This window comes from Celerinatantimonas yamalensis (assembly GCF_046054155.1).
GTDB classification, from domain to species: Bacteria; Pseudomonadota; Gammaproteobacteria; order Enterobacterales; family Celerinatantimonadaceae; genus Celerinatantimonas; species Celerinatantimonas yamalensis.
In genome coordinates, this window is sequence record NZ_JBEQCT010000005.1 from 1 (window position 1) to 57,671 (window position 57,671).

The 57,671-nt window shown below is 46.2% G+C and carries 48 protein-coding genes, 2 tRNA genes, 2 rRNA genes, 2 pseudogenes and 1 CRISPR repeat array (1 of these 55 running past the window's edge); of the genes and pseudogenes, 27 read left to right on the forward strand and 27 right to left on the reverse strand.

The genetic code is table 11. The annotated features are described in order from the left end of the window. A 5S ribosomal RNA gene (gene rrf, locus ABUE30_RS11180) occupies positions 1-113 on the forward strand; the annotation flags it as partial. Positions 114-230: 117 nt separating this feature from the next. After that, a 5S ribosomal RNA gene (gene rrf, locus ABUE30_RS11185) occupies positions 231-346 on the forward strand. 249 nt (positions 347-595) lie between these two features. Here the strand turns inward: rrf (ABUE30_RS11185) and murQ are convergent. Together murQ and ABUE30_RS11195 are read right to left on the reverse strand one after the other, a co-directional pair. After that, positions 596-1,537 (reverse strand): N-acetylmuramic acid 6-phosphate etherase, encoded by a 942-nt coding sequence (gene murQ, locus ABUE30_RS11190; protein WP_408623863.1) that lies wholly within the window; start codon positions 1,535-1,537, stop codon positions 596-598. Then, positions 1,537-2,691, reverse strand: coding sequence for an anhydro-N-acetylmuramic acid kinase (locus ABUE30_RS11195; RefSeq protein ID WP_408623864.1), 1,155 nt, complete (start codon positions 2,689-2,691; stop codon positions 1,537-1,539). Before ABUE30_RS11195 ends, murQ begins: the two co-directional genes overlap by 1 nt. 294 nt (positions 2,692-2,985) lie before the next feature. Here ABUE30_RS11195 and dld point away from each other — a divergent pair, with 294 nt between their 5' ends. Beyond that, on the forward strand, positions 2,986-4,689 hold the full coding sequence (dld, locus tag ABUE30_RS11200; protein ID WP_408623865.1) for a D-lactate dehydrogenase: 1,704 nt from the start codon (positions 2,986-2,988) through the stop codon (positions 4,687-4,689). Here dld and ABUE30_RS11205 read toward each other — a convergent pair. The 4 genes and pseudogenes from ABUE30_RS11205 to ABUE30_RS11220 form a co-directional block, all read right to left on the reverse strand. Beyond that, positions 4,643-4,912: a hypothetical protein gene (locus tag ABUE30_RS11205; RefSeq protein WP_408623866.1), complete on the reverse strand. Its 270-nt coding sequence runs from the start codon at positions 4,910-4,912 to the stop codon at positions 4,643-4,645. The two genes, dld and ABUE30_RS11205, sit on opposite strands and share 47 nt — an antisense overlap. 23 nt (positions 4,913-4,935) lie before the next feature. Beyond that, positions 4,936-5,086 (reverse strand): annotated as a pseudogene (locus ABUE30_RS11210) (GTP-binding protein); the annotation flags it as partial. Positions 5,087-5,408: 322 nt separating this feature from the next. After that, positions 5,409-6,167 carry a tRNA isopentenyl-2-thiomethyl-A-37 hydroxylase MiaE gene (miaE, locus tag ABUE30_RS11215; RefSeq protein ID WP_408624123.1) on the reverse strand — a complete coding sequence of 253 codons (759 nt, stop codon included), beginning with the start codon at positions 6,165-6,167 and terminating at the stop codon, positions 5,409-5,411. Between the two features lie 79 nt (positions 6,168-6,246). After that, positions 6,247-7,074, reverse strand: a complete 828-nt coding sequence (locus tag ABUE30_RS11220; protein ID WP_408623867.1) for a hypothetical protein — start codon at positions 7,072-7,074, stop codon at positions 6,247-6,249. 496 nt (positions 7,075-7,570) lie between these two features. Here ABUE30_RS11220 and efeU point away from each other — a divergent pair, with 496 nt between their 5' ends. From efeU to ABUE30_RS11255, 7 genes and pseudogenes are all read left to right on the forward strand, one after another. Further along, the gene (gene efeU / locus ABUE30_RS11225) at positions 7,571-8,401 is read left to right on the forward strand and encodes an iron uptake transporter permease EfeU (RefSeq protein ID WP_408623868.1); all 831 of its coding nucleotides are present in this window, start codon (positions 7,571-7,573) and stop codon (positions 8,399-8,401) included. 41 nt (positions 8,402-8,442) lie between these two features. Next, positions 8,443-9,231 (forward strand): annotated as a pseudogene (gene efeO / locus ABUE30_RS11230) (iron uptake system protein EfeO); the annotation flags it as partial. Positions 9,232-9,244: 13 nt separating this feature from the next. After that, positions 9,245-10,135, forward strand: coding sequence for a cupredoxin domain-containing protein (locus ABUE30_RS11235; RefSeq protein WP_408623870.1), 891 nt, complete (start codon positions 9,245-9,247; stop codon positions 10,133-10,135). Further along, on the forward strand, positions 10,135-11,454 hold the full coding sequence (gene efeB, locus ABUE30_RS11240; RefSeq protein ID WP_408623872.1) for an iron uptake transporter deferrochelatase/peroxidase subunit: 1,320 nt from the start codon (positions 10,135-10,137) through the stop codon (positions 11,452-11,454). Before ABUE30_RS11235 ends, efeB begins: the two co-directional genes overlap by 1 nt. A gap of 167 nt (positions 11,455-11,621) precedes the next feature. Then, positions 11,622-12,113 carry a GNAT family N-acetyltransferase gene (locus tag ABUE30_RS11245; RefSeq protein ID WP_408623874.1) on the forward strand — a complete coding sequence of 164 codons (492 nt, stop codon included), beginning with the start codon at positions 11,622-11,624 and terminating at the stop codon, positions 12,111-12,113. 221 nt (positions 12,114-12,334) lie between these two features. Then, positions 12,335-12,928 (forward strand): NAD(P)H-dependent oxidoreductase, encoded by a 594-nt coding sequence (locus tag ABUE30_RS11250; protein WP_408623876.1) that lies wholly within the window; start codon positions 12,335-12,337, stop codon positions 12,926-12,928. Position 12,929: 1 nt separating this feature from the next. Continuing rightward, a complete protein-coding gene (locus ABUE30_RS11255; protein WP_408623878.1) occupies positions 12,930-14,882 on the forward strand; it encodes a monovalent cation:proton antiporter-2 (CPA2) family protein in 1,953 nt (650 codons plus the stop codon). Here the strand turns inward: ABUE30_RS11255 and ABUE30_RS11260 are convergent. Continuing rightward, entirely contained in the window at positions 14,852-15,856 is a 1,005-nt protein-coding gene (locus ABUE30_RS11260) for a gluconeogenesis factor YvcK family protein (RefSeq protein WP_408623879.1), read from the reverse strand. The two genes, ABUE30_RS11255 and ABUE30_RS11260, sit on opposite strands and share 31 nt — an antisense overlap. Positions 15,857-16,148: 292 nt before the next feature. Beyond that, entirely contained in the window at positions 16,149-16,601 is a 453-nt protein-coding gene (locus ABUE30_RS11265) for a tellurite resistance TerB family protein (RefSeq protein ID WP_408623880.1), read from the reverse strand. 383 nt (positions 16,602-16,984) lie between these two features. On the opposite strand from ABUE30_RS11265, the gene ABUE30_RS11270 reads away from it, so the two are divergent. Next, positions 16,985-17,173 (forward strand): HHA domain-containing protein, encoded by a 189-nt coding sequence (locus ABUE30_RS11270; protein ID WP_408623881.1) that lies wholly within the window; start codon positions 16,985-16,987, stop codon positions 17,171-17,173. A 419-nt stretch (positions 17,174-17,592) separates the two neighbouring features. On the opposite strand, the gene ABUE30_RS11275 is transcribed toward ABUE30_RS11270, so the two are convergent. Further along, positions 17,593-17,668: transfer RNA gene (locus ABUE30_RS11275), tRNA-Thr, on the reverse strand. 139 nt (positions 17,669-17,807) lie between these two features. On the opposite strand from ABUE30_RS11275, the gene ABUE30_RS11280 reads away from it, so the two are divergent. The 4 genes from ABUE30_RS11280 to rimI all read left to right on the forward strand — a co-directional run bounded on the left by ABUE30_RS11280 (position 17,808) and on the right by rimI (position 19,245). Continuing rightward, on the forward strand, positions 17,808-18,203 hold the full coding sequence (locus tag ABUE30_RS11280) for a YbaN family protein (protein WP_408623882.1): 396 nt from the start codon (positions 17,808-17,810) through the stop codon (positions 18,201-18,203). Between the two features lie 78 nt (positions 18,204-18,281). Next, positions 18,282-18,358, forward strand: a tRNA-Trp gene (locus ABUE30_RS11285). 73 nt (positions 18,359-18,431) lie between these two features. Beyond that, the gene (locus ABUE30_RS11290) at positions 18,432-18,800 is read left to right on the forward strand and encodes a DNA polymerase III subunit psi (protein WP_408623883.1); all 369 of its coding nucleotides are present in this window, start codon (positions 18,432-18,434) and stop codon (positions 18,798-18,800) included. Beyond that, positions 18,784-19,245, forward strand: coding sequence for a ribosomal protein S18-alanine N-acetyltransferase (rimI, locus tag ABUE30_RS11295; RefSeq protein ID WP_408623884.1), 462 nt, complete (start codon positions 18,784-18,786; stop codon positions 19,243-19,245). The genes ABUE30_RS11290 and rimI overlap by 17 nt, the downstream gene beginning before the upstream one ends. A 526-nt stretch (positions 19,246-19,771) precedes the next feature. On the opposite strand, the gene ABUE30_RS11300 is transcribed toward rimI, so the two are convergent. Beyond that, on the reverse strand, positions 19,772-20,335 hold the full coding sequence (locus ABUE30_RS11300; protein ID WP_408623885.1) for a thioredoxin family protein: 564 nt from the start codon (positions 20,333-20,335) through the stop codon (positions 19,772-19,774). A gap of 307 nt (positions 20,336-20,642) precedes the next feature. Between ABUE30_RS11300 and ABUE30_RS11305 the strand changes: the two genes are divergently transcribed. The 4 genes from ABUE30_RS11305 (at position 20,643) to ABUE30_RS11320 (ending at position 24,811) form a co-directional block, all read left to right on the forward strand. Next, positions 20,643-21,791 carry an ABC transporter substrate-binding protein gene (locus tag ABUE30_RS11305; RefSeq protein ID WP_408623886.1) on the forward strand — a complete coding sequence of 383 codons (1,149 nt, stop codon included), beginning with the start codon at positions 20,643-20,645 and terminating at the stop codon, positions 21,789-21,791. Between the two features lie 9 nt (positions 21,792-21,800). After that, positions 21,801-22,871: a FecCD family ABC transporter permease gene (locus ABUE30_RS11310; RefSeq protein ID WP_408623887.1), complete on the forward strand. Its 1,071-nt coding sequence runs from the start codon at positions 21,801-21,803 to the stop codon at positions 22,869-22,871. Next, positions 22,871-23,647 (forward strand): ABC transporter ATP-binding protein, encoded by a 777-nt coding sequence (locus tag ABUE30_RS11315; RefSeq protein ID WP_408623888.1) that lies wholly within the window; start codon positions 22,871-22,873, stop codon positions 23,645-23,647. Before ABUE30_RS11310 ends, ABUE30_RS11315 begins: the two co-directional genes overlap by 1 nt. Before the next feature lie 111 nt (positions 23,648-23,758). After that, positions 23,759-24,811: a M42 family metallopeptidase gene (locus ABUE30_RS11320; RefSeq protein WP_408623889.1), complete on the forward strand. Its 1,053-nt coding sequence runs from the start codon at positions 23,759-23,761 to the stop codon at positions 24,809-24,811. Positions 24,812-25,062: 251 nt separating this feature from the next. Here the strand turns inward: ABUE30_RS11320 and mdtD are convergent, their stop codons facing one another. Together mdtD and ABUE30_RS11330 are read right to left on the reverse strand one after the other, a co-directional pair. Beyond that, on the reverse strand, positions 25,063-26,442 hold the full coding sequence (mdtD, locus tag ABUE30_RS11325) for a multidrug transporter subunit MdtD (protein WP_408623890.1): 1,380 nt from the start codon (positions 26,440-26,442) through the stop codon (positions 25,063-25,065). Positions 26,443-26,686: 244 nt separating this feature from the next. Further along, entirely contained in the window at positions 26,687-26,986 is a 300-nt protein-coding gene (locus tag ABUE30_RS11330) for a hypothetical protein (protein WP_408623891.1), read from the reverse strand. Positions 26,987-27,500: 514 nt separating this feature from the next. On the opposite strand from ABUE30_RS11330, the gene ABUE30_RS11335 reads away from it, so the two are divergent. Then, positions 27,501-28,826 carry a methyl-accepting chemotaxis protein gene (locus ABUE30_RS11335; protein ID WP_408623892.1) on the forward strand — a complete coding sequence of 442 codons (1,326 nt, stop codon included), beginning with the start codon at positions 27,501-27,503 and terminating at the stop codon, positions 28,824-28,826. A gap of 115 nt (positions 28,827-28,941) precedes the next feature. Here the strand turns inward: ABUE30_RS11335 and gnd are convergent, their stop codons facing one another. The 4 genes from gnd to ABUE30_RS11355 form a co-directional block, all read right to left on the reverse strand. Further along, the gene (gene gnd / locus ABUE30_RS11340) at positions 28,942-30,393 is read right to left on the reverse strand and encodes a decarboxylating NADP(+)-dependent phosphogluconate dehydrogenase (RefSeq protein ID WP_408623893.1); all 1,452 of its coding nucleotides are present in this window, start codon (positions 30,391-30,393) and stop codon (positions 28,942-28,944) included. A gap of 13 nt (positions 30,394-30,406) precedes the next feature. Continuing rightward, a complete protein-coding gene (pgl, locus tag ABUE30_RS11345; RefSeq protein WP_408623894.1) occupies positions 30,407-31,114 on the reverse strand; it encodes a 6-phosphogluconolactonase in 708 nt (235 codons plus the stop codon). Positions 31,115-31,116: 2 nt separating this feature from the next. Next, positions 31,117-32,619 carry a glucose-6-phosphate dehydrogenase gene (gene zwf / locus ABUE30_RS11350; protein ID WP_408623895.1) on the reverse strand — a complete coding sequence of 501 codons (1,503 nt, stop codon included), beginning with the start codon at positions 32,617-32,619 and terminating at the stop codon, positions 31,117-31,119. Positions 32,620-32,935: 316 nt separating this feature from the next. Beyond that, on the reverse strand, positions 32,936-34,897 hold the full coding sequence (locus tag ABUE30_RS11355) for a glycoside hydrolase family 3 protein (protein ID WP_408623896.1): 1,962 nt from the start codon (positions 34,895-34,897) through the stop codon (positions 32,936-32,938). A gap of 306 nt (positions 34,898-35,203) precedes the next feature. On the opposite strand from ABUE30_RS11355, the gene ABUE30_RS11360 reads away from it, so the two are divergent. Then, entirely contained in the window at positions 35,204-35,980 is a 777-nt protein-coding gene (locus tag ABUE30_RS11360) for a TSUP family transporter (RefSeq protein WP_408623897.1), read from the forward strand. Here the strand turns inward: ABUE30_RS11360 and hutF are convergent. Then, complete coding sequence (gene hutF / locus ABUE30_RS11365) at positions 35,977-37,350, reverse strand: formimidoylglutamate deiminase (RefSeq protein ID WP_408623898.1); 1,374 nt, start codon at positions 37,348-37,350, stop codon at positions 35,977-35,979. The genes ABUE30_RS11360 and hutF overlap by 4 nt on opposite strands. A gap of 233 nt (positions 37,351-37,583) precedes the next feature. Here hutF and hutU point away from each other — a divergent pair, with 233 nt between their 5' ends. Genes hutU through hutG form a run of 3 tightly spaced genes read left to right on the forward strand, consistent with a single transcriptional unit; the run spans position 37,584 to position 41,232 of the window. Next, positions 37,584-39,257 carry a urocanate hydratase gene (hutU, locus tag ABUE30_RS11370; protein WP_408623899.1) on the forward strand — a complete coding sequence of 558 codons (1,674 nt, stop codon included), beginning with the start codon at positions 37,584-37,586 and terminating at the stop codon, positions 39,255-39,257. Positions 39,258-39,272: 15 nt separating this feature from the next. Then, positions 39,273-40,457: an imidazolonepropionase gene (hutI, locus tag ABUE30_RS11375; protein WP_408623900.1), complete on the forward strand. Its 1,185-nt coding sequence runs from the start codon at positions 39,273-39,275 to the stop codon at positions 40,455-40,457. Further along, positions 40,438-41,232 carry an N-formylglutamate deformylase gene (hutG, locus tag ABUE30_RS11380; protein ID WP_408623901.1) on the forward strand — a complete coding sequence of 265 codons (795 nt, stop codon included), beginning with the start codon at positions 40,438-40,440 and terminating at the stop codon, positions 41,230-41,232. The genes hutI and hutG overlap by 20 nt, the downstream gene beginning before the upstream one ends. Positions 41,233-41,534: 302 nt before the next feature. Here hutG and ABUE30_RS11385 read toward each other — a convergent pair whose 3' ends face one another. The 7 genes from ABUE30_RS11385 to ABUE30_RS11415 form a co-directional block, all read right to left on the reverse strand. Continuing rightward, entirely contained in the window at positions 41,535-42,821 is a 1,287-nt protein-coding gene (locus ABUE30_RS11385; protein ID WP_408623902.1) for a histidine-type phosphatase, read from the reverse strand. Between the two features lie 17 nt (positions 42,822-42,838). Continuing rightward, complete coding sequence (locus ABUE30_RS11390) at positions 42,839-43,531, reverse strand: oligogalacturonate-specific porin KdgM family protein (RefSeq protein ID WP_408623903.1); 693 nt, start codon at positions 43,529-43,531, stop codon at positions 42,839-42,841. A 201-nt stretch (positions 43,532-43,732) separates the two neighbouring features. Next, entirely contained in the window at positions 43,733-44,764 is a 1,032-nt protein-coding gene (locus ABUE30_RS11395) for a LacI family DNA-binding transcriptional regulator (protein WP_408623904.1), read from the reverse strand. Next, positions 44,761-46,227 carry an inositol monophosphatase family protein gene (locus ABUE30_RS11400; RefSeq protein WP_408623905.1) on the reverse strand — a complete coding sequence of 489 codons (1,467 nt, stop codon included), beginning with the start codon at positions 46,225-46,227 and terminating at the stop codon, positions 44,761-44,763. The genes ABUE30_RS11395 and ABUE30_RS11400 overlap by 4 nt, the downstream gene beginning before the upstream one ends. Before the next feature lie 52 nt (positions 46,228-46,279). Next, the gene (locus ABUE30_RS11405) at positions 46,280-47,389 is read right to left on the reverse strand and encodes an ABC transporter substrate-binding protein (RefSeq protein WP_408623906.1); all 1,110 of its coding nucleotides are present in this window, start codon (positions 47,387-47,389) and stop codon (positions 46,280-46,282) included. Between the two features lie 67 nt (positions 47,390-47,456). Next, a complete protein-coding gene (locus tag ABUE30_RS11410) occupies positions 47,457-48,560 on the reverse strand; it encodes an ABC transporter ATP-binding protein (RefSeq protein WP_408623907.1) in 1,104 nt (367 codons plus the stop codon). Position 48,561: 1 nt separating this feature from the next. Beyond that, a complete protein-coding gene (locus ABUE30_RS11415; protein WP_408623908.1) occupies positions 48,562-50,388 on the reverse strand; it encodes an ABC transporter permease in 1,827 nt (608 codons plus the stop codon). Between the two features lie 369 nt (positions 50,389-50,757). Here ABUE30_RS11415 and ABUE30_RS11420 point away from each other — a divergent pair, with 369 nt between their 5' ends. The 3 genes from ABUE30_RS11420 (at position 50,758) to ABUE30_RS11430 (ending at position 52,689) form a co-directional block, all read left to right on the forward strand. Then, positions 50,758-50,937: a hypothetical protein gene (locus ABUE30_RS11420; protein ID WP_408623909.1), complete on the forward strand. Its 180-nt coding sequence runs from the start codon at positions 50,758-50,760 to the stop codon at positions 50,935-50,937. Further along, positions 50,934-51,131 (forward strand): hypothetical protein, encoded by a 198-nt coding sequence (locus ABUE30_RS11425; protein WP_408623910.1) that lies wholly within the window; start codon positions 50,934-50,936, stop codon positions 51,129-51,131. The genes ABUE30_RS11420 and ABUE30_RS11425 overlap by 4 nt, the downstream gene beginning before the upstream one ends. Before the next feature lie 364 nt (positions 51,132-51,495). After that, positions 51,496-52,689, forward strand: a complete 1,194-nt coding sequence (locus ABUE30_RS11430) for a hypothetical protein (RefSeq protein WP_408623911.1) — start codon at positions 51,496-51,498, stop codon at positions 52,687-52,689. A 981-nt stretch (positions 52,690-53,670) separates the two neighbouring features. Continuing rightward, positions 53,671-55,497: direct repeats of the CRISPR family, unit length 28 nt; unit sequence TTTCTAAGCCGCGTGCTCGGCGGCAAAC. A 130-nt stretch (positions 55,498-55,627) separates the two neighbouring features. On the opposite strand, the gene cas6f is transcribed toward ABUE30_RS11430, so the two are convergent. The 3 genes in view from cas6f to csy2 are tightly spaced (at most 32 nt apart) and all read right to left on the reverse strand, a layout consistent with a single transcriptional unit that may run on beyond the window. Then, positions 55,628-56,227 (reverse strand): type I-F CRISPR-associated endoribonuclease Cas6/Csy4, encoded by a 600-nt coding sequence (gene cas6f, locus ABUE30_RS11435; RefSeq protein ID WP_408623912.1) that lies wholly within the window; start codon positions 56,225-56,227, stop codon positions 55,628-55,630. Between the two features lie 10 nt (positions 56,228-56,237). Beyond that, entirely contained in the window at positions 56,238-57,266 is a 1,029-nt protein-coding gene (gene csy3 / locus ABUE30_RS11440; RefSeq protein ID WP_408623913.1) for a type I-F CRISPR-associated protein Csy3, read from the reverse strand. Between the two features lie 32 nt (positions 57,267-57,298). After that, positions 57,299-57,671 carry the end of a type I-F CRISPR-associated protein Csy2 gene (gene csy2, locus ABUE30_RS11445; RefSeq protein WP_408623914.1) on the reverse strand. 608 nt of this gene lie beyond the right edge of the window, so 373 of the gene's 981 nt are visible here — the last part of the coding sequence; the start codon falls outside the window, past its right edge; the stop codon is at positions 57,299-57,301.

Below are 57,671 nucleotides of genomic sequence, written 5' to 3' on the forward strand. Positions count from 1 at the left end.
GGTCGCCATAGCGTTGTGGAACCACCTGATTCCATGCCGAACTCAGCCGTGAAACGCAGCAGCGCCGATGATAGTGTGGGGTTTCCCCATGTGAAAGTAGGTCACGGCCAGGCTTCTTATTCAGAACCCAGCTTCTTTGCTGGGTTTTAATCTCTTAGAAAAGAGATTATTGATTTAACCAGTTATGTTTTTAGTTATTTTGAGCTTTTAAATCAATAAACAAGTTTTTACCTGGTAGACATAGCGTTGTGGAACCACCTGACTCCATGCCGAACTCAGCCGTGAAACGCAGCAGCGCCGATGATAGTGTGGGGTTTCCCCATGTGAAAGTAGGTCACTGCCAGGTTCTTATTTAAAACCCTGCTCTTTGAGCAGGGTTTTTTTATGCCTACGATTTAACAATGTGTGTGTTCAATCTAAAGTTCAGCAAAGCGATGATGTTCGCACTTTGCAGTGCTACTATATTGCTCCAAAATCGATTTTTAAGTACATCCCCGTTGTTATCGCAATGATATATCTAAGTTGACATATTTAGCACTTTTGCGCTGCGAAATTGATTTCGCAGCACGATGACTGCCCACCTATGGCCTGTTTGTTATTCGGAGATTTGCGTCTGTACTTGGCTCAGTTGAATAGCGCGGCGCAAATGGCCTTTGCTTTGCTCTAAATAAGCACTGGCTGCATCACGATCAATATGGCTGATTGCCATCAAAATAGCAGGTTTGAGTGCTCCATTGGTAGCTTGTAGCAGCTTAATGGCTTGGTCTTGTGAACATTGGCTGCTTTGCATCAAGATGCGAGTTGCTCGCGCTTTAAGCTTGTCATTGCTGGCTTTAAGATCAACCATCAAGTTTTCATAGCATTTTCCCAATCGAATCATGCTAGCAGTCGTGAGCATATTTAAGATCATTTTTTGCGCAGTTCCCGATTTTAGACGCGTCGAACCAGTCAGTACTTCAGCGCCAACTACAGCTGTAATGGCTATATCGGCAATATCACTCATCGGCGAGTGAGCATTACAACACACTGCGATAGCCACGGCGCCTATTTGTTTGGCATACTCAAGTGCGCCGATGGTATAAGGCGTGCGGCCACTGGCGGCGATGCCAACTACAACATCGCGGTCGTTAAGTTGCAAATTGGATAAGTCTTGCAGGGCCAATTGCGGTGAATCTTCAGCCCCTTCTTGGGCCTGAAACATAGCGTCTGGACCACCGGCAATGAGGCCAATCACTTGATCAGCCGATATGCCAAAGGTCGGAGGGCACTCGCTGGCATCCAGAACACCTAAACGGCCGCTGCTTCCCGCACCCACATAGATAAGTCGCCCGTTATTTAACAAACTATCGGTAATACAATCAACCGCTTGTGCGATAGCTGGCAATACATTTGCAACCGCTGTCGCAACGCTCTGATCGTGTTGGTTCATTAATGTGATAATCGATAAGCTGTCGGCCTCATCGACATGGATGCTGTCTGGGCTGCGATTTTCCGAGCTAAGACCGGCCAGTTCATTGAGCAAAGCATGTTGGTGCATCAAGATTGCCTTGTAAAGTGTGAATTGGATAAATGGGTATCTGCCCTAAAGATACCCCCTAAAATAGCCTGCTGGGAAGCCCCAGTGACAGATGCTGCATTCCCTGCTTGCTGGTGCAAGCACTGCCGCGCAAGCCAAGCAAATGCCATCGCCTCCATGGCATCACCACTTACCCCTAGCGCATCGGTAGGTAATACCTGCCAGAGAGGTAGTGTGGATTGAAGGGATTGCATCAATGCGCGGTTATGAGCGCCACCGCCACACACTAATAGTCGGCCTGGTGAGTAGCGCTGCACCTCTTGCGTAATGCTGAGAACCGTTAGTGCCAGCAACGTTGCTTGAATATCTTCGGCGCGCTCGTTACCTAGTAAAAATTGCGCTAGCCATTGTAGATGAAATAGCTCTCGGCCAGTGCTCTTGGGATGGGGGTGGGCAAAAAAAGGCTCTTGGCATAAGCGCTCTAATAGTTCTGGAATAACGCGCCCTTTCTCGGCCCATTGACCATCTTGATCAAATGGTTGATTGCAGCATTGTTTGATCCATGCATCCATCAGCATATTGCCAGGGCCTGTGTCATAGCCGATGAGCGGTTGATGCGGATCTAAAATCGAAATATTGGCGATGCCACCAATATTGAGCACAATAACTGTTTGTTTGGGATCAACAAATAAGGCTTGATGAAAGGCTGGGACTAGGGGTGCCCCTTGTCCACCATAGGCCATATCCTTACTGCGAAAATCAGCCACGGTGGTAATCCCGGTTTTTGCTGCAATTAGGCTTGGATTATTCAGCTGCAGGCTAAATGGATAAGGAGCGATAGGGTGATGATGAACCGTTTGACCATGGCAACCGAGTGCTTGTATATATTGCGGCTGCAATGCGAGTTTTTGGCAAAGCGTATTCACCGATTGCGAGTAGCACTCGCTGAGCCATGTTGTAGCCTGACCAATAGCACTTATAGGGAGTGGTTGATCTAAGGCAATGGCATAGAGCTTATCGCGCAATGGGGCTGGAAATGGATCATGATGACTGCCGAGCAAGACCGGTTTAGCGTCTGCAAAATCAACCGCGACGACATCAATGCCATCTAAACTTGTTCCAGACATCAACCCTAGATAGATTTCAGAGCAAATATCTGGTGTGGATGTAATCATGATGGGCTTCAAAGCGTATTGAATAATTTTTTAATTGTGTCACGAGATCGCTATTAAATACTAGCCCGGTATGAGCGATTGGCCGATTATTCAGATCACTCGTGCGGGAGTTGCTTGAGGGGTATTTTGAGCGTAGCTTGAATTGCGCAGCGGTTAGTTTTTTATCCGATAGAACGAGATATGCTAACAAGCTATCTGGTGCTATTTATCGCGATGATGCCCCGTAACTGGGTCAATCACACAATCGTGTGACCCGTTTGGGTATGGCTTTTAACATGAACATTAAGGAGAATTATGAGTAGTGTATTAGCTGGTGATAACCAGCCGCTAATCAGGCAGTTCAAACAGATTGTTGGAGATTCGTATGTGCTGACGACGAGTTCTGCAACGCGCCGTTATCGTAAGGGCTTCCGTTTTGGGGATGGCCGTGTGTTGGCCGTGGTTAAACCGGGGTCTCTTGCGCAGCAATGGCAAATTTTGCAAGCGTGTGTCCAGGCTGATCTGATTGTGATTACTCAAGCGGCTAACACCGGTTTAACGGGCGGTTCCACGCCTGATGGGGATGACTATGAACGGCCGATTGTGATCGTTAATGTTATGCGCATCAACCAAGTGCATCTTATTTCAGATGGACGCCAAGTTGTCTGTTTACCTGGATCGACGTTAGATGTGCTGGAAAAAAAATTACGTCCACTTGGCCGTGAGCCGCATTCCGTGATTGGTTCGTCTTGCCTTGGGGCCTCTGTGTTAGGCGGTATTTGTAATAACTCTGGTGGAGCACTAGTTCATCGAGGGCCTGCTTATACAGAACTGGCCTTATTCGCACAGCTGCAAACGGATGGGCAGTTGGTGTTGGTTAATCATCTTGGGATTGAATTAGGCGATGATCCATTATCTGTTCTGAACCGCTTAGAAAAAGGGCAATTTGGCCAGATTGACCCAATGAATGATGCCAAAGCCAGTGATGATGAGTATCAAGCTTATATTCGCGATGTTGATGCCGATAGTGCAGCACGTTTTAATGGCGACCCGAGGCGCTTATATGAAGCCTCTGGTTGTGCGGGTAAGCTGATGCTATTTGCCGTGCGCCTAGATACTTTTGCCGCTCAGGGTTCCTCACAAGTCTTTTATATTGGTAGCAATGATGCCGATGAGCTAGAACAACTGCGCCGTGATATGCTGAGCAATTTTAAATCACTGCCTGTCTCAGGTGAGTATTTGCACCGCGATGCCTACGATATTGCTGCGCAATACGGCAAGGATACTTTTATGCTGATCAACTGGCTGGGGACAGATCGGCTGCCATGGTTTTTTTCATTGAAAAGTCGCTTTGATGGTTGGTGCGCCCAACTGCCCGGTGTGTCTGAGCAGCTCAGCGATCGGATATTGCAGGGATTAAGTCGGCTTTTCCCCAAGCACTTACCTAAACGGATGCAAGATTATCGGCAGCGTTTTGAGCATCATTTGTTATTAAAAATGTCCGGTGATGGAATTGATGAAGCACGTAACTACCTCAGAGAGTTCTTTGCCCATCGGCCCGGGGATTATTTTGAGTGCACCCCTGATGAGGGCAAAAAAGCCTTTTTACATCGTTTTGCCGCGGCGGGTGCAGCAGTGCGTTATCGCGCGGTACATCCTGACACGGTGGAAGATATTGTGGCGCTTGATATTGCGCTTAAACGTAATGAGCGCCAATGGCAAGAACATCTGCCTGAGTCAATTGACCAAGATATTTTAATTAAGCTCTATTATGGGCATTTTTTCTGTCATGTCTTTCATCAAGACTATGTGATTCGTAAAGGCGCGAACTGCTTAGAGCTTGAGCATCAAATGTGGTCATTGCTTGATCAGCGCCAAGCGCAATATCCTGCTGAGCATAACGTGGGACACTTATACCCAGCATCTACGGCGCAAGCGCAATTTTATCAAGAACTTGACCCCTGTAATCGCTTTAATCCAGGGATTGGGCAAACGTCAAAATGCCATCACTGGCATTAACATGGCCCTTGTCCTGAGCAAATTTGGACAAGGGAGATCCCCTCAAGATTAGAGTGCAGTTAATTAGATGGGAAATATCGGCATCGGCAAAAGGATCAGGCCAGGTTTGCCAAATACTCACGCTAATGATCATTTCATCATCGGTGCGTAGGCACTGATCGAGTTGTTGGATAAATAGGGATTGTTCGAGATCTTGGCCGATAAACACTTGTTCTTGGCGCATATCACCCAATTGATGATATTTTAATCAATATTCACTTCACTCATATGATTGCTAATCACTGCTACTTTTAAGTCTTGTATGATTATTTAGGATATGGTCAAGAAGGATGGTTTTTCCTGCGCCGAGAAAACCAAAAAGAACCGTCACCGGTAAGCGTGTTTCTGATAATGGCATGTTCGGGCTTATTTATATTGATATGTTATAACATATCAATATCTACAATAAAATGATCAACCCACTTGATATTGAATCGAGTTTACCATTGGCTTTGCCGCACCTAAACGTCCCTTGAACGGGATCGACTGAGACGATCAGCGTCCTGCATGCATGGCTCTATTCTGATTTCGAGCAAGATATAAAAGTGTTTGCTGGGTAGTTAGTAGCAGATCACTGATATTAAAGACCTTACTGCTGTTTCAATGTGTAGAATGAATCGCTGGCGGCTCACTCCACTTGAATGATCTTCGCACCATCCTCCATCGGATAGAGAGGCTAATTATTCAGCAGGGATGCCCGAGTGAAATTTAAAGTCGGGATCATAGGAGTGTATTAGCTCTGCTTCTCTTACACCGAAAAACTGGATACGTGGCGTAATGTCATCGGTTGAAATAAGCCGAGCAAGCGCTAAGTAGTCTTGGTAGTGACGTGCTTCTGAGCGCAATAGTGATTGATAAAACGACCCTAAGCGCGTATCCACTAGAGGTGCTAAAGCGGCAAAACGCTCACATGAACGTGCTTCAATGTAAGCGCCGCAGATAAGTTTGTCGATTAATGCTTGTGGTTCATGGGTAGTCACATGGTGCAGCAGACCCTTGGCATAACGGCTGGAGGTTATACTGTGGTAGGCAATATCAAGTGCTGCCATCATTTCCAGCACTTGATAAAAGTGGTGCAGCTCTTCTTTAATCAACGGCACCATCTTATCGATAATCAGTTGCCCAAAAGGTGAGTGACTCTTGGGCAGCAACGCTTTGCTTAACTGGTTCTTTGCAACTAGATCGTGCCAGTAACCAACGTGCTGATAAATAAAATCTTCAAAGGGTTTTAGCCAGCAAAGCAGCTCATCACCACTGGCTTTGTCAACGGCGTAGCGGCGAATCAAATACATCCCTGATTGAGCCGCCTTAAGTTCACAGACAAGATGATCAATCAGCAAGATTGGCATATTTTTAGGCCTTAATGCTTCGTCCAGCCAAGCCATTGGGGTCGGTGTGTGTAAAAAAGAGTGGATGGGCGCTAGTAGGGCACAGGTCATGGTTTTTGAAACATTGTCCAAAATAGCGCGATCATAACATCGCGCATCGCAGTGCGACGAGTGATTGGCTTCAGTATCACTATAGCTTGCCTCTCGTTGGACAGACCACGTGCTGCGCTTGCAGATGGAACATCACCACATCAGGATGGCTAAAAAAGCCAACTTCCCAAGGGTTTTTAATGATAAACCTTGCTTGAACCTCACTGAAAATGGGGGATGATTTGGGAATTTCGTAAACTTCACCCTGAATAATGCTGTAATTCCACTCGATGGCATTTTCAAAGGTAAATGTCGCGCGGCTATCAATGGCAAAGTAACAACGATTGTCTCGACTTAATAGTTGTTCTTTGAAGGTTCCTTTGAAAGTGATGAAAAAAATATCATCATTTATCGTTGATAAAAATGCCATCACAGTGGAATGAGGTTGGTTTTGGGCGTAGGTAAATAAGATGCCGATTTTATTATCGTTTTCTTCAATGTCTATGCTGGGTACTTGAGCCATCGGCGAATAGGGAAGCGGCGAACGGGTTCTGTGATCGGTAGGGTAGTGATAGCCTGATTCTTGAAATTTTTTGGCAATATTGGCACCATAAAAAAGTTGGTATTCCATTGCATCGACTAAGACTTGGTGTGGATGAGTGAGACGAACACGGCCTTTAAAGGATGCTCGATAGACTTTTAAATCGGCATCATATTCAGCAACACCGGTACGGTTATCCAGATGAACAGTTACTAACTGATCATCTACAAATTGGTGTCCATTGGGTAAAAAAAGGGAGATTTGCATATCGTTAAGTATGTGCACACCGCAAATAGAAATTTTCATTGTTTCTTTCGATGCATTATACGCACTGACTACTGCTAATCCCTTGTCGCCGAGGTAGTCGCGCAGCATTCTTTCAGACATGACTGTTTTCCTTCACTAATCAGATAGGGTTAAATCTACAATGTTTTTAAGAACGAGGTCTATAAAAATAAAGCATCAGCGGTTTTTATAGTTGCTTGGCGAGATCTCTCTCTATCCCCGAATGGCTGTTTATTTGACGTGTCGCCATAAAATGCGGAATTTTGGTGGGAGTGAAGCATCCAAACACGCGTCGGCTTAAGCGGTTTATTCATCTTCCTTATTTTGACTTAGTTGCACTCGCCTGTCGTTTTCAGCAATGCGTCTAGATTGGTTTATACCAGTAGCTGCATCACTAAGTGCTTATCTATCGTAGGCGCTTTATTTAGCCTTGGTGTTGCTCTGTCTGCCTTGCCGATTTTTGTATACAGAGTGAACGCTTTGTTTTTATTGTCAATTCCATAAATATCCTCCATGAGATTAAAAATTCCGCATAGGGATTGACATTTTATGAAATAGAAATACTATTGATAATAATTATCATTTATGTTTTAGGCCTATGTTCTTTGTACCTTTTCTTATTATGCTCCGCGAAGGGCTCGAAGCGACACTTATTGTCGTTATTATCACTAGCTATCTTAAGCAAAGTGGGCAGGGGTTATGGCTCAAGTATGTTTGGCTTGGGGTTATTAGTGCGCTAGTGCTGTGTTTGCTATTAGGCATCGGCATTGAAAAGACTACTGGTGAATTTCCTCAGCAACAACAAGAGTTGTTTGAGGCGATCGTGGCAGTTGTTGCTGTAGTGATGTTGACGTACATGGTGTTTTGGATGCAAAAAGCCAGCGTATCGATTAGCCGCGATATTCGTGCAGCTGTGGATAATGCGTTAACGCGATCACATGCTCCAGCACGGGCATTAATGTTGATGGTTTTTCTCGCTGTTGCCCGAGAAGGCCTTGAATCGGTATTTTTTTTGATGGCTGCATTTACACAAGATGTGGGGGTGATGGCCCCCATCGGCGCGGTCAGTGGTGTGGTGTGTGCTGTACTCATTGGTTTTGCGTTGCACTTCGCAGGATCTCGGCTTCCTTTAAAAGCTTTTTTTCGCTGGACGTCTTTGCTGATTTTATTGGTGGCCGCTGGGCTTTCTGCTGGCGCGATTAGAGCATTTCATGAAGCTGGTGTATGGAACTACTTACAAGCCACTGCTTTTAATAGCAGTGATATTTTATCTACTCATAGCCTATTCGGTACGCTTTTAGAGAGCTTATTCGGTTATCAATCGATGCCAAGTCAATCGGAAGTGTTGGTCTACCTACTCTACCTGTTACCTGCTTTGACTTGGTTTCTCTGGCGGGCAAAACAAACTTCTTCATCGTACGCACAGTAAAATAAGGGATATTTATGAACAAGATCGTAGCGACTTTACCATTACTGTTACTCGGGACAAGCTGTGTGGCCACGGCGCAAGATTACTCAACGCAGCTGAGTGCCCCGATGGCAGAATATAAAATTTACGTAATCAGTGAAGTAAACGCATTAGTCAAAGATACCAAAGCGTTTACGGATGCAATAAAAGCGGGAAATATACAACAAGCTAAAGCCCTGTATGCTCCAGCGCGAATTCACTATGAACGGATTGAACCGGTGGCTGAGTTGTTCTCAGACTTAGATGCTAGCATTGATGCGCGTGAGGATGATTTTCAGAAAAAGACGCAAGATCCTAACTTTAGTGGCTTTCACCGACTCGAACATACCTTATGGGTTAAAGGCAATGCCCAAGAAACCGCCCATTATGCCAACAAGTTGTATAAAGATGTTTTAGATCTGCGCCAACGGTTAACTGGCTTAGCCTTTCCACCTAGCACCGTTGTGGATGGTGCAGCGGGTTTAATTGAAGAGGTCGCTTCTTCGAAAATTAGTGGTGAAGAAGATCGGTATAGTCATAGTGATCTGTGGGACTTTCAAGCGAATGTGGATGGCTCGAAAAAAATTGTTGATCTACTGAGGCCCATTTTGCAAAAAGCACGCCCACAGTTATTGGCAAAAGTTGATCAAAATTTCCAACAGGTAGATAGCATCTTAGCCAAATACCGGACCCAAACTGGTTTTGAATCTTATGAAAAGTTAACGGCTGGTGATCGCAAAGCGCTGCAAGGCCCTGTGACAGTATTAGCTGAAGATTTATCCGAGTTACGCGGTATTTTAGGGCTTAACTAATTGAGAGGAAACGATGAATTATCGTTTAATGCTGGCTGGTGCGTTATTCAGTTCGATGATCCCTCTGAGTTATGCTCAGTCGATCCCTGAGATAAAAATATCGGTGAATGATACGCAGTGTGACCCGATGGCGTTGTCTGTTACTGCTGGAAAAGTGCGATTTATTATCAAAAATAACAGCATGCGGGCACTCGAATGGGAAATTCTTAAAGGCGTACGCGTTGTGGCCGAACGTGAAAATATTGCGCCGGGCTTTTATCAAAAAATGACGGTTGATTTAGAGCCGGGTCACTATGCCACCACCTGTGGTTTGCTAACCAACCCCCGTGGTTCGCTGGTGGTCAATGCCGCTGCTGGCAGTCAAGGATATCAAGTGAAGCGCCAAGATATTATTGCCATCGAAGCCGAGTATAAATATCTGTTAGTCACGCAAACGCAAGCTCTTGAGGCGCAAGTGCAAGCGTGGCAAGGCAGTAAAGTTCCCGCTGATTTGGTGAGGCAGTATGCTGGTATGTTGGTGTTTGCTCGTGGTTTTGCCAGCGACGCAGCCGACGATAAGCTGGTCGTGGCGAAAGTATCTCGCCGCGCGTTACTGGCGCAAGTCAGTCTGTGGAAGAGGCGTGCTCGGGAAAATACGTTGAGTCTATTTAAAATTACGCAATTGCTGCAACAGCAGCTGTTAGCTAGCGAGCCAACTTCAGTTGCATGGCATGGATTAACCGCTGATCTCACTCAGTTTGAGAAAGTCCTTACACCCGTGATGCATAAATTGGATTCAAAGCGCCTATCAGCTTTACACCTGCACATTGAGCAGTGGCGAGACATTGATAGCCTCGCCGTGCGCCAACAGCTACATGCAGATCTCGGCAAAATAGCCACACAATTAAAATTGGAGAAGTCGTAATGGGATGCCCGTTTCATTTTGGCCAAGCCAACCAAGAGTCCGATGAACAGCCAAATTCAGCGCGCCGGCATCTATTAAAAGGGTTGTTGGGGACAGCGGGAGGAGTGCTCGCCTACAGCAGTTTGTCAGCTTCAGCCAATGCAGCATCGAGGCTATCTGATAAAGTCATGTCTGAGTGCTCCGATTTTTCCGCAGAGTCGGCGAGCCAGCCGTTTTATGGTGCTCATCAAAGTGGCATCACCACAGCGCAGCAAGCTAATGTGGCATTGGTGGCCTTTGACGTGCTAGCAACCGATAAGCCAGCACTTCAAACCATGCTACAAACATTGACACAGCGTTGTGAGTTTTTAATGCAAGGTGGGGTAGTTAAGGCGCGCGATGCGCAATATCCACCACTGGATTCAGGTATGGTTGGCCCTATGATTCATCCGGATAACTTAACGATTACCGTATCCGTGGGGGCTTCCTTATTTGATCAACGCTTTGGTTTGTCACACTTAAAGCCGCATCAGCTACAAACCATGACTCGCTTTGCCAATGATGGACTGCAAAGCCAGTGGTGTCATGGTGATTTGATGTTGCAAATTTGTGCCAATAGCCCAGATACAACCTTGCATGCATTGCGTGATATTATCAAACATACGCCGGGTTCATTAGCGGTACGTTGGCGCCGTGATGGCTTTATTTCACCTCATGCTGCGGCGTCACAAGGCAAACGAACCCCCATTAATTTGCTCGGATTTCGCGATGGTACGGTCAATCCTAATGCCAGTCAGCATGATGTGCTTAAGCAAATGCTCTGGCTTAGCTCAGATACAGCTGAACCAGCATGGACGGTGGGTGGTAGTTATCAAGTGATCCGGTTGATTCGTTTTTATGTCGAACACTGGGATCGCACCCCACTGCAAGAGCAGCAAGCCATATTTGGTCGTGATCGCGATACTGGCGCGCCACTTGGGATGAAGCATGAACATGATTCGCCTGATTATGCCTCGGATCCACATGGCAAACATATTCCGCTAGATGCGCATATGCGCTTAGCGAATCCGCGAACCCAAGGTTACCCTGAATTTCTATTATTAAGACGTGGCTATAGTTATTCGTATACCACCAGTCCATCAGGACAATTAGATGTTGGGCTACTGTTTATTGGTTATCAGGCTAATTTACAAAGAGGCTTTATTGATACTCAAAACCGACTCAATGGCGAGCCGCTTGAAGAATACATCAAGCCTTTTGGCGGGGGATATTTCTTTACTTTGCCGGGTGTTATGGGAAAGGGCAATTATTTAGGTCAGAGCTTAATTGAATCGGCTTAATCCCTGTTAGGGCAATGCGATTTAAAGATGAAAGGTTTTTATTTAAAGGGAGCTTATATTGCTTCCTTTTTATTACGAGATGAAGCATCTGATGATATTTCTTGCATTTTTTTTTGAAATAATGGCATTATTATTTCTTCTTTTGCAGGTTACAGAAGTGATTATTTATGTCAGTTGTTACAATTCGGAATGTAGAGTCCACCGATGCACCTGCGCTTAAAGCTATTTATGAATGCCCGAGCGTTTATGCCAATACACTCAATCTACCTTATCCGACTGATACTTTTTGGGAAAAACGCTTACAAGCTGCACCGGATAATTTGTATAGCTATGTTGCGTCAAAAGATGACGTGGCTGTTGGACATTCGGTGGTGATGATTGAACACAATGTCCGGCGCCGCCATGTCGGGGCAATATGTATTGCCGTTCATGAGCGATATCATTATCAAGGGATCGGTCATACATTATTGACTGCGGTGATAGATGTGGCTGATCATTGGCTCAACTTAAAACGCTTGGAACTGTCCGTTTATCAAGATAACCAATCGGCGATTCATTTATACCAAAAGTTTGGATTTGTGATTGAAGGCGAGTCACCTGCATTTGCTTTTCGCGATGGTGAATACATCAGTGCTTATTCGATGGGACGAGTGATTTGATCAACTCGCTTTGCATCGATTTGGCTGTTTTTTAGCGAATAGTGATAGGTATCAATGCATAAAGACTAGCTGAAATACTGTCGAGACCATTCTATAGTGTGCCGATATGGTCTATTCTGAATTTCTCAGTTATATAAGTAGATTTTATAATAGTGTTGCATCTATAGTCAGTGAACATGATATGTTATTGGTTCACTGTTTTATAGCTGTATGAGAAGGTTATGCCGCGTATTTTAGTCATTTTTGCTCACCCAGCTTTACATAAAAGTCAGGCAAACCAACGGTTATTAGCCGCGATTGAGGGGTTACCTGGAATTACCATTCGTGATCTTTATCAGCGTTATCCCAATGGCTTTATTGACGCCTTGGCCGAGCAGGCACTATTGAAAGAATATGACATTTTAGTTTTTCAGCATCCATTTTATTGGTATTCGGCCCCAGCTTTATTAAAAGAATGGATGGATTTAGTGCTTACCCGCGGTTACGTCTATGCCGAGACGCCTGATGAGCGTTTATCTATAAGTCGTTTTTTATCGGTGATTACATCTGGGGGATCGATGGCCTCCTATCAGCCTCATGGTTATAACCGTTTTAGTATTCGGCAATTTTTGCTGCCTTTTGAGCAAACAGCCACATTATGTGGGATGGAGTATTTGCCACCGTTTGTTGTGGATAGCGTAAATAAGCAGGGTGATGATGCGCGCTTGGCCGATTTTGCCAAGCGTTATCGGCAATTACTAGAGCAACTTCGTGATGGGCAGTTAACTCTCCCAGAGCACTGTTATTATCTGTCTCATCCAGACTGGGAGGATTGAGATGGGAAACTCGTTATGGTTTGATGCGTTTGTCTATTTAACGGCGGCCATTGTATCAGTGCCCATTGCCACCCGTCTTGGTTTGGGATCGGTATTAGGCTATTTAATCGCAGGTTGCCTTATCGGACCATATGCATTGAGACTAGTCGGCGGATCGCCTGATGTGATGCATTTTGCCGAGTTTGGCGTGGTGATCATGCTGTTTTTGATCGGATTGGAACTTAAACCCTCTCGGCTATGGCGACTCAAAAGTTCGATTTTCTTTACCGGTGGCTTGCAAGTGGTTTTAACCGTTGCTTTGATCTGGGGAATTGCCCATGTTTTTGCAATGAGTGACCGACAGGCGCTGGCGCTGGGATTGATTCTCTCGGTGTCATCGACCGCGTTAGTGCTGCAAAGCTTGCAAGAAAAAGGGCTGATGAAAACTCCTGCAGGCAAACATTCGTTTTCGGTATTATTATTTCAAGATATCGCCGTGATTCCGATGCTGGCGATTCTTCCATTTTTAGCAATGAAAAGCGGTGCCTCTGCTTTAGCCTCATCAACTCCCGCTTGGGTAACTGCTTCACAGATGGCTCTGGTTATTATTGGCATCATCTTTGGGGGGCATTATCTACTGCGGCCGGTCTTTCGCATGGTGGCACAATCGAATATGCGCGAGTTATTCGTTGCAGCTTCGTTGGCGTTAGTCGTGGGGATTGCTCAAGCGATGGATATGGTCGGTTTATCACCGGCTTTGGGAACGTTTTTAGCTGGGGTAGTCCTTGCTGATAGTGAATATCGCCACGAGTTAGAAGCGGATGTCGAGCCCTTTAAAGGTTTGCTGTTAGGGCTGTTTTTTATCTCAGTGGGCGCTAACATCAACTTTGTATTGCTCTGGGATAAACTTGGGTTAATTGTATCGCTGGTCGTCGCGTTGGTCGCCGTGAAATTTGCTGTGCTGTGGGTTGTGGGTAAATTATCAAGGCTGCGCGGTGAGGATTTAGGCGTATTTTCCACGGCACTTTCGCAAAGTGGTGAATTTGGGTTCGTCTTAGTGTCTTTTGCAGGCAGCTCTTTGGTCCTGAACACAGCGATGGTCGATTTAGTGACATTAGTGATTGCGTTGTCGATGGCGACCACACCGTTATTGTTAATGCTTTGTCAGTGGTGGTTGTTCCCTCGGCTGCGCGAGCGCGCGGCCATCAATTCACCAAGCCCAGCGATCGATGATAATGAAAATCCAGTTATTATTGCCGGATTTGGCCGATTCGGCCAAATTGTGGGGCGAGTGCTGCATAACAACCATATTGGCATGACGATATTGGAGCACGATGCGAACCATATTAAAACGTTAGGACGGTTTGGTTTTAAAGTGTTCTATGGCAATGCTACTCGAGCTGATCTGCTTAGTTCTGCTGGGGCAGAACAAGCTAAATTATTAGTTGTTGCCGTGGATAGCGCTGAGCAGACTTTGGAAATTGTCCAGATGGCTCGCAAAAATTTTCCACAACTGATTATTCTCGCCCGCGCCGTTGATCGCGAACATGCTTTGGAACTGATGCGCGCAGGGGTTGATTATGTGCATCGTGAAACCCTTGGATCAGGGGTCGCAATGGCGGTGGATGCTCTTACTGAATTAGGGTGGCGGGCGAATCAAGCTTATCGAATTGGCGAGTTTTTTAAATCGTATGACAGTAAGTTATTACGTGAACAGCTACTGAAAGATGATCAAAATACTGAATTTTTGCGCCATAGTTTACGCTCGCGTAAAATGCTCGATCAACTGTTAGATGATGATAGCCGCTTGCCAACATCAGCTTATGAGAGAGCGTGGGAAAGTAATGTTCAAAAAAGTGAACAAGGAGCCGATTCAAGCCGTTTGAAACAAGCTCATCGATGGAATAAACAATCTAAGCAAGTCAGCCCAAAAGTACCCGATCATCAAGTTGGTGACGATTCATCGAGTAAGTAGGGAACCAACGTGCGGGTTAGTTTATCGGCGTTATGGCGAATGATCCCTGATTCCTGCTCCAGTAGATCGGCTTCAATAAGCTGATATTGTTTGAGCAATTTACGGTGATTATTTATTTTGACAGGGGCGGCTCGCTGCTGTTGATAGTTTTTCAGCGCGGCTTCGCTGGGCACGGTATTATTATGGATAATGATATCGATTGGACGGCCAATATAGTGTTCTAAAATTGAGAGAAATGATTCAAGCGTATAGCCATCCGTTTCGCCGAATTTAGTCATAATATTACTGATATAAATAAGTTTTGCGGAACTTTTTTGCAGTGCTTCGCGAACGCCGGGAACCAACAAATTAGGGATAATACTGGTATATAGATCGCCAGGACCTAAAATAACGGCTTTGACTTGGCGAATTCGTTCAATCACGCGGGGAAAAACGGTGACGTGATCGGCATGATGGGGAACTAAAAATACATTGGCGATCTTTTGCCGCTGATTACCGCGCGGCACATCAATGGCACTTTCACCAAAGATCTGTTCACCATTAGTTAACTGGGCAACGAGTGTGGATTTATCGGTCGTGACTGGGAGAATTTCGCCGCGCACATCCAATAACTGCGCTAATGCTTCAATACCGGTTGAAAATGAACCGGAGTATTGACTCAGCATGGTCAGTAGCATGTTGCCAGCGCTGTGTCCGCGTAGGCGTTGATTACCTGAGAAGCGCTTTAACAAAAGTTGGCGAGCCATATCACGATGAGGTGAAAGTGCCAAAATACATTTGAGAATATCGCCCGGGGGCAAAATTCCTAATTCATCGCGTAAACGTCCGGTACTTCCGCCACTATCGGTCATTGATACAATGGCGCTCACATACAACTGCTGAATATCTCGCAAAGCGCTCAGTAGTACGAATTGACCGCTTCCACCACCGATTGTTGCGATGGCTCGATGACTCTTATCGCCGGATACTTGCAACAATTGCTCCTTATCGGCTTTGCTTATGGTGTTAAATCCTATTGTAATGGACTTATACCTTACTTCAATAGGGGATATTGGCTATTCATCATGTAATATGAATAAAATGGCTGGTCAGTTTTCAGCATATTACCCTATGTCTTATTGTAGATGGTGTCTTCATGTTGTAAATGAGCTATCATAGTATCAGTGCTTGGCCTTTAACGACTTTCCTGCATCGAGCCACGTTATATGAGAGGTTGCCCTTACCGTCATTGTGGCTGTTGTTTTGCAGCACGGCGCATGATGAATCTCATCCAAGGGGTTGCGCAGCTAATTTGGTTTGAATAAAATCTTTGTGATCTAGGTAGATGAGGTCAGCGACTTTGCGAATAAGTGCCTCTTCTTGTGGATCAAGTCTGCCATCAGCATAAGCGACATGCCATAGCGCATTGATAATTTTGCAGCGCTGCTGGTAGTCAAGCGCTTTGACTTTGCGCGTAAACTCATAGACAGAAACCGCATCGTCAGACGCTTTTTGTGCTTCGATATACAGATTTCTCGATTCGTTTTCGTTGAGGGCGAGTAGATGGCAAAGTCGTTGATAGATAACTTTTTGTTCATCACCACTTTCATTGGCATCAGCCGCACTAACTTGAATAAGTAAGGCTGCCGTTGCTAATTTGAGTTGTTCTGTTTCGTCAAGCTGAGGTCGAGCTTCAGCCTTAAAGGCGGTTTTTAAAAAATTATGGAGTGTATCAAACATTCTAGTTACCTCAATTGCGTATCAGCAAATTGTGGCAGAGTTGTTTGATAAACCCAAGCGTTTTGTTACCAAAGCAATGCCAATGGCAAGCTAACAATATAAAAAAATTGTTAAAGTTAGGCTATTTTGATAGTGGCAATAGTAAGTTGGGTCGTTTAGTCAATTATTATTAACTAAGAGGGCTAGTTTTTTCTGATAAATATTCTAAAATGAAGGCTTGTCAGTCAATGTAAGATTTTGTCAATAGTTGGCAAAATGAAATGAATATTTATTGATTTGGCATTAGCATAATTAAGTTATTTCCTTATGTAAGTCAGGTGGAACAGCTTACCTTTGACTTATCAATCATAATTCTATTTTTATACAATTAGTTTGAGACATCTATGATAGAAACACCACGTACTAAATTGGATTGGTTAATGCGATTTCGTCGCGCAAAAACTCAAGATACATTAGATTTTATGTTAGACCGAGCTTTAGACCAATTATCTTCGACAACCGAGAAAGCAGAAGCAATATTGGCTCATGCGGCACGTCAGGATGAGTTAGATTCACGTCACTGGTCATATTAATATAAATAGAACAATCAATTTATTATTCCATATGTTGTGAACGCATTTTCTATTTTTTCATATCCGCGATATATCAACACCCAGACGAGTTAGCCGACATAAAATCAGTGAGGCTAACTCAGTGTATTTTTATTGATATGATCAGTTAGTCATTTATTTAATGTATAGCTTAGTGTCTGAATTAAGTGGTTATTAGTGTAATCGTGCTAACGTGATGGATGTTCTAACAAAGGATATGGCACGCCGTGTTACTTTTTTAAGTTGCACATGATACTTGTACGATCGACGGCAGATATGATGAAAAATTACCAATGGTGTGCTTAAAAAGTACGAATTAATGCATTGTCTAAACATGAAAATAATTTGGGTGGGATAGATAGAGTACCGCGTAGATATCCGTTAGGATGATGCGAAAAGAATGGTGCCGACTGCCGGAATCGAACTGGCGACCTACTGATTACAAGTCAGTTGCTCTACCTACTGAGCTAAGTCGGCGTTACCCTAACGGGGCGTAATTAAACGGCTATTTAGCTTGGATGTCAAACACCAAATTCAAAAATCTGTTAATTTAGTTAAATTTGGATGAATAGTAAGCAGATCGACGTTGTAGACATTGTTATTGGGAGGAAATCGAATGGTCCGAATACTATTGATCATCGTGGGATGGTTGGCTGTGATCCTAGGGGCTTTAGGCGTTATCCTTCCCTTACTTCCCACCACGCCGTTTCTATTACTGGCGTGTTTGTGCTTTTCAAAAGCATCGCCCCGCTTTGAGCAGTGGCTGCTTAATCACAGGTATTTTGGTGTGATGATCCAAAATTGGCGTCAGTATCGGGTGATCCCGGTGCGTGCTAAATGTGTCGCTACAATGATGCTGGTGATCTCGGCTGTAGGTATTGGATTTACTGCAATGCCCTGGTTAGGGCGAATTTTAGTATGGTGTATGTTAGCCACGATCTTGCTGTTTATTACGACGCGCCGCTCAAAAGTTCCTCGGCTTCAAACCACTACAGAGCGCTCAATTGGCTAAATCTCAAGCAATCAGTTACAGCTTGATAAAATTAGTCTTTACCTTTCAAGTCGTTTGGGTATACTACCCAGCGTCTTTAGGGGTGTAGTTCCAATTGGTAGAACGGCGGTCTCCAAAACCGACGGTTGGGGGTTCGAGTCCCTCCACCCCTGCCAAATTTAAAGGCCTGCTCATTGAGCAGGCCTTTTCGATCCGGTATCTTAGAACTTTTAATCAAAGAGTGATTTGATGGATACACGAGCAATTGCGCTACTCCAACAGATGGGGGTGACAATCTGGGAGTCACGCCAACCTATCTGTACTAAAACAACGCATCTTGATCTTGCCGTTGTTTGCGATCATCCCGAGCAATTACAAACATCGAAACTGTGGCAAGGCCTGAATAAAGGGCTCGAACCCTTTAGTTTGGTGATTCAAGTACTCAGCGCCGAGCAGTTGGCAAGTGTGGAGTCGCGTTGGGTATTATGGTTTGCTAAGCAATTGCCAGAGCAAGATCTATCTGGGTTGCTAGGACCATATGATTGGCGCAGTTTGGCGCAGCAAGGCACACTCAAACGACAAGTATGGGAGTCGCTGGTAGATGCCTTATCACATTGAATTGTTGCAAGAGCACGATCTAAGCGCCATTTTAGCGATTGAACGTCAGGTGCAACTTCACCCATGGAATGAGTCACTATTAACGCAGGCTTTTCATCCTCGGGCACTGAATTTAGCGATTAAAGATACTTCAGAACAGTTAGCCGGGTATCTCTTTAGTGAAATAGTGGTGGACCAAGCTGAACTGCTTAATATTAGTATTGCTCAGCCTGCGCAGCGTCAAGGATTAGGTAAGCAACTGTTGCAAGCTTGGTTTAAACATCTATATGAGCAAGCAATTACCCACGTATTATTAGAAGTTCGGGTCAGTAACCACAGCGCGATTACACTTTATCAACAGCAAGGGTTTGTCGTTGATGGTCTTCGTCGCAATTATTACCCTTGTGCCTCTGGTCGAGAAGATGCGCAACTGATGAGCCTAAAGTTAGCGAACATCGAAGTGTGATGCTTATCGCTCCGCAATATGATTTTTCGAAAATCTTGCCAGTGTGAATAAAAACTCATGTCAAAATGGCTTAAGTGTTAGGTCGTTTTATACGGAAGGCACAAAATGATAGAACCCTCATTTTGCTTTATCTGTTTGAACCCATTTTGCAAACAAAACCGATAACTTCTTGTATTCACTTAAAACAGCGTCACCAAAATATTCATTTTAGCCACGCTGTCCAACGAGTGACATAACCAGCGCTCCAATATCACTTTTAAGGCGCATCCCAAACAAGCCTATTCATTGTGCATGTGCTATTAACTTGCAGTAGACACCGTCACACGCTCAGAATTGAATGCAATCAGATCTCAAATTCTTCTTCAACGCTTTTTTCTACCGCTTTAAATTACAACCTCAAATATTATGAATTTGTTCTTTAAAGCCAGATGGATATAGAACCTAAATAGACGATATATCTTTCTTACGGCAACGCTGCAATCTTACGACCATGATCAAGACTTACGATTTTCAAGTTATCATATTGTCATGGATGTTTGTTTGCCATCGCGTGTCGATGAGCAATCTCGGTGACGCGTTGCAGTGATAGCTTCATGGTGGTTAATGATAATGGCATATGATTGCCTTTTTGAATGCTATCTTTCGCCACCCATACTTGCTGCATCGGTAAGACTAAATGCGTCGAAACAGCTTGGTTACGTTGGTATTGTACGATTAAAGCTGGCAGCATATGAATTTGATAGTGGCGAGCAAAATTTCTTTGTTGACGATTTAAATCAACTGTATAACGAACCTTCAAGTAAGGCTTGGTAAATGTAATGAAGTCGTCATTGTTGAGAATGTTTTTTTCGAAATTTTTACAGATCTGACAGGATCCGGCGCGAAAGTAAAACAGAATAGGACGGTTTTGCTGTTTCGATAATGATAATGCCTGTTGATAGCCTTGTGTTTCAAAATACCAGCCATCTTTAGCACTCACACCATAATTTCTGATATGAAATATATAAATATAGCCACACGCTGCTACAGCGAACAGTAATCCTACCATCGCCCATATCCATTGATTCACTTTTGCTCGAGATAATTTCATCAACGACATCTCTTATCACAGACGGCAAACTTTAGATTGTAGAATAACATAGCTAATCGTTGCGCGATCGTCGTAACAAAATAGTTTTATCATCGGGCTTTAAGGTGCGTAATACGACGATTTATTGTGCTGAATTTGTGACGATTGGTGATGAAAGAGAAAATAAAAATGCTACGGGAGTAATAATCAGGAATTATTTTTTGCGAAAAGTGTTGAATGATAATGGTTTTTATTTGTATTATTGCCTCCTCTTTGAATGGTCGGTTCTATCAGATGACTATCTCGTTATCAAGCAGGAGTTGTTTTCATGCGTAATCTCACTAAGCTACTCATATTACTCAGTGGCTGTATTCTCTCATGGACGAGTTTTGCCAGCACTTATCCGCTGAGTGTAACTGATATGGCAGGGCGTCATGTTACGATCAAATCCCAGCCGCAGCGGATCGTACTACAGGATGGTCGTGATGCCTTGATGTTGGCTGTGCTTGATAGGAAAAATCCATTTAAGCGTGTTGTTGCATGGAATAATATTTTAAAAAAGAGTGATGCAGGGTTATGGGGGCTATTGAAGCAACAATGGCCGAGTGCGGCTAAGATTCTGGATATGAACTTTGGCGATAGTGGCCAGCTCAATTTAGAAGAAGTTTTAACGCATCGCCCCGATCTATTAGTTGCAGAGCTTCGAGCTAAGAGCGCCATGGAGCAATCTGGTGTGATAAAAACGTTAGCTAAACTTAATATCCCTGTTTTATTTGTTGATACCGCGGAGCAGCCAATTAAAAATGCGCCAGCGAGTGTTCGTTTGCTCGGTACGGTCTTGAATCAAGAAAAAAATGCCAACGAATATGCGCATTTTTATGAGCAACGTTTGAATCACGTGGAAGCGGGTGTAAAAGAAGCTGTGGCTAAAAATGGTGGCAAACGTCCCACTGTATTTATTGAGGCACATGCGGGGGTGAAAGGCCCGAATGACTGCTGTTTTACTCACAAAGATTTTGGCTGGGCCGATCTGGTTAAAGCCGCTGGTGGGAATAACTTAGGTGGGCAGGTTTTAAAAAGCTCTTCTGGCGTTGTTTCCATGGAAAAAGTATTAGCTTTGAAACCAGACATTTATGTTATGACTGGGTCGCAGTGGCAAGGTCGCAGCAAGTCAATTGCACTGCCCTTGGGTTATGGCGTAAGTAAAAAACAGGTACAAACTGCATTTGAACATCTATTAGCTCGCCCTGGGTTTAGCGAAATGAAAGCTTATCAAGATCATCGTATCTATGGGGCATATCATCAGTTTTATAATCACGCATATAATATTGTTGCAATTGAAGGATTAGCCAAGGATTTCTATCCTCAACAATTTAAAAACCTTCACCCAACGCAAACGTATCAGACTATTCTACATCGCTTTACGGACATTAAGAGTGACAAGAATTTAACGCTGTTTGCTCACGCCAAGGAATAGTTTTCCTGAATGACTGATATTTCTCAAGCGCTGGATGTTATGCCCAGTGAACGTGTTTATAAACGTGATGTTCGTCGAAAGTTACTGTTACTTGTCAGCTTTAGTGTATTGACTTTGATCGCTGTGGTGACGGATTTACTATGTGGATCGGGCACATTGGCGTTGAATTCATCGATACAAGGGTTACTTCATCCCGCTCAAGCGTCGCCGCTAGTTCGGGTGGTGATCTGGGATCTGCGCATGCCGGTGACGGTGACTGCGGTATTAGCGGGCATTGGCCTAGCACTTTCTGGCTCGTTAATGCAAACCGTGTTGGATAATCCATTGGCTGAACCATTTACCTTAGGGATTTCCTCTGCGGCAGGCTTTGGCGCCGCGTTGGTTATTGTGTTTCAAACCTCATTGGTGAGTTTTTTACCGGTTGATTATTTATTAACCGCAAATGCGTTTATTTTTGCCTTGGTTACTGTGCTTTTTATCGGCATCTTTGCTGCCCGTAAGGGACTGTCAGTTGAGATGATCGTCATGCTGGGGATTGCCGTACATTTTATTTTCTCGGCACTGCTTGGTTTGGCGCAATATGTTGCCAATGTAGATCAGTTGCAGTCGCTGGTGTTTTGGATGATGGGCTCGCTGCAAAAAAGTAACTGGACACAGGTGGGGATTAACGCCGCTATTATCGGTATTATCACGCCAATTTTGCTGTTTTTGTCGTGGCAAATTTCAGCGCTACGCGGTTTTGGTGAGCAAGCACAGGTGCTGGGAATTTCAGTGGCTAAGTTGCGGATGTTGTTGCTGGTTTTCGCGGCATTGATGGCTAGTGCGATTACCGCAACGATCGGTGTGGTGGGTTTCATTGGCTTAGTTGCACCTCATGTTGCGCGCATGCTCGTTGGCGAAGATCAGCGATTTACCCAGTTGATGACGATGGTGACAGGGGCTCTGATTATGACGGTGGCTTCAATTATAAGTAAGATGTTGATCCCTGGGATTATTTTGCCGATTGGTATCGTGACTTCCTTGTTAGGTGTGCCATTTTTTATTTGGTTGGTTTTTGGTCGAAGTATGGGGAGACGTTAATGCTGAAAGTCGACAAACTTGCGGTTAAAATCGGCTCTGTTGAGATCTTAAAACCGGTCAGTTTCACGGTGATGGCGGGTCAATCATTAGCTTTGCTTGGGCGTAATGGTGCTGGCAAATCAACCTTGGTGAAAGGGTTGGCAGGGTTACTTAAAGCGCGTGGCTGTGTGACTATCGACGGGCACTGTTTAAATAAAATGCCCCAGAAGGCCCGCAGTCAGCAAATTGGTTATATTGCCCAAGAATTTTCATCTAATTCGGTTCGGTTAACCGTTTTTGAACTGCTACTACTGGCACAAAACACGCAAAATATGCAGTTCCGGGCGAGCCCCGAGAGTTTAGTTGCAGCGCAGCAAATGTTGGAGATGTTGTCGCTGACCCATTTAAGTCATCGAATGCCCAATGAAATGTCTGGCGGTCAACAACAGATGGTCGCTTTAGCCTTAGCCTTGATTCGTAAACCTCGCTTGCTGCTGCTTGATGAGCCAACCTCTGCCTTGGATTTAGCCAACCAACTGCATTTGTTGCAGACCGTCCGTCGCTATACCCAAGAACAAAATATTACGACCTTGATGGTGTTGCATGATCTCAATTTAGCGCATCGTTTTGCAGATTACACCATGATTTTAGCGGCCGGAGAGGTTGAAGCTTTTGGTCAAACTCGTCAGGTGTTAAGCGCTGAGCAAATCGCCCGCAGTTATGGCGTGCATTGTGAAGTATTTGTCGGTTCGGATGGTTCGCGCAGTATTCATCCGTTGGCCGCACTATCGGCATAGTGGACTTTCCCTTATGGGTAGAGCAGGATCATGGTTTAACCGTTTGTTGCGCCAAGGGTCTGTTTAAGCCGCGACTATTTTGTCAATATTAGCACCAAGGAGTGATATGTGATGCGCGATAAGATTGACCGCACCTATGTGACGCGTTTAGCCCAAGAGATTTTAACGATTGACTCACCCAGTGGCTACTGCCATCAAGTGATGGCTCGAATTGAGCAAGAGTGCCAAGTTTATAAAGGCGTTTTTAGCCGCGATCATAAAGGCAATGGACGCTTTACTATCCAAGGGCAAGATAAAAGCCGAACCATCGGTGTTGGCGTTCATGTGGATACCTTAGGGGCCATGGTGCGAAGTATTGATGCAGAAGGTCGCATTCACTTTGCTGCGATTGGTGGGTTGATTTGGCCCACTGCTGATGGTGAATACTGCACGATTCGAACGCGTGATGGGCGTCATTACAGCGGTACTTTTTTAAGTCTATCTCCAGCAGCCCATGTATTTAAAGATGCTAAAAGCCGTACTCGTGAGCCTGAACAGATGTATGTCCGTCTTGATGAAGTGGTGCAAAACCGCGACGATGTAACCCGTTTAGGGATCCAAGTGGGCGACTATATCTGTTTGGATCCAAAAACCGTGTTAACTGATAGCGGTTTTATTAAATCGCGTTTTATCGATGATAAAATTAATGTCGCTAGTGTTTTTGGCCTGCTGAAATTATTCGCAGAGCAACAAATTGTGCCGCAATATAACGTCACTTTTTTGTTTTCAACCTATGAAGAGGTGGGACATGGGGCAGCGTGTTTGCCTGCAGAGATCAGTGAATTTATTGCCGTGGATATGGGCTGTATTGGTGAAGACCTTACCTGTAATGAGCGTCAGGTGAGTATTTGTGCCAAAGATTCCTCAGGCCCGTATGACTATCAAATGGTCTCGCATCTCATTGAGCTTGCGACCCGTTATCACCTCGACTTTGCTGTGGATGTTTACCCATTTTATAGCTCAGATGCCAGTGCAGCGCTGCGCGGTGGACGCGATATCCGCGCCGCCTTAATTGGCCCTGGCGTACATGCCTCTCATGGTATGGAGCGCACCCATTATTTGGGGCTTGAACATACCATCACACTGCTCGGTGCTTATTTACAAAGTGGTGCACCGCACCCCTAACGAGAGTCGATTTTCTCAACGGTGATCGTGGTCCCTTTGACGGTCTGTACGCTATCATAAGCAGTTGTCATTCCTTTTATCCAAAAAGGAATGGCGACGTTTTTTGAGCCCTGCACGTTAATTTTACAGCCTTACTTTTGAATGGCTTGTGACCAGCAGCCGAGTGCTGATGAGCAAATCGGCTCATCAGCTGCGCTTAAGGTCAGTAGCTCGTCGACATTATCGCTATTAATGCGTGAATTTTTGGGCGCTTAGCGTCGCTGGTGTAAAGGGGCATCATTGGGTAGCAGTAGATATAAGAAACTTGGAATCAGTACGATTGCTGCAAGGACAATAAAACTCCAATTAAAACTCCATAAAATGCTGTTACCAGCAGGTGTAATTTGATAGAAGAGTGCTAATAATGTAGCGCCACTGGCAATTCCTAAACTAAATCCGAGTTGCTGGATTACTGATAATAACGTATTGCCAGGGCTGGCTTGTTCATCGTTGAGATCACGTAATGCAATGGTGCCAATGCCGCTAAAAGTAATGGAATTTAAAGCCCCTAAAACGGATAACTGTATTAATATGCCCAGCAGTGAATGGTTGGTGAGCGTAAAAGAACTAAAGCAGATGGCTTGCATGATGCTGACGCTACGCAAAGTATTGCGATAACCAAAACGTTGAATCAATTGCACCACATATTTTTTAGCAATCATCGCGGACAATGCAATCGGGATCATCGCCAGTCCTGAGTGAAATGGTGTCAAGCTTTGCCCCAATTGTAAGTACAATGGGATTAACAAAGGCATTGCACCACTGCCCATACGGTAGAACAAATTGGCCCAAAAACCAATATGGAAAGTTCGCACACTGAATAACTGCGGAGGAAATAGCGGAGATTTTTGATAGCTAGCCAGCGCACCATAGCTGACGATTAGTAAAATACCTCCAATCAGATAGTAGCTTGCTTGGTAGTTCCCGGCCTGATAGTGAGAGAGTTTATCAAGGCCTATTGTTAATGCGGCCATTGCTCCGGCTAACAGGGTAAATCCGAGGTAATCAAATCGTTGACCTCTCGAGTAGCGTAGATCAGGCATGACCTTATAGGAGACGGCTAAGCCTATTAATGCAACCGGTAAGTTGATCAAAAAAACCCAGTGCCAGCTGGCGATCTCGACTAATAACCCCCCAAGTGCAGGGCCGATAACCGGGCCGAGTAATCCCGGCATGACGACAAAACTCATGGCTGCTAAAAATTGCCGGCGTGGAATGCTGCGTAAAATGGCTAGTCGCCCCACAGGCAGCATTAATGATCCACCGATGCCCTGCAGAATACGGGAGATGACCAACTGCTCAAGGGATGAGGATTCAGCACAGCAAAGTGACCCCAAGGCGAACATAAATATGGCCAGCATAAAAATGCGACGCGTGCCAAAGCGATCGGCCAACCACCCTGATGCAGGGATCAATATAGCGACCGTCAATAGATAAGCTTCCACAACCGATTGCATTTGTAGCGGGCTGTGGTTAAGTGCTTTAGCCATGGTGGGTAGCGCAGTACTAACGATAGTGCCATCGAGTGTTTGCATGAAAAAAGCGATAGCGACTAACCAGAGCAGTGATTTACTAGTGACTGGCTCAGCCATAATGACTCCTTTAGGATGAAATAAGCTCTGTCACCAACAGTTAAGTGTGTTTTTTGAGCAATTCAGGTACGGTGATCTGTGATGAAGGTGAGATCAACCAGAGTAATAGGCTAGAGTGTACCAAAAGAGGCGTTTTGTGGGAGAAAATTGTTTTTGCAATGATGTTATTGCATCAATAGGGCACTGAAAAGCTCAGCCAAGGAATAGATGTCCAACAGAGAGTGCTTGACTCCAAGCATAGCGATTATCGGCGAGGGGGTTTGTTACAGCAAGGAGGGCTTGCTCCAGCAGCGTCGGCTAAATTACTGTCAGTAAACTGATAATAACGCGCTTTGCAGCGATTCCAGCGACTTTGGGCTAACGTAAGCTGTATCTCGTGCACTATTCCTTCAAAATTGAGCTTGCGAGCATCATAATGCAAGGTCAGCAAAAGTGCTTGATCTTGATAATCAGCAAGACCTTCATAGTGAGCCAGTTTCGCTGTTTGGCTGGGGGTGAGAGGCTGTTGTAGGCGAATAGTACGTTTAACCCAAAAATTGGCCATACCTAAAATGCTCCTTTATCTGTTTTTCGTGCGCACAAAGGCGTAGTTATACGCCAGTATGATTGCCATTACTCTTCGCTATTACAGCTGAATCAGTATGTTGCTATAGGCGAAGCTCTTATATGATTGCGGTTTGCTTTCAAACAAATGGCTAATCAAATACCGCCTTAATCTATGTTGCTGTTTAGAACGCTCTTTTCAAAAAGTTTCCATGAATTTTTATGAGCAATTATATTCAATTAACTAAACTAACAGGCATTTTAAAGCTTCCACTCACGAGAATGTAAAGTGCATATTGCAATGCACCTTGCAAAAAATGCGGATACCAATTCCCAACTATTAATAGGGTTATTTTTTGTACGTATTGTTAACTAATTAAATAATAAAATATTTTTTTATTATTAAGATCAATAACAAAAGTTGGCTGATAACTTGCTTTATAATAGCTATTTTGATGCTGTGGCTATTTTTCAGCGTACGGTTGCAACTATGGATGATCACAAAGATGATAACAATGAATGTATTCAGGTCAAGAACGTCACACAAGCGGCAAAATCAGTTGCTGGGACAGCAGCTCGAACGCTTGCAAGCTGAAAGTGGTGCAATTAGCCAAGCCATGGCCGTGATCTATTTTTCTATCGATGGAACCATAGAATTTGCCAATGATAACTTTTTACGTCTGATGGGATATAAAGCAGAGGAGCTGATTGGCAAATCTCACCAACAGTTATGTGAAGCAAAGTATGTTGCCTCACCTGATTATCAGCAATTATGGCAACGACTTAGCCGCGGTGAAAGCTTTTCGGGACGTGTGGCGCGGGTCAAGGCACAAGGTGACATTGTTTGGTTAGAAGCCGTTTATTCGGCGATCAAAAATGAGCAAGGTCAGGTGATCGGTATTGTCAAATTAGCTTCGGATATTACAGAGCAGGTCACTGAATTTTATCGCCAAAAAGCAATTGTAAAGGCTTTTGATCGAGTGATGGCAACGATTGAATTCACGCTCAATGGAAAAGTGACCAATGTGAATGATAACTTTTTGAGAGTGATGGGCTATAGCCGTCAAGAAATGCTTAATATGGAACATAAACAACTCTGTGAGACAACCTTTACACAGAGCAAGCAATATCGACAGCTGTGGGATAAACTCGCAGAGGGTGAGTTTTTTGCTGACAGAATTAAACGAGTGGCTAGAGATGGCTCTATCCGTTGGCTACAGGCGAGTTATAACCCGATTATTGATGAGGATGGACGGGTCTCTGGCGTGATTAAATTTGCCACCGATATCACTGAAGAAGTCGCTCGTCAGCAAGAGGAACGAGAGAGCGCCAGTTTTGCCCATAATGTCTCTGAACAAACTCGCGATTGGTGCAATGAAGGTGTTGAACATATCGATGAGAGTGTGAAACGGATTCAAACCATGGCAAAGAATATTGAGATGGCCAGTGAAGAAGTTAAAGCGCTGGGTGAGCGTTCTGGGCAGATATCTAAAATTGTACAAGCGATTCGAGGGATTGCTGAGCAAACGAACCTGTTAGCTCTTAATGCAGCTATTGAAGCGGCGCGAGCGGGTTCTGCCGGGCGCGGGTTTGCCGTGGTAGCCGATGAAGTGCGCACTCTCGCTGAACGCACTGCTGAATCTACTGCGCAAATCAATACCATGGCCAATGATATCCAAAACCAAAGTAAAGTCGCGGTGACGCAAATGGATAGCTTGCTACCTCAGGTCCAACAGAGCGTCGAACTGACGAAAAAAACTGGAGAAATGATGGCGCAGATTAACGGACATGCGCAATCGGTGGTCCAAGCAATAGGACAGTTTGCTCATATGCAAAAATAGGCAAAAGAGCCAATCAAATGCTTGATGATCAAAAAAGCCACCGGAGTCACTTGGTGGCTTTTTATTGGTAGCTGACAGTTAGTTTTAGTCAGCTTTCGGCCTTCAATGGGAGAATTTACACATCATAAGTGGTTGATGCGGTACTGCCACCTTTGCCTGTCCAATTGGTATGGAAAAACTCACCGCGCGCAGTATCGAGACGCTCATAGGTGTGTGCACCAAAGTAATCACGCTGCGCCTGTATCATATTGGCGGGCAGGCGATCCGTGGTGTAACCATCTAGAAAGGTCAGTGCAGAGGTCATACACGGCATCGGCAGACCAATCTCAATGGATTTAGCCACAACTTTACGCCATGCACCCATGCAGTTTTCTAAAATTTCTTTAAAGTACTGATCAGAGCCTAAGAATTGTATATCAGGGTCCGTTTCATAGGCATCACGAATATTACCTAAGAAGGCACTACGGATGATACAACCACCACGCCACATCAACGCGACACTGCCGTAGTTAAGCGCCCATTCGTTGTCTTCAGATGCTTGACGAATCAGCATAAAGCCTTGTGCGTAAGAGATAATTTTAGAAGCTAGTAGTGCTTGACGCAGCGCATCGATCCACTCTGCAACATCGCCTTCAACTTTGCCAATCTGTTTATTAAACAACTTCGCGGCTTCAACGCGCTGCTCTTTAAGTGATGACAGGCAACGAGCGAACACTGATTCAGAGATCAATGTTAATGGGATCCCTAAGTCCAGAGCATTAATCCCCGTCCATTTGCCAGTGCCTTTTTGGCCTGCCGCATCGAGAATATGCTCAACTAATGGCTCACCATCTTCATCTTTATACCCTAAGATGTCAGCAGTAATTTCCACCAAGTAGCTATCAAGCTCGGTTTTGTTCCATGCTTTGAAGGCCGTTTGCATCTGTTCATATGACAGACCTAAGCCTTCCTTCATAAAGTGATATGCTTCGCTAATCAGCTGCATGTCACCATATTCGATGCCGTTGTGGACCATTTTTACAAAGTGACCCGCACCATCTTTACCTACCCAATCACAACACGGTTCATTTTGATCAGTTTTGGCTGAAATACCCTGGAAAATAGGTTTTACAAAAGGCCATGCTTCAGGGTTACCACCTGGCATGATGGATGGCCCAAAACGCGCCCCTTCTTCACCACCGGATACACCTGTTCCAATATAACGCAGCCCTTTTTCTGACAACGCTTTGGTACGGCGGTTGGTATCAGGATAGTTAGAATTCCCACCGTCGATGATGATATCGCCTTCTTCAAGCAGCGGAACTAAGTTGTCGATGAATTTATCGACCACATCACCGGCACGAACCATCAGCATCACTTTACGAGGTTTTTCTAGTTTTTCCACTAAATCTTCGAGTGAATAAGCCCCAATCACATCTGTGCCTTTGGCAGCATCATTGAGAAAATCATCAACTTTCGATGTGGTACGGTTATAGGCAACCACTTTAAAGCCATGATCGTTCATATTAAGAATCAGGTTCTGGCCCATGACAGCCAGACCGATGACGCCGATATCACCTTTTTTCATTTGAGCTCCTCACTTATAAATCTTTTGCTGCACTGGCATCAAGATACCATTCAGTTGTTTTTAGTGCTTTAATTTTCGCCGCAGGATAAGGCAAGTCTGCCGCATCATGAGTGGCAATTTCGTATAGGCGCTGCGCTTTGCTCTCGCCTAAGACCAAGTAGGTAATCCGGCTGGCATTGCTGAGTAAACGTGCACTTTTTGAGATCCGTAGTTGGCCACTTTCTGGGTGTTCGGCCACTAAGGTTAGGTTAGGTTCGTTAAAATCGGTTTTATAAGGGAACAATGATGCGGTGTGGCCATCGCCGCCCATGCCTAATAAAATCCAGTCAAAAGAAGGGATACCATTAACACTTGGAACCTTGGCACAGATTTCTTCAGCGAGTCGCTGCGTTTCATCATCTGGGTCATTTTCGCCTAGAATGCGATGAATATTTTGTGCATCGATGTCGATGTGATCGAACAATAACGCTTTGGCTTCGCCATAGTTGCTTTCTGGATCAGTTGGCTCGACGCAGCGTTCATCACCCCACCAAAAATGCAGATTATTCCAGTTTACTTTGGTCGCATAATCTTTCGCTAAGAGTTTAAACCACAACTTAGGGGTGCTCCCACCAGAGAGCGAAATATGCATGGGTTTATCACGTTGACTATAAGTCACTAACTGTTCAGACAGTTCAGTGACGACGGCCTCGGCCGTTTCAAACACTTTATAATTGATCATGGTTATAGCTCACAATAGTCGGTATCGGTTAAATTTTTACATGGGAATCGCCATTCTCGGCCATCACGGCTGAGTAGTTCATCAGCCTCTTTCGGCCCCCATGTACCACAAGCATACCCGTAACGCGTTGGGTTGCTCTGTGCGACATCTAAAATAGGTTGAACAAAATCCCAACAGGCGAGAACCGCATCACTGCGGGCAAAGAGTGTTGGGTCGCCTTTGATTGAATCCAGTAGTAAGCGTTCATAGGCCGTGAGCACTTCGTCACCATCTAAACTATCGTAGCGAAAGTCCATTGAAACTTCCTGAGATTCAAAGCCTGCCCCTGGTTTTTTCAGACCAAACTTCATTAAGATCCCTTCATCAGGTTGGATGCGGATAACGAGTTTATTATCTGGGGTATTTTGGCCAAAGACAGGATGAGGCGTTTTCTTAAAATGGATGACGACTTCGGTTACTCGAGTCGGTAATCGTTTACCTGTTCGAACGTAAAAAGGAACACCATTCCAGCGCCAGTTATCAATGCTGAGCTTCAGGGCAACATAAGTTTCAGTGCTTGATTCCGCCTCAACACCCGTTTCTTCACGATAGCCTAATAACGGCTCGCCACGCACTTTCGACGCGGTATATTGCCCCAAGACTAAATCATGTTCCAAGGCTTTTTCATCCAATGGATGCAAGCTTTGGAAGACCTTGACTGTTTCGTTTCGAATGGCATTTGAATTGATCAGCGCAGGGGGCTCCATGGCGACCATCGCCAAAACTTGCAATAGATGGTTTTGGAACATATCGCGCATCGCGCCAGCGCCATCATAATAACCACCACGACCTTCAACACCGATTGATTCTGCTGAGGTAATCTCAACGTGATCAATGTAATTTCGATTCCACAGTGGCTCAAAAAGACCATTTGAGAAGCGAAATACCAGTAAATTTTGTACAGTTTCTTTTCCCAGATAGTGGTCAATCCGATAGATCTGCTCTTCGGCAAAGAAGCGATGCAACTGTTCATCGAGAGCGACTGCAGAGGCTTTATCATAACCGAAAGGTTTTTCCACAATCAGACGCTTCCAGCCATCATCATTTTGATTAAGCCCATGTTCGGCTAAGCACTCAGGAATGACGCCATATAAACTCGGTGGGGTCGACAAATAATAGATGATATTACCAGCGGTGAGATATTGTTCACTCAAAGCCGCTAGTCGTTCTTTAAGCGCGGCGTAGTTGGCTTTATCGGCAGTATCGAGTGGTTGATAGTGAATGTGAGAACAAAACTCGTTGAGCTGCTCAGAATCTTCTAATTTTTCACTGACGATAAGCGATTCTTTGATTTTCGTGCGATAAGTCGTATCGCTATACTCAGTCCGACTAATCCCCAAAATGGAAAACGAAGCGGAGAGTTGCTTAGTCGCATAAAGGTGGTATAGGGCTGGGATTAGCTTGCGGCGAGTAAGGTCGCCTGATGCCCCGAATATGGCAATACAATTATTATCTAAATGGTTCATATTTGATTCCCGTCTGACTTATCTAACCGTTGTCGACTTAGCCGGTTGATAGGATGATATCTGATGACGTGTTAGTCCATGCTCGCCAGTATATACCTTTTCAATGTGTTGCTGTGTTGCATGGGGCGGTGAATGTGTTTGCAGACCATGGGTACCGCTCCAAATCGTTTAATCTAACAAATTAACAACTTATTGAGAACTGCTTATTTACGCTAGAAATCATTGTGCAATCCAAGGAATATATCACAATCAATTGGAATTTTTGTTCAGAGGTGAATATAGAGTGGCCCATCAAGGCGATGATGGGCCCGTAGCGTTATAAGGTTAAACCAAAGCCAAACGGATAGAGTGGGTTGTTACTATCGTTAGGTCGATCTGAATGTTGCGCTTGAACGGCTTGCATGGATGAGGGGAGAGCAAAAGGTAGTTTGCCGCTAAAGTGGTGTTTGCCTAACAGTGATTGCAGTAGAACAGGGTCTGACACCCCAAAATTACCGATTAATGCACTGGCATGCGGTGCAACTTGGGTCAGAATCGCGGGACGATCGAGATAAACGGTCACAATGGTTGGCACTTTTGCGCTGATGGCTAAGACTTTTTGATACTCTTTATTATCAGCGCGATAATTCAATGGCCCTTCATGCTGGCGTGCACCGAAGAAGAAATTGGGATGTGGGTGGCTAAATGGCGTCTCAATTCGCATAATCGCGACATCGGCCTGTTCAGGGGTATCCACGACAATTAATCCTTGTTGTGTAGCGACGTCAGCACTGACATGATAGAGATAGACTTTGGTGCCGCTTTTTAATGGTAACTGTTGGTGGCTATTTTTAAGTAGGACCAGTGAGCGAGCCTGCGCTGCATTGGCTAGTTGTTGATGGCGTTTGTTACTCAGCACCTCTTGCGCTTTTTGTGGATTGACAAATGGCGCATCAAAGAGTCCTAAAGCAAATTTTTGTTGCATCACTTTGGTCACGGCGCGATCAATGCTTTGCTGAGACAATAAGCCTTGTTTAACAGCCTCTACGATAGGTGTTGGATCGGCAACGCCACCGAATTGATCCACGCCTGCGTTAACCGCTTTAACAAAACGTTGTTGGACGCTTAAATCACCCACTCCCCATGACATTCCCAAATCTTCTGGACGAACTGTTTCCCCTTTAGGTGCGCCATTTTTACAGGTACTGTTACAAGTAGAGGTGATGAGCCAATCACTTAAGATCATCCCATTAAAGTGATATTTACCACGTAACAGATCGGTCAGCATATAGTGGCTAAATCCGACCCCAGTTGGCTGGATTTTATGTCCATCAATGCTCGCACCTTGCAAAATAGAGTAGGTGGGCATAATGGCTGCGACATGAGCGGCAAATGCACCTGTAAATGGATAAATGTGCTGTTTAAGATTATCATCTTGAAAATCAGCAAAGCGGCCATAGTAGTTATGACTATCCCAGCCGTCTTTGGCTGCACCATAACCAACCCAGTGTTTAACGACCGCAACCACACTGTTGCGATTTAAGCCGTTTATGCCATTTTGCATGCCTGCAACATAGTTTTCGACCATGTCATGGACAACTTTTGGGCTGCTGCCAAAGGTGCCATTGATCCGTGCCCAGCGCGGTTCGCTAGCAATATCAGCTTGTGGTGAGAGTGCTTCGGTAATGCCAACTGCGCGATATTCTTGACGAATAATATTGGCTGCTTGGCGCATGATTTTTGCCGAGTCAATGGCACCAAAGCCCGGGGCTTCTGGCCACTGCGAAAATGCGCCTGCTGCTGCGCTATCAAAATCATCATGTGCAGAGTAATGGTATGCATTACGAGGATCACTACTCACCGTAATTGGAATACCAAGGCGTGTTTCTTCAGCCAATTTTTGTAGCAAATTGTTTTGCTCAGCCAAACGTTTCGGGTTGTCACCATCGAGTCGCGTGATCATGTCAGTGACATGATCCGTTTGGATCATTTTTGCGACTTTTACTCGATCATAATTTGGCCCGCGACCTAAAACACTTTTTGGCGAAGGGGCTGATGCATGCATCATCGCGCCTGCCTTTTCTGTGAGCGTCATCCGTGAGACTAAATCTTTTGCGCGTGCATTGGCACTTAAGCGCCAGTCTTCATACGGGTCAAGTTTGCCGTTACGGTTTAAATCGCGAAACTCGAGTGTTCCTACCTTAATAATTGGAATCGCTTGGCTATTAATCGGGACTTGTTGCACGGCCAGTGCAATGGGGCTTAACAGCAAACCGCCCAAAAGAAAAAATGCTCGCATAGAATTATATCTCCTTATTATTTATCCATCGTGACGACGACTTTGTTTTGAGAGCAAAAAAAAGACCTGATACAACCATCGTAGTTGCATCAGGTCTTGCCTGTGTTATTCACATGCGGCTTAACCGCCAGCTTAAGTATGACCTAAGCCGATTCACAGTAACAATCCATCTCGTTCATACTATTGATTTTTTAGTCTATAAAAAGCGCCTTAGATCACAAACTGAAGGGTTATTGCAGAGTTGCCTGCTAGATGTTTTTACGGTATTGATCAGATGACAAATAAAATAGGATAAGGACATCAATAGTGGCGCAATTAGGGAGTTATATCAGTGACGGGTTATCTGTGCACCTGATGGTTTTTTTATTTTTGGTGGCCTGTGTGGCGGGGTTAATTGACACGTTAGCCGGTGGTGGCGGGTTATTGACCGTCCCTGCACTGATTAGCAGTGGTATTCCGCCATTAATTGCCCTTGGCACCAATAAGTTTCAAGGCAGTGTCGGCAGTGCGACCGCTTCGTTTGTCATGCTGCGCAATCACCGTGTACGCTGGGCCGATGTTCGCCGCCTGATGGCTGGGTCATTAATTGGAGCGATGTTGGGAACATTACTGGTCCAGCAGCTGGATACCCGTTGGTTAAGCTTTATTGTACCATTGGTGTTGGCACTGATTGCGCTCTATTTTTTATTCTCACCGCGGCCTCGTCAAATGGCGCACCCCCGTTGTTCTGATCGATTATATCGACGATTGGTGGTGCCGCTGATCGGTGCTTATGATGGTTTTTTTGGTCCCGGCACGGGGTCTTTTTTTGCCTTAGCCGGTGTGTCACTACGCGGACAATCGCTGGTGGATGCGACAGCAGTCGCCAAAACGCTCAACTGCGCCTCAAACGTTGCTTCGCTGGTGGTTTTTTTGGCGGCCGGCCATATTCTGTGGTCAGCTGCGTTGGTGATGTTGACCGGACAGCTCATTGGCGCTTGGGTTGGGGCGCATGCTTTGTTTCGCATCAACCCCAACTATTTGCGCTATTTGGTGGTGATCATGAGTTTAAGCATGCTTGCCCGTTATCTGTGGCTATCTTAGCTAAGGGCTTGGCGAAGAGAGCGCAGCGCGTCGGTTAAGGCTTGACTTGCCTGCGCTTTGATATCGTGTTCCCCTGACTGTACACGCCAGCGACCGGCCACCATCACCGCCTTGATGGCGCGTTTGGGGTGGGCAAACAACCAACTGTCGAGCAGGTGCGTGCTGGGCGTTTGCATCAGCCATGGATTGTCGAGATCTAACATCAACCAATCGGCGCGAAACCCCGTATTAATTTGCCCAACAGGCTGCGCCAGTGCCTGCGCTCCGCCTTGTAATGTGGCTCGCAGCAGCCGTTCACCCGTACTGGGGTGAGCGCGGCTTGCTAGACAATTGCGCTGCTGCGCTGTTAGCCGCTGAGTGTACTCAAGCCAGCGCAGCTCTTCGCTGACATCGGTGCAGACATGGCTGTCACTGCCAATTCCAATGCGCCCTCCCTGAGCTAGATAATCGACCGCATTAAATATCCCATCGCCAAGGCTTGCTTCAGTACTGGGGCATAATCCGATCACTGCCTGCTGGCAAGCCGCATAATGGCGTTCTGCCTCGCTCAAATGGGTGGCATGGATCAAACACCAACGGGCATCGAGTTCAACATGTTCGCTCAGCCAATGCAGTGGGGTGGTGCCATGTACGGCTAAACTGCGATTAACCTCTTGCTGTTGTTCGCTGATATGCAGATGAATGGGCCAATCATTGGGCAGTTCCTCTAATACCTGCGTAATTTGCTGCGCCGTGCAGGCGCGGAGTGAATGAAAACAACCGCCCATGCGCTGCTGCGCGCGGCCGGCTATCAGCGGTTTTATGCGCTCAATCTGGCGTAAGTATTGCTCAGTGGACTGAATAAAGCGTCGCTGCATTTGGCTGGGTGGGGCGCTGGCAAAGTCGCTGTAGCTATACAGCGTTGGCAGCAGTGTTAGCGCTATCCCCGCATCGGTTGCTGCACGGCTAATCGCATCGACCATTTCATCGACTGGGGCATAAGGTTGGCCGGTTGGGTCGTGGTGCAGATAATGGAACTCTGCAACACTGGTATAGCCCCCTTCTAATAGCTCAATATAAAGGTATCGAGCAATCTGATACATCTGTTCAGGGGTGATGGTTAATGCCACCTGATACATCTGTTCGCGCCAGCTCCAAAAACTATCATGTGGATGGTTGCGTTGCTCGCTCAAGCCTGCCATGGCGCGCTGGAAAGCGTGTGAATGTAAGTTGGGCATGCCTGGCACCAATGCGCCCGATAATCGTTGGCAGTTTTCGCCCGAGTGGTTGGCGGTGGTGGCGACAATCATGCCGTTTGGGTCCACTTCAATACAGACGTCGGAGTGCCAGCCGGTTGGTAGGTAGGCCAATGGGGCAAAATAATGGGGCATAGCGTTCTCGTGTTCGTGTTCGTGTTCTTGTCTATACATATATATAAACATGGTAAAAATGTAAATCCTAGGCTGTACATATCACGATATTTTCAGTGTTTAATCGATTTTCTTTTAAGTTTGAGCCCCTATTTAACAATAAAAAACTTGTCATTTTAAAATTATTCTGTCACCTTTTATTTAAATGTATATACAAGTTGTTTTGAGCAAATAGAACACTTAAGGAGAGGCTGATGGCCACAGATAATCGCTATCGGGACGGTGTCGTTAAGGCGCCAACCGGGACTACACTCAGTGCCAAAAGTTGGCTGACCGAAGCGCCACTACGGATGTTAATGAACAACCTTGACCCGGATGTGGCTGAAAATCCTAAAGAGCTGGTGATCTATGGTGGTATTGGCCGAGCGGCGCGTAACTGGGATTGTTACGACAAAATTGTCGAGTCGCTACGCGATTTAGAAGACGATGAAACGTTGTTGGTGCAATCAGGTAAGCCAGTCGGCGTATTTAAAACTCACTGCGATGCACCCCGGGTGTTAATTGCCAACTCAAATTTAGTGCCGCACTGGGCCAATTGGGAACATTTTAATGAGCTCGATGCCAAAGGACTGATGATGTACGGCCAGATGACTGCTGGCAGTTGGATTTACATTGGCAGTCAAGGGATTGTGCAAGGCACTTATGAAACCATTGCTGAAGCAGGGCGACAACACTACCAAGGCGATCTCAAAGGGCGTTGGCTATTAACCGCAGGGCTTGGCGGGATGGGCGGTGCACAGCCGTTAGCTGCCACGTTTGCTGGAATGTGTTCACTGAACATTGAATGTCAACAATCGCGCATCGATTTTCGTTTGAGTACCGGCTACGTAGATGAACAAGCCGACAACTTAGACGATGCCTTAGCACGTATACAACGCTATTGTGAGCAGGGCAAAGCGGTGTCTATTGCACTATTGGGTAATATTGCAGAGGTGTTACCTGAACTCGTGCGTCGCGGCGTGAAGCCGGACATGTTAACTGACCAAACCAGCGCTCATGATCCGCTGAACGGGTATCTGCCGCTGGGGTGGAGCTGGGATGAATATCGCCAGCGCAGCAAAACTGAACCGGCGGTTGTGGTGACCGCGGCGAAGCAATCGATGGCCAAACATGTCCAAGCGATGATAGCGATGCACGAGCAAGGCGTGCCAACGTTTGACTATGGTAACAACTTGCGCCAGATGGCCCAAGATGAAGGCGTCAGTAACGCCTTTTGTTTCCCGGGGTTTGTTCCGGCCTATGTGCGGCCACTATTCTGCCGCGGCATTGGGCCATTTCGTTGGGCAGCACTGTCTGGCGACCCCGAAGATATTTACAAAACCGATGCAAAAATCAAAGCGTTGCTACCCGATAATACCCATCTACATCAATGGCTTGATATGGCCCGCGAGCGGATTCGCTTTCAAGGACTTCCTTCACGGATCTGCTGGGTTGGGTTAGGCGATCGCCAAAAACTCGGGTTAGCCTTTAACGAGATGGTGCGTACCGGGGAGTTATCTGCGCCGATTGTGATTGGTCGTGATCACCTCGATTCAGGCTCGGTTGCCAGCCCTAACCGCGAGACAGAAGCGATGCAAGATGGCTCGGATGCCGTGTCTGACTGGCCACTGTTGAATGCCTTGCTTAACACCGCCAGTGGCGCGACTTGGGTGTCTTTGCATCATGGCGGCGGTGTGGGTATGGGCTTTTCACAGCACGCAGGTATGGTAGTTGTTTGTGATGGCAGCGCTGAAGCCGATGCGCGAATTGCACGGGTATTACACAATGACCCTGCAACAGGCGTGATGCGTCACGCTGATGCGGGCTATCAAAGTGCGATTGATTGTGCCCGCGAACATCAGTTAAACCTGCCGATGCTGGATCAGTAACAAGGAGCGGCTAATATGGCGACATTATGGCATAACCTGCAAGTTGTCGGGCAACCCAAAGTCAATGCAATCATCACCGATGGCCCAACCATTCGCTGGCTGGGGGCGATCGATGATGCGCGTGATTATCAGCAGCGCCATGATTTAGCCCATGCGTGGGTGACCCCAGGGCTGATTGATTGCCATACGCATTTGGTGTTTGGCGCTCAGCGTGCTCATGAGTTTGATCTGCGCTTGCAAGGTCAAAGCTATGCGCAGATCGCCCAAGCAGGAGGCGGCATTGCTGCGACCGTGCAAGCTACTCGCGAAGCCACCCATGAGAGCCTCTATCAAAGCGCTAAAGCGCGGTTATTGCAATTAATCACCGATGGTGTGACCACCGTTGAGATCAAATCCGGTTATGGGCTTGATGCGCCCAGTGAGCGCAAAATGTTGCAGGTGATCCGCCAACTGGCCCAAGACCTGCCTGTCACGATCCGCGCAACGGCATTGTTAGCCCATGCATTGCCCGCTGAATTTAAAGATGAGCCTGAGCGTTATATTGATTGGGTGTGTCAGATTTTGCCCGTCTTACATGCTGATCAGCTGATTGATGCGGTGGATGCGTTTTGTGAGCATATTGCTTTTACGCCAGCCCAAGTGGCTCGGGTGTTTGATTGCGCGAAGCAGCTCCACTTGCCGGTGAAGCTGCATGCTGAACAGCTTTCACTGCAAGGCGGGGGTGCACTTGCGGCGCGTTATCAAGCGCTCTCAGCTGATCATCTTGAATATCTCGATGAAGCAGGTGTGGCCGCTATGGCTAAGGCGGGTACAGTCGCGGTATTGTTACCTGGGGCCTACTATCTGCTGCGAGAAACAAAAGCGCCGCCCATCGAACTACTGCGCCATTATCAGGTCCCCATGGCCATCGCCAGTGATTGTAATCCGGGAACCTCGCCGTCGTTGTCATTGCGCCTGATGATGAACATGGCGTGCACCTTATTCCGTCTCACCCCTGCAGAAGCTTTGGCTGGGGTGACTGAACACGGCGCTCGTGCACTGGGTATGAGCGCTACCACAGGCCGGTTAGCCCCCGGATTCGCCGCTGATATGGTCGCATGGCAGATCGATGATCCAGCCGAGCTGTGCTATTGGCTCGGCGGTCAGCTTCCTCATCAACGCGTTTATCAAGGAGTGTGTGATGCAGCGTCAAGCATTTGAATTTGAGCAGGGCGATAGCCCATTGCTGATCAGTATGCCGCATGTGGGGACGGCGCTTAGCGATGAAGTCGCCGCAAAATTGACGCAAGAGGGTGCCAAACTACCTGATACAGATTGGCATTTACCGCGGTTATATGAGGCGGTACATTCACTCAGACCGAGTTTGATTATGGCCAACTATTCTCGCTATGTGGTGGATTTGAATCGCCCTAGTGACGACCAGCCGCTCTATCAAGGCAACAGTACCGGCGTTTTTCCGCAGACACTCTTTAGCGGCGATCCGCTGTTTAGTCAACCCGTCAGCGTTGCCCAGCAGCAGTGGGCGCTACGCCATATTTGGCAGCCTTATCACCAACAAATCAAAGCTGAGTTGGCGCGCCTTAAAGCAAAATACGGTTATGCCTTATTGTTTGATGCGCATTCCATTCGCAGCCAAATTCCATTTTTGTTTGAAGGCAAACTGCCCGATCTCAATTTAGGGACTAACCAGGGGCAAAGCTGCGATCAGCGTTTGATTGAAGCGCTGACGCCGGTGTGTCAAAGCAGTGCGTACACTTGGGTGGTGAATGGTCGTTTCAAAGGGGGTTATATCACGCGCCATTTTGGTCAACCTGAGCAACAGATCCACGCGGTGCAACTTGAAATGGCGCAAAACGTGTATATGCAAGAGCAACTGCCATTTGACTATCTTCCCGATCAGGCCGCGCAGATCCAGCCGCTGCTATTGGCATTGCTACGCGCTTATCTAGAACACGCTGAACAATTAGCTGCATAATCAAATAAAGACTATGCGCTCAGACGTTCCTACGTAAGATGGATGAGTCTGGTGGGTTGGATCTAAAAAGGACGCTAGCTCTTTGATGACTCATATAAATAACCAGAGAAAATGGTTGCTCAAACCAGTATAGCTGACAGGGACATTGAGCCGACATCGATGAATTGACAATGTCATGAAACAAATCGAAGGTAATGGTTTGGCTTTCACCAATAGAACATTGGATGCTAGACGGTGATGGATCGTCATCACCGTCTAGTATTACTTAGACAACGTTTATTACTTTGCCCTTTGATACGAGGTTAATTGGTTTTAAATACAGCCAGTTGCTGACCATCTTTAACCAGTAGTCGGCTAGCGCGATGCACCAGTTGAGCTATCGGGCATAACGTACCCACTGGAGTGGTTTGACAGCCTTTAAAGCTGAGATCAGCATGCAATAACGGATGACGGTGAGTTAATGGAGATAAACTGCGCCATTGGTCAAGACTGCGCGTAGCAAAGCGAACTCGCACAAATTGTTGACCCTGTTGGTTGCTAAAATGGGCAAAGCTTAAAGTGGCACCGGGGGGAACGTCATTACGTGGGTAGCCCGCTAGCTGCCAGTTAAAACCGAGCATGGTTTGAATTTCAGCAATGTTAGTATCGTGGCCAAAGAACATCACTAAAGGTCGCGCAAGGCGTTGATCCCCTGGATACTGCGCATGTAAAGTTGTGCCAGCCGTCAGCGCTGATAGAATTTGGCGCATTAGCAGCGAGCCACTGTGGGCTGCAAACTCTGGTGTATCCAGCGCTAAATTATATTCTGCGGCGTGAATCGCCATCAGGCTTTTAACCGCTTTAGCATTGACGCCGTGACCAAAGGCTACATCTTTAATCGGTAAGTTATCACTGTATTGCAAACGCACGGTCTCGCCGATGGTTGCACCATATTTTCCCGGTCCTTCTAATTCTGGTTTACCCGTTGACTTAAAATGAACGCCCCAAGGCTTATCGAGAAATTTACAGCTATTGGGCGCACAGACTGTTTTTTTCAGCAGTTCGACACTGGCTTGATACCGCTTAGCCACTTGCTCTGGTGACCCCATTTTCGCCATGATCTGTTGCTTCATGACCGCTTTGTCTGGATGAGCTTGGTGCAGATGGTAAAGCTCAAAGAGTGGCCCATATTTGGCGCTAACCGATGCTGGCATGACGCCGCAGCCCGGGAACATGCCATCGGCCACGGCTTTAGCCGTCGCTTTGATGCGTTGTGATGGGCTCGACCATAAAAAATAGTCGTTGGGATTGGCACATTGTTTAGTTTGACCAATCGTTAGCCCTTGGCTTTGCCACTGCTGCAATTGGTAGTTGCCTTGCAAGCGCATACCGGCGTATCCATGGCCGGTTAACTGACCATCAGGAACAGCAAATTTAGACCAGTCTAAACCGGTCGCTTTATTTAACTTAGCCGTGTCTGTTTGAGGACGAACGCCATGGCGGGTTAAACTGACCACTTTGTTGAGTGTCCAAGTTTGTTGCGCTTGGGCAGAGCCGATGGCCAGAGCCAATAAGCCGCTGGCTAAATAAGCCGAGTGTGATAATTTCATGATAAAACCTTATTCGATTAAAATTTGTAGTCTATGCCAACTTTATATTCAGTTTGGCGGTCACTAAGTTTTGAACTTACGGCTTCATTTTTAAACTCAACAAATGGTGACCAGTGTTTACTTAATTTGTAGCTGATATCAATTTTATGTTCGTAGTCATGTTTTTCATGATTAAAAATTATTGTATTGGCTTGATAATACGTGAATGTATAGCTTAGTTTAAATGCATTTATCTTATAACTGGCGCCAGCATCATAACGATTTTGTAGTTTGGTTTTTTTGCCTAAGGTATAATGAGTCATTTCGCGGCGGTAGCGTGCAGAAAGTGTTAATTGAGGGGTTATTTTATATTTAGCTTTCAAATACGGTTTATATTTGTATTCATCATGCTTTCGGGATAATGATACCCCTGGGATGATGCTCCAATCATGGCTGAGAGCAATGGGATAGTTAAGACCAATTTTTGTTTCATCCCAACGATCATCTTGGAAGGCGCTGCCTGAATCGCCATTTGGTTTGTCGTTAGGGGTGAATTTTAAGGTCGCTGATGTCCCTAACCCAAAATCAAATTGATGGCTAATACTCAGTTCATCGGTATGTGCTTGCGAGACATCTTCATATTCGTGATCATAGGAAAGCGTCGTAGCATAAGCATGACTCATGATCGATAGACCAATAATTGGCAAAATAGATAATTTAAATAACTTCATAATAAAATCCTTTCAATAAATGAATTAAATATATTTAAGTGAACTGTCAATTTTTGAAAATATAAATAGATTTATATTTATTTGGTAAATTTAGCGCATGTTTGATAGGCGGCTGAGTAAATGAATCAGCCGTTTATTGAATGCACATAATGAATTGAATATTTAAATAGCTTTGATTGATTTATCGATATAATAGTTCCTCTATGGGTTAATAGCCGAGGGTGAAATACGGACGGTTTTTCGCCAAACTGGTTTGGCTTGAAATAAAGTTGTTTTATGCTCGCGTGGTAAATCCGGCGTGTTTAATAACTGGATAATAGCGGATGCCATTGTATTTAAAGGCTGAGCAAAGGTGGTGAGCTGATAACCCACCCAGCCGGCTTGTTCAATATCATCAAAGCCGATAACACAAATATCTTCCGGTACGCGCAGACCAAATTCATGGCGGGCCACATCAATAAAGCCGCAGGCAATAAGATCGGTGACACAAAAAACGCCATCGGGACGATTGCGCCCAGCGAGTAACTGACGGGCCGCCGCCGCACCAGTCTCATAGCAGGTTGGGCCGGCGCGCACTAACTGAACCTCAGAGTCCGCCTGAAATGCTGCCTCTAGAAATTTCTTTTCACGAATGCGAATACTTGGCGATTGCGCGCACGACGAGAGCATTGCAACCTGCTCACACCCCGCGCGGCTTAACATATGATAAGCGTCCGCCATGGTGGTGGTGTAATCGATCCCAATATGATCGGCCCCTTCAAATTGGCCCATGCGGTTGATTAAGATCACCTGCTGCCCGCTTTGAAGGCAGTTTTCAATTAACGAAGCCTGCGGCGAGCCGGATAATACAATGGTGGCCGCTGCTCGATAGTGCAAAGTTTGCTTTAATGCTTCATTGGCACTGTGTTCACCGCCGGCGGTGTTAATGACCATCACGGCACGCTGCGCTTGCTGCATGTGTTGGGTAAGCTGGTCCAACAAGCTGGCCTGATAGGGGGCACTTAAATTCCCCCCCAAAATACAAATAGGGCGGCTGGCCTGCTTGGATAAACCGCGGGCGAGCATATTTACATGGTAGTTTAGCTGCTCCGCAGCGGCTAACACCTTACGGCGGGTTTCTACCGAGACGCTGCTGCCAGGGGTAAATGTGCGAGAAACCGCTGAGCGTGATACCCCGGCAAGCGCTGCAACGTCAGCAGCCGTACTGATATGCGGCTCGTTTTGCTTACTCATTGGCCAACCTCGGGTGATTTTGGGCCGCTGAACGGGAGATTGCCCATTGCCTGGTGCATCTTAATGGCGTGCTCGGCTAACGCTCTTAGTTCAGGTTTGGGCGCTTCTACCCACTCATTTGGGTGCAACTGGCGACGCTTGCGAATCAGCGCAATTGCGGCATCAAGGGTCGGGTAGCGCTGCGGGTATTCAAGGTGTAAGAAGAGCGCAACCAAAATCACCGAACGACTGCGTCCCCCACGGCAATGAACCAAGATATTGCCATGTTCGCGATTGCGATATGAAGGTTTATCGGGCAGCTGTTGCAATAGCGCTGCGCGCATCATTTGATACCCGCCATAGAGTAGCTCGGGAGGGTTGCCTGCGCCGTCAATCAGCCCTAATTTATAGTAGCGGATTGCACCACTGCCATGGCGAATCAACTGCGGAGGGACATGCTCGGTGGGATATTTAACCCAGTCGATATCTAAATTGACCGCGCAGTTGATGACCGTGGTAATTTGGTGCTTTTGTAGCAATGCTAAATCGGTTGCCCCAGTTGAGCCGGAGATATACAGATCCACACCCAAATTCGGCAGATCGGCTTGGATCAAGCTTATTGGGGGCAGAGGGTAGTGTTTTTTGGCCCCATTAGGGAGCCTCTCATCGGCCAATGCCACTGCTGGCTTTAACAGTGGAATATCACAGATATCCGAGAGGGTTTGCGCCACTATTGGGCAGGCCGCTAAAATGGAACCTCCGCTGTAGATGGCCTCTAAATTTTCTGGATAACGACCCGTTTCACCGCCTGCTTCACTGACCAGTAATAGCCCAGCTAAACAGTCCCACGCATTCATATGCAGCTCGATGTAACCGTCAACGCGTCCTTCGGCCACCCAGGCTAGGGCTAATGCTCCTGATGCCCCGCGGCGTACGTTCGCGCCTTGGTCAAGCATCTGCGTCATGACATCCAAATAGCGTTGCTGTGAAACGCGAGTAGACCAACCCAGCTCAAAGGTGGCGCAGTTAAGTGCTTCAGGACAAGCAACCTGTAAAGGCTGGCCATTTTTTTTCGCATAATGGCCGCGCCGCGTTTGATAGAGCTCACCGGTAGCAGGGTTATAAATTGCACCAAGTTCCGTTTTGCCATCGAGTACAAAGGCAATCGCGATACAAAAATGGGCAATCCCGCGAGCAAAATTAGCCGTGCCATCGATGGGGTCAATCACCCACAGCGCCGCAGCGTTTCCAGAGTGTTCACCGGTTTCTTCACCAAAAATCTGGTCATCGCTAAATTGTTCATGAATCGCTGCGTGGATCTGCAGCTCTACCAAACTATCGGCTTCGGTCAAATAGTCCTGATCCCCTTTGAGGGTAAACTGGCCCGCTGGGCGAGCGCGAAAATGCGCTAAAGCGGTTTCACCTGCGGCCAAAATAATATTTTTAAGGGCTGCTTCGCGCAGCTGAATGTTGTGATTATTCAAGTTCTGTTCCTTGCCTCAAGGGGCGTAGTGCTGAGTGCGATCCGCCTAGTCATTATTGCATGTAGCTTAAGTTCCAAAGATCTTGCCAATCTTGACGATGCTGCCAATCTGATTTGGCGGTATTGATATCAAAAACCATTAATTGATGACGATATTTGCCAATGCCGGACGCTTCATTAGCCGGCAGTTTGACCTGTTGGTTGGTCGACATCTTGCCGTCAACGCTTTGCGGGGCGATCCCTTGCTGGGTCAATACATAATGGATAAACAGTTTTGCTGCGGCTAAGTGATGAGTGCCTGAAGCGATCAGACCCAGAGTTGGATAGTTCCAACCGATAAATGGTTTTAATCCATTACAAATGCCCAATTTCATACCATCTTTGTTTTTTCGAAATTTGGCGCTTGAGATGATCCCCACAAAATCTTGCTTGGCATCTGGTGAGCCAATGGCCGCTGCCGCATCGGTATCTGAATGGGTGAGCAGTGGATGGTTGGCCGCTAAGCGCTTCACAAATAACGCTGTAGCACTGCTGCTATTAGCTGGGAGCGCTTTGCCAAATTGCTGACGATAGGCTTGACGCATCTGCGCATCATAATGGGTTGCCATCTGGTTGAACCAGTCGGTATAGGCCGGTTTTGCCGTTGGATCTTGCATGGCAATATGACCGCGCCATTGAGGCAGCGTTAGCTGCCAGATATTAGTGATGGGGCAGTGCCGGTGGTGAGCCGTATTGTAACTAATAATATTGGGCGCTAGTACCACTGCCAGTGGGTTTTGGTAACGCTTAGCAATATCATGTTTTAAACCGGCTGGCAGGTAACTCATGGCCGCACCACTGCCGATTAACTGCACAATGGCGGCGGGGGTATCTTCGACTAACGCTACATCGGTTCGAACATTATGTGCTTTTGCTTCGCGGCTCATGATCTCTATAATTTGCGGCGCTTTGGCTTTGACCCCGATGGCATGAATTGAATATTTTTTGCTGAAATTTTTTGCCTGCGTGACGATTTTGCCGGTCGAGGCATAAATAGTCAGCGAGCCTTCTTGTTGCGCGGCCTGAATCAGCGCTGGTAAGTTGGTTGGCGTCGCGTGGGCGAGGTTCGCTCCACCGAATAGGGCTGTGATGGCCATCAAACTGGTTTTCAATGAGCGGTTCATTCAATGTTCCTTTTGGTCAATAACACAATGGATTTGTTTGCGCATGGCGCAGAACGGTTCTGCTGGTTCAACAGGCTTGTTGGGTGTCTGCATTGACTTCGCTAAAACGATGGCATGTACCGTCCGCATCAAAAAAATGCAGCGCGTCATCAGGAAATTGGCAGAAGACTAGATCACCGATCTGCCATTGAGGGTGCAGTTGCGTGGAGTAGTGCAACGGTTCTGCGCCGTTGCTGAGCTCGATAATCCAGCTGCCACCTGTTGGGATAATGGTGGTGATTTTCATCGCGAGCGCATCGTATGAACACTGTTTATTTAAGATCAGCGCTTCTGGGCGAATACCACATGAGTCGATCTGCTTGGGCAGGTGAAAGCGTTGCTGTAGATGCTTCGCTAATACCGATTCAGGCTGGTTAAGATTGATCTGGTTTAGTTTTGGACTTCCCATAAAATCGGCAACAAAACGGTTGACTGGCAAGGCATAGATCTCGTGTGGGGTCCCGACTTGTTGCAAGTGCCCTTCGCTCATCACCGCAATAGTGGTGGCCAGTGTCATGGCTTCCCATTGGTCATGGCTGACAAAAATGATGGTTGTGCCGAAGGTTTCATGAATGCGGCGCAGCTCAGCGCGCATCTCAAGGCGTAGCGCTGCATCAAGGTTGGATAGCGGTTCATCCAGTAGCAATACATCGGGGTTGACCGCCAGCATGCGCGCTAACGCCACGCGTTGCTGTTGGCCGCCAGAAAGCTGCGCTGGATAACGCTTGGCATATGGGGCGATGCTGAGCTTATTCATCACATCTTGGCTGCGCGCTTTGATCTCATCGGCGGGTAACTTTTTCACTTTTAGACCAAAGGTAATGTTTTCAGCAACGCTCATGTGTGGCCAAAGTGCGTAACTTTGAAAAACCAGACCAATATTGCGTTTTTCTGGCGGGATAAAACACCCCTGTTCCATGGAGTCGACGACTCGTTCACCAATGGCAATCTCGCCTTGGCTAATCGGTTCGATGCCCGCAATCATGCGCAAAATGGTGGTTTTGCCACAACCCGAGGGCCCCAAAAGACAAAGAAACTCACCGTCTTTGACCTCTAAGTTCAGATTGTTCACGGCAGGGCTCGCCGCGCCGGAATAGGTTTTAGTGAGATTTCTCAAATGAATCGCAGGCATGTTATTTCTCCAACCCTTCTGCAAGGCTATTACCCGTTATTTTTCCAATCAATGCGGTACCGCCCCAAGCGATTAGAGCGATCATTAAGACCACGGCATTAGCGGCTTGGTCGTAGTTGTAATCGAGTAGCCGCAGCGAATAAGTTGATAAGACATCGGTGGCAGGGATAGCTAAAATGATAAACAAGCTGACCCCTTTGATGCCGGAAATAAATGGCAAGACAATGCCGGTGACCAAGGGGGCAATTTGAATGGGCACAATAATGCGCGTGATGCGTTTGATCCAACCTGCGCCGGCAATGCGCGCCGCCTCTTCACTCTCTTTGCCGAGCTGTGTCATCGCCACAATTCCTGAACGGCTGGCGTAGGGCATTTTTTCGGCGATAAGTGCAATAATCAGTAAAGCAGGCGTGCCATACAGCGCGGGGATGGGCCCGTGCGAGACCGCGAACAACGACAAAAACGCCGCTGCAAAGGCAATTCCCGGAACCAGATAGGGTAAAAACGTCACCTGACGAATAAACACGCTGATGCTATGCACCGAACAGCGCATCACCGCATAGCCAACCAGCAGCCCTAACACCCCCGCGACAACCGATGCTGAACCAACGATAACAATAGTATTGCTGACGGCTCGCCAAAAATCATGGCTGAGTAAAATGCCGTTATGCATGGCTACTGTGTCAAGATGATGACCAATCCAAAATGCCAAGGTAAAGTTGCTCGGGTTAAAGCGGCCCGGCACCAACATAATGGTAGATAAAAACAGGGTGAGTAGTGGGATCACCACGCTGATCAATACAAAACAAAAGGGCAGTAGTGCGGCCCAATAACGCCAACGACCCAGATTAGATTGACGCTCTATGGCGCCTTTACCACCCACGGTGATAAAGCGTTTAGCTTCGCGCACCATTTTGACATCCAATAATAAGGTGAGTACTCCCATCAACATGATCACGGCTGAGAGCACCGCTGCGACCCCGTTTTGCCGTGAATCTAACGCGCGATAGAGCTGGGTCGAGAGGGTATTAAAATGCACTGGTAGGCCTAAAATATAGGGGATAGCAAATTCACCAATGCAATCGGCAAAAATCAGCAGCGCCGCTGACAAAAGAGCTGGACGCATCAGGGGTAGGATAATCTTCAGGGCGATAGTGCGCCGAGGTGTACCCAAAATCAGCGCGCAGTCTTCCAACTGGCTATCGAAACGCTTAAGCGCATTACCCACAATCAAAATGACCAACGGGGTAAAGTGTAGCGTTAAAATAATCACCAATGGCACATAGCCATAGGCTAATGCGTCAGGCGTTTGAATGCCCAGCGCACTTAACCAGCCCGGCTGACCGCCGACCAATGCGTTTTTAAAAATGGTTTTCCAAGCGAGAGCAAAGGTCCAAGAGGGCAACATAAAAGGCACAATCAGTGCGCTGACAAACCAGCGTCGCCCCGCCATATTGGTGCGCTGCACCAGCCAAGACAACGTCACCCCAATCAGCAACGTCGCGCAAACGACACTCAGCGCTACCGCTAAGGTATTCACGAGTGGTGTCCACAATAGCAGTGTTGACATCCGCGAGGCCAAAGTGCGAATTAAGTAATAACGACTCCATTGCCCAGCCAACACATGGGTATGCATTTCATCACCGGTATGCGCGATGATCGCACTGAGTAAAATAGAAATGACTGGCGCAACAACTAGGTAGGTAAACAAGCAAACTAATATAACGCCGAGCCAATTAGCCGGTTCATGACGAAATATTGCAACCATGTGCTTGAGCCGCATGCGATAAGAAACTGTCGATAATGGCGCATTTCTTAGGGATTTCATAAGCTATTCGTCAATGATGATGCGATTTAATGGAGCCATCTTAAGGAAGGTTTATGACAGTGAGATGAACTGTTGCACCTATGTGCAATGAAGGTTTTATGACAATCACACGGGGCTGATTGGCACAAGCAAGGTCAGGTTGTGATTTTTGAATCGTAAGGAATGATTAAAAAATAGGGAAGGGGTGAGGCGGTGAATTGGTCAGACAGCCTGTTCGCTACGTCTTGGGGATGTTGGATGGTTTCATTTCAACCTAAATGTTCAACGTAGCCCGGTAGCAGCGCAGCGAATGCCGGGAGATGGCGGTCGTTTACCCGCAATGGCGCAGGTTTTAAGTGGTTTTTATCGGCTAGTTTCCCCAGATTTCACATGCGTTACATCCGAGGGACATCGAGCCTTGTTCAAACCGAAAACGCCCAATGTAGCCCGGTAGCCGCGCAGCGAATGCCGGGAGATGGCGGTCGTTTACCCGCAATGACGCAGGTTTTAGGTGGTTTTTATCGGCTAGTTTCCCCAGATTTCACATGCGTTACATCCGGGGGATATTGAGCCTTGTTCAAACCGAAAATGCCCAATGTAGCCCGGTAGCAGCGCAGCGAATGCCGGGAGATGGCGGTCGTTTACCCGCAATGGCGCAGGTTTTAAGTGGTTTTTATCGGCTAGTTTCCCCAGATTTCACATGCGTTACATTCGGGGGACATCGAGCCTTGTTCAAACCGAAAACGCCCAATGTAGCCCGGTAGCAGCGCAGTGAATGCCGGGGATGTGATCAGAGTAGTGAAACGAGATTTCGGCATTAGGGCTCGGTAGTGAGTGAACGTATCCGAGCCGATCGTAAATTCTCCGTTTTGTTCCATTGAATTGCGCGGCAAAGTCTTTAATAAGGATGAAAACCATAGCTTTTTTGATTTTTATCATTTACTTTGGTTCTTAAAATTGTCTATGAAATGCATGACTTATTGGATACATGACGCCACTAAAAAGAGTTGATCATCTAGAATGTTTCGGTTGATGACCTCAATATTAATCCATCAACAATGAGGATTAATACAGACGAATGGCCGAAAAAGGAAGCAAAGCACACAACACCACTAAAGAGGGGTAAAAATGAATACGCAAGTCAGTCAAAAAGGCATTAATAATCTTAATTTAGGTGAGCTCACTCACTTTAACTTTGATTTCGGTGAGTCGACTCACAATACAGAACCATCGAGTCAATGTTATGACATGTCAAAGTATATCGGTTTTATAACATCAGTCGAAGACGAAAATGCAGCCATTGAACACAACACAAACTTGATGCTTACAAAATTTCGGAAACTTTATTATGATTCATTTGGCTGGAATGAGTTTCTCATCCCAGAAACAAGCCATGTTGCTACATTTCCCCAAAGCCAATCCACACAAAACATAAAACATAGCCATCAAGTCAATTTAACCAATAATGATTTATACGATGTCGCGCATATCTTCGCTATTTTAGATGCAAACAACCACAATGGCCCATTTACACCAGTCCCCGAGAGTATCATTAACTCGAGTTATTGGAATGATCTCAAAGATATTGTTCCTGTTGTTCAAGACAGGCTAATGGCAGCAGGCTGGCTTGGTGATCTGTCAGAAATAACAGGGGAAATATTTTTAAACAGGAAAGATATATCTAAGCTACAAAAAGATCAGAAAAACGAAGAAAAACAAAAAATCATCAACCAATTTGGCGCTTATTATAAAACCTTAGCCAATGTCGATGGTATGATCATGGCAGGCAATGCCACCAATAATCAATATGAAGGCAAAAAAGTATCTGAAATATTTGAGAGCTTTTATGGTGGCGGTTCTCTACCTGGAGAACGAAGCCAATTAAAATCATCTATTTATTTGAAATATGGTGAATCAATTGGGTTACAAAATTGGAATGGTCATTGTTTCGAAAATAGTGAAGATTGGCTAAAAAAACAAAAATCTAATTTACAAACATGTACAGCGTTCTATGTGATGAAAAAGATAGGATTAGATAATACCACCACCACCCAACAAATCGATTTAGAGAGCTTACAATGCGATCTAAAACGTTTCTCGGAAAGCCTAACCGAACAAGATAAAAGAAAGGGTTTTGTTTCACAGGCATTAAATGACGAAATCAATCAGACTTCCTCTATAGGAAAAATACCATCAATCATTAAGACCTGTGTTTTAATCTGGAATGGTTTTTATAATCATGTGATGTCATTAGATTCTATCCTTTCATCTTACTTAGATGGGCTTTCTCAGGCCATCATTAACACACAAAAAGCTAATTAGCTCATAAAAATGTCACTAAAAATGATAAACGAATGGGTTGCCATAGGTACTGTTGTAACGTTATATCCATGCAGCTCATTCGATTCTATTGAACATGACTATTACGGTGTGAATATCATTTGCCAATGATAAAAACACGTTACAAAGCCCCGCATATTGCTCATCCATTAAGCTGCCTGTTGTAGCCCGGCAGTCGCGCAGCGAATGCCGGGAATGAAATAAGTGTGTGCGAACAATCCATCCATGGAGCGGCTTACATCGGTCATCCATGACCTCACTTCCTCAGGCTGCGAAACTTATCTTTCGGTCCTTCGTCACCTAAGCTGCCTGCTGTAGCCCGGTAGTAGCGCAGCGAATGCCGGGGAATAAAATAAGTGTGTGCTAACAATCCTTCCCTGGAGCGGCTCACATCGGTCATCCATGACCTCACTTCCTCAGGCTGCGAAACTTATCTTTCGATCCTTCGTCACCTAAGCTGCCTGCTGTAGCCCGGTAGTAGCGCAGCGAATGCCGGGGAATGAAATAAGTGTGTGCGAACAATCCTTCCCTGGAGCGCCTCACATCGGCCATCCATGACCTCACTTCCTCAAGCTGCGAAACTTATCTTTCGGTCCTTCGTCACCTAAGCTGCCTGTTGTAGCCCGGTAGTAGCGCAGCGAATGCCGGGGAATGAAATAAGTGTGTGCTAACAATCCGTCCATGGAGCGGCTCACATCGGTCATCCATGACCTCACTTCCTCAGGCTGCGAAACTTATCTTTCGATCCTTCGTCACCTAAGCTGCCTGTTGTAGCCCGGTAGTAGCGTAGCGAATGCCGGGAATAAAATGAGTGTGTGCTAACAATCCGTCCATGGAGCGGCTCACATCGGTCATCCATGACCTCACTTCCTCAGGCTGCGAAACGATGTTTCGATCCTTCGTCACCTAAGCTGCCTGTGCGGCAGTGAACCGACCGCTAACTGGACTCAGCCTCTAAACGGTTTTCTAAGCCGCGTGCTCGGCGGCAAACAGGATTAATTATGAAAAGCGAAGATTACAATATTTCTACCGCGTGCTCGGCGGCAAACAATGCAGCAGCTAGATGAGTGTCAAAGAATTGTTTCTAAGCCGCGTGCTCGGCGGCAAACTATAAAAAATACAGTAAGTTATATATTAATAATTTCTAAGCCGCGTGCTCGGCGGCAAACATCTTGCGTGATGTCGGCCTCGATGTGCTTGATTTCTAAGCCGCGTGCTCGGCGGCAAACTCTGGTGTGCAGAGATGCCAGAGAACGAGCAATTTCTAAGCCGCGTGCTCGGCGGCAAACCCATCAATGCCTTCGTCTGTCTGTGCAATCTTTTTCTAAGCCGCGTGCTCGGCGGCAAACAATTACTATCATTAGTTGAATTTATTACTTGTTTTCTAAGCCGCGTGCTCGGCGGCAAACAGCAACCATCGGGGGTATGAGCATATCATTATTTTCTAAGCCGCGTGCTCGGCGGCAAACTCCACCCGTCTGATGGGTCTAATGCAGCCAATTTTCTAAGCCGCGTGCTCGGCGGCAAACGCGTATGTTTAACAAATTTGGCGAACTCCCAATTTCTAAGCCGCGTGCTCGGCGGCAAACGAAGTGCGTTAATCGTACTACTGGTAGGATTTTTTCTAAGCCGCGTGCTCGGCGGCAAACAAATCCAGAAAAATTTATTCATGACCTAGATTTTTCTAAGCCGCGTGCTCGGCGGCAAACATAAGCCAGCTATCGACGGCCCCCTCTACACTTTTCTAAGCCGCGTGCTCGGCGGCAAACTAGGAAAGAACATCAAGAACAATTTAGATATTTTTCTAAGCCGCGTGCTCGGCGGCAAACGAGTTTGATTCTTTTGATATAAGTCACTATTGTTTCTAAGCCGCGTGCTCGGCGGCAAACTTGATATCGGTGTGTTATCCCTCTGCCCGCGATTTCTAAGCCGCGTGCTCGGCGGCAAACGCGTAGTGAATGCGCGCCTCCTTATCTTTGGTTTTCTAAGCCGCGTGCTCGGCGGCAAACGATATTTACTCAAATAATTTTTAGCATATTCTTTTCTAAGCCGCGTGCTCGGCGGCAAACGATTAGTCATTAATGCTGTGGCATGTGAAAAATTTCTAAGCCGCGTGCTCGGCGGCAAACGTTTTCGCTAATCACTCGCTGGAAAACAAACATTTCTAAGCCGCGTGCTCGGCGGCAAACGTTCGGTTCGAGGAGTGATTAATTCATCGTCGTTTCTAAGCCGCGTGCTCGGCGGCAAACTAGATTTAGTATTTTCTATTGCCGCATAGGCATTTCTAAGCCGCGTGCTCGGCGGCAAACAGTGTCAGCGCAAAATCGCAATCGTTACTACTTTTCTAAGCCGCGTGCTCGGCGGCAAACAATGTTGATTGCATGGTATCAAAGGCAATTGTTTTCTAAGCCGCGTGCTCGGCGGCAAACTTATAACATGACTCTAATTGAATTTAACATATTTTCTAAGCCGCGTGCTCGGCGGCAAACGTGGGCGCTCTGTTGGGCGGTGGTGCTGTGTGTTTCTAAGCCGCGTGCTCGGCGGCAAACTAATATATGCTGTGGTGTCGTTTTCTACGTCGTTTCTAAGCCGCGTGCTCGGCGGCAAACAATGTCCATTTTAATCGTCCTAAACAACAAATTTTCTAAGCCGCGTGCTCGGCGGCAAACACGAGCCAACTCCAGAAGCAGTTGAGCGTAATTTTCTAAGCCGCGTGCTCGGCGGCAAACTTGTCAATCCTTTAACTGCATCAACCCCGACTGTTTCTAAGCCGCGTGCTCGGCGGCAAACTATAGTGTATTAGCAAAAAAATAAGTTACAACATGTAGTTAGGTAAAAATAAGAATTTTTACCAATGTTTTTTCTGTGTATTGTAACTTACTGTTTTTAAAAGATATTTTTAAAGAGCTAATTTTATTGGTTAAAACTTAGGTAAAACACCTTCTGCACTGAGTCCGTAGGTGTTGAACATGACGCTGTTGTTCGACGGTACGGCCTCTTTTCGAATGATGCTCATACAAAACTCATTATCGCTGTGTAGGCTTTTCATTCGAATAAAGGGTAACGCTTTGTCTTCTTTCGGCATTTTATAGCCATCGAAGTATTGAAGCGCTTGCTCCAACGTTGCGTTATGGCGCTGCATACGGCGTTTAACGTGCTTGTCAGGCGATCCGGATTTACGGCGACGATTAAACGACTCATAACCTATGACGTTACTCGGAACGTCGGCGATGCTTTTCATGTGAACATAGTCTTCAAGCCGATTTAACCATTTGCCAAGATTCAAACGCTCTAGGTCATTTTTATCGTTGGCAAACAATCTAAGCTTGTTGCCAACAAACCCCGTCTTTTCATGTTCTCTTGGTTGGTATTTGGGGAAGCTCACCGCTACGGGCACTTGCTTTTTGTCGTCTTGAATTTCGACGAGGGCAAGGTGCACTTGCATCATGAGCTTGGACCACAAAAAGTGAACGCCAATGTCGTCACTGGGTAGCAAGGTTATGTCGATGTAGTGTTTCATAACTTGCTCCTTATTTATCGCTCTCTCCAAAGACACCGCCACGAACCAATGTCGCCATGACATAGTGCTCATCTTCTGCTCGGTTTAATGTTTCACCGCGAGCCCATCCATCAAAGAAGGTATAAAAATCTTGCTTGTCTTTTGGTGTACGGAAGGCTTTACCAAGGTTGGTAACGGCGCCATAAGGTTCAACGGCGATAGGGCCAACGGACAATTCTGGATCCGCATAGTCAGAATACCAAGTGTCGATGGTGCGCAAAGCATTGCCCAGTTTTTGAGAGTGCATTGCCGCTACCTCATTAACATGGTAGAGAATTTTACTCTTTTGACCTTTGCCTTTGTCTAATACTAGCTCTTCGCTTGGGTAAACCTCTTGAGCGCGGCCCATCAGTGCAAAGCAGCTGATTTCAAGCAAGATAAAGTCGTCTTCACTCGCTAACGCTTGGGCGATAATGTTGGCAAGCTGATCGATGTTGGCATCTTGGGTGTCAAAGTGGCGAGTGCTGATTTGAGTGGCATCAAATGTCCATGACTCATTGATGGTGCTATTTTTCGCGATGACATTCACTTCAATTTTTTCAGCGCCAACACGGTTACGCCATAAGAAACGAGCATTGGCAATATTGGTTGCGTAGCGAAGCGCCAATTCGGTGAACCCATGTTTTTCTATATAGGCATTGGCCGCTTCGCTATAACTTTTCTTAAAATTCGCATTGTTACAAGCTGATGGTTTGGCAATGCCACCCAACACTTTAACAGTAAATTGTAGGTTCAATGTGTCTTGGTCTAGATCCAATGAACAGGCATCCACTCGTTGTAGATTGGCTTTTTCCACTTCGGCATTGAGCTTGGCAGGGTCATTTTTAACCGCTGCCTTTAATCGATTTGAAATAGTGCCTCGTACCGATTTTTCCTTTAATGCTAACGGCGAGATTTGACTGCGATCAGCCCAGGTTGCGCCATACATATAGCCATCGCTTAGCACTAGTTTTTTCTCAAATGCCAATACGGAAGCCGTGTTGTTGTCATTTTTAGCCATGATAAATATCCTTTTTTTAGTGGTTCGGTTAATTAAAATTCTGAATCGTCGTCTTCATCGGCAACCAATGCTACCGATGATAAATGCGCATGAGACGTTTGATAACAAAGGTAGGCATCGCCCTCTGTGTGGTAACGCCATAACATGTCTTCTATTCTTTTCAGTCGATGGGGCATTTTAAACTCCCCTAAGGTGACCATGCTTTCCGCGAAACGGTGTGGCACGTCTGGGTCGCGCTGATTTTTTGCTTCGCCTAGCTCGCTAATGGCATGAAAGCCTGTCGCGATGGGAACAAGCCACCCTGCCGGTTTGTCATTGACCAGTTTGCGATGTCTACGCCATTCGATGGTTTCTTTGTTTTCCTCGTCTATTAGACGATCACAAGAGTGGTGTATCGCTAAATAA

Excerpts from the sequence above, each read along its gene's own strand:
- ABUE30_RS11320 (WP_408623889.1), top strand. The coding sequence starts at position 23,759 with ATGCGCGATAAGATTGACCGCACCTATGTGACGCGTTTAGCCCAAGAG.
- ABUE30_RS11195 (WP_408623864.1), bottom strand. The coding sequence starts at position 2,691 with ATGATTACATCCACACCAGATATTTGCTCTGAAATCTATCTAGGGTTG.
- rimI (WP_408623884.1), top strand. The coding sequence starts at position 18,784 with ATGCCTTATCACATTGAATTGTTGCAAGAGCACGATCTAAGCGCCATT.
- ABUE30_RS11330 (WP_408623891.1), bottom strand. The coding sequence starts at position 26,986 with ATGGCCAATTTTTGGGTTAAACGTACTATTCGCCTACAACAGCCTCTC.
- zwf (WP_408623895.1), bottom strand. The coding sequence starts at position 32,619 with ATGAACCATTTAGATAATAATTGTATTGCCATATTCGGGGCATCAGGC.
- ABUE30_RS11280 (WP_408623882.1), top strand. The coding sequence starts at position 17,808 with ATGGTCCGAATACTATTGATCATCGTGGGATGGTTGGCTGTGATCCTA.
- ABUE30_RS11205 (WP_408623866.1), bottom strand. The coding sequence starts at position 4,912 with ATGCGCCAAGAACAAGTGTTTATCGGCCAAGATCTCGAACAATCCCTA.
- ABUE30_RS11385 (WP_408623902.1), bottom strand. The coding sequence starts at position 42,821 with ATGAAATTATCACACTCGGCTTATTTAGCCAGCGGCTTATTGGCTCTG.
- ABUE30_RS11415 (WP_408623908.1), bottom strand. The coding sequence starts at position 50,388 with ATGAAATCCCTAAGAAATGCGCCATTATCGACAGTTTCTTATCGCATG.
- mdtD (WP_408623890.1), bottom strand. The coding sequence starts at position 26,442 with ATGGCTGAGCCAGTCACTAGTAAATCACTGCTCTGGTTAGTCGCTATC.
- murQ (WP_408623863.1), bottom strand. The coding sequence starts at position 1,537 with ATGCACCAACATGCTTTGCTCAATGAACTGGCCGGTCTTAGCTCGGAA.
- csy3 (WP_408623913.1), bottom strand. The coding sequence starts at position 57,266 with ATGGCTAAAAATGACAACAACACGGCTTCCGTATTGGCATTTGAGAAA.
- hutG (WP_408623901.1), top strand. The coding sequence starts at position 40,438 with ATGCAGCGTCAAGCATTTGAATTTGAGCAGGGCGATAGCCCATTGCTG.
- ABUE30_RS11245 (WP_408623874.1), top strand. The coding sequence starts at position 11,622 with ATGTCAGTTGTTACAATTCGGAATGTAGAGTCCACCGATGCACCTGCG.
- ABUE30_RS11410 (WP_408623907.1), bottom strand. The coding sequence starts at position 48,560 with ATGCCTGCGATTCATTTGAGAAATCTCACTAAAACCTATTCCGGCGCG.
- efeU (WP_408623868.1), top strand. The coding sequence starts at position 7,571 with ATGTTCTTTGTACCTTTTCTTATTATGCTCCGCGAAGGGCTCGAAGCG.
- ABUE30_RS11305 (WP_408623886.1), top strand. The coding sequence starts at position 20,643 with ATGCGTAATCTCACTAAGCTACTCATATTACTCAGTGGCTGTATTCTC.
- ABUE30_RS11300 (WP_408623885.1), bottom strand. The coding sequence starts at position 20,335 with ATGAAATTATCTCGAGCAAAAGTGAATCAATGGATATGGGCGATGGTA.
- pgl (WP_408623894.1), bottom strand. The coding sequence starts at position 31,114 with ATGATCAATTATAAAGTGTTTGAAACGGCCGAGGCCGTCGTCACTGAA.
- ABUE30_RS11315 (WP_408623888.1), top strand. The coding sequence starts at position 22,871 with ATGCTGAAAGTCGACAAACTTGCGGTTAAAATCGGCTCTGTTGAGATC.
- ABUE30_RS11265 (WP_408623880.1), bottom strand. The coding sequence starts at position 16,601 with ATGTTTGATACACTCCATAATTTTTTAAAAACCGCCTTTAAGGCTGAA.
- miaE (WP_408624123.1), bottom strand. The coding sequence starts at position 6,167 with ATGACCTGTGCCCTACTAGCGCCCATCCACTCTTTTTTACACACACCG.
- ABUE30_RS11335 (WP_408623892.1), top strand. The coding sequence starts at position 27,501 with ATGAATGTATTCAGGTCAAGAACGTCACACAAGCGGCAAAATCAGTTG.
- ABUE30_RS11290 (WP_408623883.1), top strand. The coding sequence starts at position 18,432 with ATGGATACACGAGCAATTGCGCTACTCCAACAGATGGGGGTGACAATC.
- ABUE30_RS11430 (WP_408623911.1), top strand. The coding sequence starts at position 51,496 with ATGAATACGCAAGTCAGTCAAAAAGGCATTAATAATCTTAATTTAGGT.
- ABUE30_RS11255 (WP_408623878.1), top strand. The coding sequence starts at position 12,930 with ATGGGAAACTCGTTATGGTTTGATGCGTTTGTCTATTTAACGGCGGCC.
- ABUE30_RS11250 (WP_408623876.1), top strand. The coding sequence starts at position 12,335 with ATGCCGCGTATTTTAGTCATTTTTGCTCACCCAGCTTTACATAAAAGT.
- ABUE30_RS11220 (WP_408623867.1), bottom strand. The coding sequence starts at position 7,074 with ATGTCTGAAAGAATGCTGCGCGACTACCTCGGCGACAAGGGATTAGCA.
- ABUE30_RS11235 (WP_408623870.1), top strand. The coding sequence starts at position 9,245 with ATGAATTATCGTTTAATGCTGGCTGGTGCGTTATTCAGTTCGATGATC.
- hutU (WP_408623899.1), top strand. The coding sequence starts at position 37,584 with ATGGCCACAGATAATCGCTATCGGGACGGTGTCGTTAAGGCGCCAACC.
- ABUE30_RS11420 (WP_408623909.1), top strand. The coding sequence starts at position 50,758 with ATGCGTTACATCCGAGGGACATCGAGCCTTGTTCAAACCGAAAACGCC.
- ABUE30_RS11310 (WP_408623887.1), top strand. The coding sequence starts at position 21,801 with ATGACTGATATTTCTCAAGCGCTGGATGTTATGCCCAGTGAACGTGTT.
- gnd (WP_408623893.1), bottom strand. The coding sequence starts at position 30,393 with ATGAAAAAAGGTGATATCGGCGTCATCGGTCTGGCTGTCATGGGCCAG.
- hutI (WP_408623900.1), top strand. The coding sequence starts at position 39,273 with ATGGCGACATTATGGCATAACCTGCAAGTTGTCGGGCAACCCAAAGTC.
- efeB (WP_408623872.1), top strand. The coding sequence starts at position 10,135 with ATGGGATGCCCGTTTCATTTTGGCCAAGCCAACCAAGAGTCCGATGAA.
- dld (WP_408623865.1), top strand. The coding sequence starts at position 2,986 with ATGAGTAGTGTATTAGCTGGTGATAACCAGCCGCTAATCAGGCAGTTC.
- hutF (WP_408623898.1), bottom strand. The coding sequence starts at position 37,350 with ATGCCCCATTATTTTGCCCCATTGGCCTACCTACCAACCGGCTGGCAC.
- ABUE30_RS11395 (WP_408623904.1), bottom strand. The coding sequence starts at position 44,764 with ATGAGTAAGCAAAACGAGCCGCATATCAGTACGGCTGCTGACGTTGCA.
- ABUE30_RS11405 (WP_408623906.1), bottom strand. The coding sequence starts at position 47,389 with ATGAACCGCTCATTGAAAACCAGTTTGATGGCCATCACAGCCCTATTC.
- ABUE30_RS11390 (WP_408623903.1), bottom strand. The coding sequence starts at position 43,531 with ATGAAGTTATTTAAATTATCTATTTTGCCAATTATTGGTCTATCGATC.
- cas6f (WP_408623912.1), bottom strand. The coding sequence starts at position 56,227 with ATGAAACACTACATCGACATAACCTTGCTACCCAGTGACGACATTGGC.
- ABUE30_RS11355 (WP_408623896.1), bottom strand. The coding sequence starts at position 34,897 with ATGCGAGCATTTTTTCTTTTGGGCGGTTTGCTGTTAAGCCCCATTGCA.
- ABUE30_RS11270 (WP_408623881.1), top strand. The coding sequence starts at position 16,985 with ATGATAGAAACACCACGTACTAAATTGGATTGGTTAATGCGATTTCGT.